Here is a 54,521-nt window from a genome sequence, read left to right as displayed (position 1 = left end):
CGTCTCGGCCTTGAAGATGCGGAAGAGCAGCCAGAGCGAGGGCAGAAGCACCAGCAGGCCGAAAGGCAGGGTGTTCAGCAGGAAGCGGATCGAGGGCCCCGGCGCAGCGGCGGCCTGGAACGTGACGTCGGGGTAGATGATGTAGGGCCACTGGCCGGCGGCCCAGCCGCCGAGCAGCACCACCACCTCGGCCACGGCGGCGACCCGGGCCGTGCGGTAGCGCCGGGTGTACACGGCCGCGCTCGAGAGCGCGGCGAGCCCGGCCCCAGCCAGCAGCAGCGGGGCCGACGCCGGACGCGTGAACCGCTGCCAGAGCTGCGGCATGGCGGAGGGCAGGAGGGGCAGAAGCGCCGCGGCCAGCAGCGCAAGCAAGGCCCCGGCCCAGAGGGCCCGCCGGCGGAAGTCCTCTCGCAGGGCGCCGCCCGTCTCCACGGTGAGGAAGACCGCGGCCAGGTAGGCGCACATGGCCACGGTCAGGAGCCCCATCAGCAGCGAGACGGGGCTGAACCAGGTGAGGGCCGGGTCCACCTGCACGGCGCCGTCGGGGTAGAGGCGGATGCCGCCCCCCGAGATCGCCGCGGCGGCCAGCCCCAGCAGAAACGGCGTGACGGCCGAGGCCCCGCCGAAGACCCGGCTCCAGAGCAGCCAGTGCGGGGAGTCGGCCGGCGCTGCGGCGCGAAAGGCGAAGGCGGCCCCCCGGAGCACGATGCCCACCAGCACCAGGTGAAACAGCCCGAAGAAGGCGATGCCCAGGGCGCGGTACGCCGTGGGGAAAACGTTGAACAGGATGACGATCACGAAGATCAGCCAGACGTGGTTGGCCTCCCACACCGGGCCCATCGCCCGGGCGATGGCCATCTGCTGCTCCCGCCGCCGGGGACCGCGGGACAGCAGGTCCCAGATGCCGCCGCCGAAGTCCGCCCCGGCCAGGACGGCGTAGGCCAAGAGGCCGAGCAGCATCACGGCGGCAGCAGCCACCACGGGGTCGACTCCCATCCAGGGTGCCACCACGTCTTACCTCCCTTCGGGCGCTTCGTGGCTGAGCCGGTTGAGGAGGAGCACCAGAACGGTCCCCAGCACGGCGTAGAGCGCAGTGAATCCGAGCATCGACGCGCCCATGCCGCCCGCGGGGGTGACGGCCTCGGCGGTGGTCATTGCCTTCCAGACCGTCCAGTGCTGGCGGCCGGCCTCGGCGACCATCCAGCCCGCCTCCAGGGCCAGGTAGCCGAGGGGCGAGGCGATCACCAGCGCCCAGAGCAGCCGGCGGTCCGTCGCAACCCGTTCGGGGCGGCGCCAGCGGACCCAGGCGTACCAGAGACCGACGGCAACCATCGCCATCCCGGCACCCACCATGACCTGGAACGAGTAGTGGACCAGCGGGACGTTGGGCCACTGCTCCCGGGGCACCCGGTCGAGCCCCATCACCTCGGCGTCGAAGGAGCCGTGGGCCAGGTAGGAGAGGAGCCCGGGCAGTTCGACTGCACAGCACACCTCGCCCGTGGCCGGGTTGGGAATTCCCCCGATCAGCAGGGGCGCCCGGTCCCGGGTGACGAAAAGCGCCTCCATTGCGGCCAGCTTCTCGGGCTGGTTCCGGGCCACCACTTTGGCCGAGGCGTCGCCGGTGATGGGCATGGCCAGCGCAGCCAGGAGGCCCATCGCCATCGCGATGGTGAGCGCCTTCCGGCGCAGAGTGTCGGTGCGCCCGCGGAGCATCCCCCAGGCGTAGATGCCCGCCGCGGCGAAGCCGGTGGCCGCGTAGCAGGCGATGGTGGAGTGCAGCGCCATGACCGGCCAGTGGGAGTTGGCGAACAGGACCCACGGGTCGGCCTGCGCCGGGTCGGCGAGGAGCGTCTCGAGGCCCACCGGGTTCTGCATCCAGGCGTTGGAAGCTGTGACCAGCACGGAGGAGGCCGCCCCGCTGACCGCCACTGCCACGCTGGTGAGCCAGTGGGCCACGGGGTGCATGCGGTTGCGGCCGTAGAGGTAGAGCCCCAGGAAGATCGCCTCGGTGAAGAAGGCGTACCCCTCCAGCGCGAAGGCGGGTCCTATGGTTGTGCCGGCGAAGTGCATGAACTCCGGCCAGAGCAGGCCGAGCTCGAACGCGATCCCGGTTCCGCTCACGGCGCCGATGGCGAAGAGCACCGCCGTCGCCCTGGCCCACGTCTTGGCCAGCCGCAGGTACTCCGCATCGCCGGTGCGCAGGTGCAGGAACTCCGCCGTGGCAAGCAGGGCCGGCATGCCCACGCCGAGCGCGGCGAAGACCATGTGGAAGGCGAGGGAGTAGCCCATCTGAAAGCGTGCGGCGTCGAGGTGCGACACGTCGAGACCTCCCGAGCTGCTCATCTTGCTGGCGGGCGAGCCACCATTTGGGCCCAATGTGGGCGGGCGCCGGGGTTGCGCAGGGTGGGTAACATCTGAGACAATATAATGGAATTAGGGGGTGCGTGCATGAAGGAGCAGAACACCCGTATTGAGGTACACAGCCCGTCGGGTCGTCCTTACTTTATCGATGTCTCCGACGCAGGCTTTGTCTTCGTCTACGACGGGAACGGGCGCAGGATGCTGCGCGTCGCCCTGAAGGGGATCAGCGCAAAGGCGATGGTGAAGCGCATCCGGGAGAACATCGAAACCGGAGCGCCGGCGTATCTCGCCGGCTGGCCCCCGAAGGATGTGGACCGGATCCTCACGCAGCACGCCATCGCATGCGAACGGTGACGACGATAAGCGCGGGGCGCTGCCGCAGGCGGCGCCCCGTACTGTCATCTCTGCGGAAACGGGGTCTGACCTGATGCGTCTCGCTCTGCGCATGGTACCTGCCCTGCTCTGGATGGCGCTCATCTACCGGTCGTCGGCCACCCCGGACCTGCGGGGCCTCCCCCTGGTGCAACGGCTGGGGCTCCTGCCCCACGACCTGTCACCCGAGGCGGCCTGGTGGCTCGAGATGCTTCTGCGCAAGTCTGCCCACATGGTCGCCTACGCTATTCTGGCCGTGCTGCTGGCCTGGGCCCTCTCCGCCCGCCTCCCGGGGCGCACGGCCCTCCGGGCGGCGCTGGCGACGGCTGTGCTCTACGCCGTCAGCGACGAAGTGCATCAGGCGTTCGTGCCGACGCGTGAGGGCCGGCTCCTGGACGTGGCCATCGACGGGGCAGGGGCGGTCCTGGGCCTGCTCCTCCTGCGGCCGCGGCTGCCGACAGGGGCCCGTGCGCCGGCGCGGCCGCAGTAGCCGCCGCACTTCTCTCCTTGCCAAAGATTCCCCCTTTCGGTACAATCACTACGGCATCTTATGGGGAGTGCCCACGTCTTGAAGGGGGAAACAGATACACATGGAGCGCAGCTTTGTTATGGTGAAGCCCGACGGCGTCCAGCGGGGACTGGTGGGCGAGGTCATCAGCCGGCTCGAGCGCCGGGGCCTGAAGCTCGTGGCCGCCAAGCTCATGACCGTCTCCCGGGAGCTGGCCGAACAGCACTACGCCGAACTGAAGGACAAGCCCTTCTTCCCCGGCCTGATCGACTTCATCACCTCCGGCCCGGTCATGGCGATGGTCTGGGAGGGGCCCAACGCCATCGCCACCATCCGCAAGACGATGGGCGCGACCAACCCGGCCAACGCCGAACCCGGCACCATCCGGGCCGACTTCGCCTGCGACGTCTCCTACAACGTCGTCCACGGCTCCGACGGTCCCGAGAACGCCGCCCGCGAGATCAAGCTCTGGTTCGGCGAGGTCGAGGCGTCCTGGACCCGGTCGGTGGACCGCTGGATCTTCCCCGAGCGCTAACCGCCAAAGACGCGCCGGCGCTGGTGACGCATCTCCGTCACCAGCGCCACGTGCTATGTCCTGCTCCCCGCCGGCGCTAGTCCGGGGATCTGGCGCTCCGCCGGCCGGGGATGATCAGCACCTGTCCGGGCGTAAGCTGATACGGCTCCTCCAGCTTGTTGGCCCTGGCGATGGCCCCGGGCGAGGTCCCGAACTTGCGGGCCAGCCGCCAGAGGCTGTCGCCCCGCCTGACCGTGTAGACGGTCTGGCTTTCCCGGGGGAGGAGGGAGCAGGGGACGTAGACGTCCACGTAGCCGTCCTTGGTGGCCGTCACCACCTCGCCCGCCGAGGTCGGCCGCGCGGCCACCAGTCCGCCCACGTAGAGGCGGCCCAGCTCCTCCAGGCGGCTCTCCCGGCCCACGGCCATCACCTGAAAGAGATACATCGTCTGCGCTCCCGAGGCGCCGGCGATCACCTCGGCCCGACCGTCGTCGTTCACGTCATCCAGGCTGAGGGAGCGGAAGTAGGCGTTGGGATACAGCAGCGTCTGGCACAGGGCCACCAGGCCCGTGGGCGTGAGGGCGTAGAGCAGGATGTTGTCACGGGTCCCCACGGCCACCGTGCCGGGTCCGGTCGGGTCGACCTGGCCCACCGCCAGCGAGAGGGCGTCCCTGGGCAGGGCCGCCTCGGCCAGCAGGGCGTAGGTGTCGCCGGTCCAGTGGTAGACCTTCAGCTCCCGCCCCGCGCAGGCGACGATCTCGGGCACGCCGTCCAGGTTCAGGTCGCCCGTGGTCACCAGGAGCAACCGCCCCAGGCCGCCGCCCCGCCACCGCCGGTAGTACTGGTTCTCAACGCCTCCTTCGCCCTGAGTTCCGTGCTCCGCCATCCGGGCCCCACCTCGCATACAGCAGTAGGGGCTCCTGGATGTTTCAGCCCCTGTGGTACCAGCTTATGTCATCAGAAAGGTGGGCGTGCGCACATGACGCAGAAAGTTCGGCTCGCCATCATCGGCGGCACGGGTGTCTACGACCCCCGCATCCTAGAAAACATCCGGGAAGAGGTCATCACCACCCCGTACGGGCAGGCCATGGTCCGGATCGGCACCTACCAGGGTGAGCCCGTGGCCTTCATGGCGCGCCACGGCGTGAACCACTCTGTGCCGCCGCATCTCATCAACTACCGGGCCAACATCTACGCCCTGAAGATGCTGGGCGTGGAGCGGGTGATCGCCACCACCGCCGTGGGCTCCTGCAACCGGAACATGAAGCCCGGCGACTTCGTGGTGGTGGACCAGTTCCTGGACTTCACCAAGGGGCGGATCTCCACGTTCTTCGAGGGCGGCGAGTCCGGCGTGGTCCACACCGACGTCACCGAGCCGTACTGCCCCGAGATCCGCAGCGTGCTGATCGCCGCGGCAGAGGAAGTCGGCATCCCCGTCCATCCGGCGGGCACGTACGTCTGCACCGAGGGGCCGCGCTTTGAGACCGCGGCGGAGATCCGCATGTTCGGCCAGCTGGGCGGCGACGTGGTGGGCATGACCAACGTGCCCGAGTGCGTGCTGGCCCGGGAGGCGGGCCTCTGCTACGCCACGGTCTCGATGGTGACCAACTTCGGCGCCGGCATCTCGCCCAACCCGCTCACCCACGAGGAGGTCCTCGAGGTGATGGCGGCCAACGGCGAGAACCTGAAGAAGCTGCTGTTCACCACGCTGAAGCAGATTGCCTCCGAGCGGGGCTGCACCTGCCACCGCAACAACACGGCCCTGAAGGTGTAGGAGGTGACGGGCGTGCAGAGTAAGGTATCGGCCTCGACCCTGCGGGATCCCGGCCTCGCGCCGAGCGGCCACCAGAAGATCGACTGGGTCCGGGCCCACATGCCCATCCTGAACCAGCTGGAGAAGGAGCTGGGCGCGACCCGGCCCTTTGCCGGTCAGCGGGTGGCGATGTCGATCCACCTGGAGGCGAAGACCGCCTACATGGCGCTGGTCTTCGCCGCGGCCGGCGCGGAGGTCTTCCTCACCGGCTCCAACCCGCTCTCCACCCAGGATGACGTGGCCGCCGCCGCGGCCGAGCGGGGCGTCACCGTGCACGCCTGGCACGGGGCGACGGCGGAGGAGTACACGGAGCACCTCGTCCGCACGCTGCAGGCCGCCCGCCCCACGCTCCTGCTGGACGATGGCGGCGACCTGACCTACCTGCTCCACACCAGCCACAAGGAGCTGGGCGAGGGCCTCATCGGCGGTTCGGAGGAGACCTCCACCGGCGTGCAGCGGCTCCGGGCGATGGAGGCCGAGGGCGTGCTGCGCTTCCCGATGGTCGCGGTCAACCACGCCCGGATGAAGCACCTGTTCGACAACCGCTACGGCACAGGCCAGTCGACGATGGAGTCGATCATGCGCAACACCAACCTCTCCATCGCCGGCAAGCGGGTCGTGGTGGCCGGCTACGGCTGGTGCGGCAAGGGCGTGGCGATGCGGGCCCGCGGGCTCGGCGCGCGGGTGATCGTCTGCGAGGTTGATCCCGTGCTGGCCAACGAGGCGCTGATGGACGGCTTCGACGTGATGCCGATGATCCGGGCGGCGGCCCTCGGCGACATCTTCGTCACGGTGACCGGCTGTGAGAAGGTGATCCGCCGGGAGCACTTCGCGGTGATGCGCGACGGGGCGATCCTCGCCAACGCGGGCCACTTCGACGTGGAGATCTACAAGCCCGACCTCGAGGCCTGGGGCGGGAAGCCGGTGCGGGTACGGCCCAACGTGGACGCCTACACCGGGGCGGACGGCCGCAGGCTCTACCTCATCGGCGAAGGGCGGCTCGCCAACCTGGCCGCGGGCGACGGCCATCCAGCTGAGGTGATGGACCTCTCCTTCGCCGTGCAGATCCTGACCCACCTCTGGCTCCTGGAGAACCGGGGCAAGCTGGAGAAGCGGGTGGTCCAGGTGCCGGCCGAGATCGACGCGCGGGTCGCGGAGACCCGGCTCCGGGCCCTGGGCGTGGAGATCGACCGGCTGACGCCCGAGCAGGAGCAGTACATCAAGTCCTGGCAGGTGTAAGCCATGGCACAGCTCTTCGTGCCGCTGCAAGGCGCCTTCGGCCGCATCGCGGGCTCCGGCGTCAACACCTACGGCGAGTCGCTGGAGCGCCCCCAGTGGCAGGGGGCGGAGATCGGCCTCTGCGACACCATGCCCGACCTGCTGGGCGCCATCGCCGAGGCGGAGTACTACGAGTGGGTGATCGGCACCCACCATCCCACGTACCGGGAGGGGGGCCCGGCATGGTGCCGGTTCCTCGACCCGGACGTTACCGTGCGGGCAGAGGCGCTGGACGTGGCATACAGCGCCGCACAGGCCGCCCACCGGCTGGGCGCCCGCTACATCCTGTTCCACTTCCCGTGGCCGGCGCTGCAGATGCCGGGGGTGGACTACGCCGCCCTCGGCTGGACCTTCAAGGACGCCGACCCGCTGCCGCTGGACGCCTGGCCCGATGAGGCCGTCCTCTACGACTGGAGCCGGCGCTGCTTCGAGCGCTTCGCCGAGATCCAGGAGCGGGAGCGCATCGGGGTGGTGCTGGAGATCGACGGCCCCAACCCCTACTTCTTCGACGGCGAGCTCTACAGCCGTCTGTTCCAGGAGTACCCGAGCCTCTCGATCTGCATCGACACCGGGCGCCTGGGGCTCCTGGCCCGGACCCACGGGCAGGACCCGGTTGCCCTGGCCCGGCGCTGGCTGCCCTGGGCGCGGCACCTGCACCTGAACACCTCGCGCTGGGACGAACACGGCCGGTTCCGCAGCCACCTGCCGACGAACGCGAGCCACACGGCCGACCGCTGGCCCTCCGTGACCCCGGCGGCCGACATCGCCCGGATGGTGGTGGAGGCTCACCCCCGTGCCATCGTGGTGCTGGAGCACGACCCCCGGGCCGTGCCGCCGGAGGAGCTGGAGGCCTGCCACGCCTGGGCGCAGGAGCTGGTGGCTGAGCCCTAGCTGGTCCGCCCCCCTCGGCCTTCGTGCCGGGGCGGGGCGGTTTTCGTGCCGCGTCCGGCCCTGGCACTCGCCAGTTGGGACTGGCAGGAATCGGGGTGGAGGTTGCCGGACGGCGGACCTGCGCGCACCTGGACACCGGATCCTCGGTGGATGCGCCAGGGTCGGGCGACCGGGCCGGCTTTGCCCGGGGAGGCGCTGAGCGCGCCCTGCGGACAGAACGCAGAGAGGGAAGGGTGACAGAGCCGTGCTGATCCGTCAGGCATGCGAACTCGACGCCGAGGGGATCGCCCGGGTGCACGTGGACGCCTGGAGGAGCACCTACCGGGGCATCGTCCCTGACGACGTGCTGGACGGCCTCTCTTACGAGAAGCGGCAGGAGCGGTGGAACGAGATACTCCGGACGGCGGAGCAGTCCCGCCACCACATCTGGGTCGCGGCGGATCTCGGCCGCATCGTGGGTTTCGCCGACGGCGGCCGGGAGCGGGAGGGCGACCCCCAGTACACGGGCGAGCTTTACGCGATCTACATCCTGCCGGAGTACCAGCGCAAGGGAACCGGGCGCGGGCTGCTGGGCCAGATCGCCGCCAGGCTGGTGGAGGAGGGCCACGAGGCTGCGCTGGTCTGGGTGCTGGCGGACAACCCGTATCGCCGCTTCTACGAGCGCATGGGGGCCGTTCCGGTCAGGACCAAGGAGATCACCATCGGCGGGACTCCGCTCACGGAGGTCGCCTACGGCTGGCCTGACCTCCGCCAGCTGGTGCGGAACATCCGGCAGTCGTGGTCGGGATAGCGCGGGCATAAGGCAAGCCACTGCACGCCGGCAGTGGCTTGCGTGATGTTGTGCGCTGTTTTCAGCAGCCGTGTCCGCCGAGCCGCTGCTGGAGCAGCCCGATCAGCTCGGCCGTCTGGGCTTTCCGGTCCCGGTCGTCGGCGAACGTCACCGGCTCGCAGACGGTGATCGTGCGCGCCGCCCGGTCGATGTAGAGCGGCACGAAGGGAATGTGCCGGCCGGTGGCCTTGTGGTAGAACCGGTCGATGCTGAGGAACCCGTCGTACAGCTCGGAGACCTCGGCGTCCGTACTGGCGTAGTCCCGGTCGGGGAAGATCAGCAGCCGCTCCCCCTGTTTCAGGGCCGCGGTGCTCTCCCGGAAGGTCTTCAGCACCTGGGCCGAGCCGCGGTAGACGGGGATCACCCGGGCGGAGCGGTAGAGCGCCGTCAGGCCGTAGGAGGCCAGCCAGGCCAGGACGGTCGCCTTCCAGCGGGGCCAGCCGTACCGGGCGCCGAACGTGATCTCCCGGAGGTGCTCGCAGCACGCCCGGCGGTCGCCGAAGACGTGGAGCCCCCACGTGCGGACCGGAACGGGCAGCCAGAGGAGGTTCAGCACGATCCCGTAGATATCGGCGTGCCGGCAGAGGTAGACCCCTGGCGCCACCAGCCGCTCCGGATGAACGACGCGGTAGCGGGGCGTGAAGCGGCGCAGGACCGCCTGGCAGAACCGTACCAGCATTCCGTAGGGCATCGTTCGCTCCCTCGATTCAGCGGTGGGTCCTGAACAGCCAGCGGGGGTGGATCTGGTAGCCCACGATGGCCAGGGCCACGTCGGCGACGAGCTTGATCCAGACCGCCGTCCACCCCGTGACGCTGTGCACGGCGAGCACCACCAGGTAGGAGGCCAGCATCTGTCCGGCCGCGAGCAGGTAGAACTTGACGGTGGCGTCGGTCATGTTCCGCTCCGTGCGCACGCGGAAAAGCCAGTGGAGCAGAAGCCGCGCCAGCGAACCTGTCCAGGCGCTCACGACGCACGCCGCCAGGATCCGCGCCGCGTCGCCGACGCCCTTCAGCCAGGCGAGGTCGACCCAGGCGAAGGCGGCCAGCGCCAGGACGGATGAGATTGCGCCCGCCAGGGCGTACGCCCCCAGGTGGCTGATCAGCACCTTGAAGATGGGCCAGGAGTCCCGCAGCGTGCGGTAGTGGGTGCCGGCGTTCCTGTCGAAGTAGAGGGTCTGGATGGGCATCTCCGCCATCGGGATGCCGCGCTTCATCGCCTGCACCAGGCAGTTGGTCTCGTACTCGAAGCGGTCCCCCGCCACCTCGGTGGCCCACCGCCAGAGGCTGGCCGGCAGGGCCCTGAGACCCGTCTGGGTGTCGCGCAGGTAGCGCCCGTAGAACAGGTGGAAGGCCCCGCTGGTCAGCCGGTTGCCGAAGCGGCTGCGCGCCGGCACGATCTCCTGGTTGAAGTCGCGGATGCCCAGCACGTAGGCGTCCGGGTGCTCGTGGGAGGCCCGGGCCATGCTGCAGACGTCCTCCACCGCGTGCTGGCCGTCCGCGTCGACCATGATCACGCGCCGGTAGACCTGCTGCCAACCCTGCTGCAGGCAGTGGCGGAGCGCCGTCTTCAGGGCCGCCCCCTTGCCCCGGTTCACCTCGTGGCGCAGCACAACGCAGTCCCGCAGCTCAGCCAGGGCGGCGAAGATCCCGGCACAGGCGGGGCTGCTGCCGTCGTCCACCACGACGATCTGGCTGAACCCGCGCGCCCGCAGGTCGTGGACGTACTTCACCAACGCCTGTGCGGGCTCCAGGGCCGGGATGATGATGATGCTGCTTGCGCTGTGGGGACTCGCTGCTTCGGCAGAGTTCAAGTGCAGTTCACGCTCCCGTTCACCTCGCGAATTCGGGTCTCGGCCGGTCAAGCCTGTGAACAATGTTACTTCGCACTGCGGTGCGGCCGTTCCTGCATCCGGACCGCCCCGGTGGCCGGCTGCACCCACACCCACACCTTGTCCCAGGGTATGGTATCCGGTACAATCACCCTGTAGTTGCTTGCCAACGGCCTTGGCCAAAGATGGTGCGCATGAAGGGGGAGACTGGCATGGACCGGATTCTGATTGAGGGCGGCACGGTGCTCACCATGACCGGACGTGCGGATGTGTTTGCCGATGGCGTCGTGCTGGTGGAGGACGGCCGTATCGCCTACGCCGGGCCCCGGGAGGGGGCACCCGCGGCGCCGGAGGCCCGCCGCATCGACGCCGCGGGCAAGATCGTCATGCCCGGCATCGTCAACACCCACTGCCACGCCGGAACGACCCTGATCCGGGGCTACGGCGATGACCTGCGGCTGATGGAGTGGCTGGAGACGAGGGTCTGGCCGGCCGAGGCGAAGATGACCGCTGAAGACGTCTACTGGGGTACGGCGCTCGCGGCCTACGAGATGCTCTCCGGCGGCATCACCACCTTCCTCGACATGTACTTCCCCGCCGACCCGGTGGCCAGGGCCATCCAGGACACGGGGATCCGGGGCATTGTGGCCCGGGGCATCATCGCCGTCGGCGGGCCGTCCGAGGCGCTGTCCCGCCTGGAGGAGAGCCGGGAGGCGTTCCACCGGTGGAACGGGAAGGCCGGCGGCCGGATCACGTTCATGGTCGGCCCGCATGCCCCGTACACCTGCCCGCCCGACACGCTGCTGGCCTGCGCCGAGCTGGCGGACGAGCTGGGCATCGGCATCCACATCCACCTCTCCGAGACCGCCGGCGAGGTGGAGGAGGCCCGCAGGCAGTGGGGCAAGACCCCCATCCGTCACGTGTACGACCTCGGCCTGATGAAGGGCCGCCGCGTCGTGGCCGCCCACTGCGTCCATGCCGACGACGACGACATCGCCATCCTGGCCGAGACGGGCACCGGCGTCTGCCACTGCCCGGTCTCCAACCTGAAGCTGGCATCCGGCCGCACGCCAGTGAGCAAGATGCGCCGCCGGGGGGTGGCCGTGGGGTTCGGCACCGACGGCGCCTCCTCCGAGAACATGCTCCACATCCTGGGCTCCGAGATGCGGATCGGCGCCATCCAGGCCAAGGAGCTGGAGGGGGATCCTGCGCTGTTCACCTCCTACGACGCGCTTTCCATGGCCACCATCGAGGCGGCCCGGGTGCTGGGGATGGAGGCGGAGATCGGGTCGCTGGAGCCGGGTAAGCGGGCCGACATCATCCTGATCGACACCGAGCGGCCGCACCTGACGCCGAACCACGACATCTTTGCCCTGGTCGCCTACTCGGCGCTGCCCAGCGATGTGGCGATGACCATGGTCGACGGTCGCATCGTCTACGAAAACGGCCAGCTGACCCAGGCTGACGGAAAGGAGATCCTGGCCCGGGTGCGCGAGGCGGCGGCCCGGGTGGTGCAGGCGTAAGCGCGACGGGCTGAACAGGAGGGAGTCGCACCATGGAATACCGCAACCTTGGCCGCAGCGGTCTCAAGGTCTCGCAGATGGCGCTGGGCACAAACGCATTCGGCACCCGCAGCGACGAGAAGACGGGGATCGCCATCGTCCACGCCGCGCTGGACGCCGGCATCAACCTTATCGATACCGCGGACATGTATGGCAGCGGCGAGTCAGAGCGGATCATCGGACTGGCCCTCAAGGGCCGCCGCTCCCAGGCCCTGATCGCCACCAAGTGCTGGTTCCCCACCGGCGACGGCCCCAACGACCGGGGCACCTCCCGCAAGCACATCATGGACGCGGTGGACGCCTCGCTGCGGCGCCTGCAGACCGACTACATCGACCTTTACCAGATGCACAACTGGGACCCGACCACCCCCATCGAGGAGACGATGCGGGCCCTGGACGACCTGGTGCGGGCCGGCAAGGTGCGCTACATCGGCTGCTCCAACTTCGCCGGCTGGCAGGTCGTCAAGGCCAACGCCGTCGCCGACCGGTACGGCTGGGCCCGGTTCATCTCCAACCAGCCCGAGTATTCCCCCGCCAACCGGAGGATCGAGCAGGAGGTGATCCCCGCCTGCGAGGCCGAGGGGGTCGGGCAGATCGTCTACTTCCCGCTGGCCGGCGGCCTGTTCACCGGCAAGTACCGGCGGGGCCAGGCGCCGCCGGAGGGTTCCCGGGCGGCGACGCAGGGTCCGCGGTTCGCCCAGCGCTGGCTGACGGACGCCAACTTCGACTTGGCCGAGGCCATCGAGGCGGTGGCGGCGGAGGCGAGCGTCACCCTGCCCCAGCTGACCCTCGCCTGGGTCATGGCCCGCCCCGGCATCACGGCGGCCATCGTCGGCGCCAGCCGGCCGGAGCAGGTGGCGCAGAACGTCTCCGCCTGCACGGTGCAGGTCCCCCGGGAGGCGCTGGACAGGGTGACCGCACTCTCGGAGCCGTTCACCCGGTAGCCGGCCCTTCCCTCTGCGGCGCTTGCTGTGCACCGGTCGGGACCTGCCCGGCCGGTGCGCTTCATTCTGCCCGCAGCCGGTGGAAAAGGGCCGCGAAGAGGATCGTGGCGAAGAGCAGCCCGCTGAGGCTGGTGACCATGGCGAGCACCTTGCCCAGCGGGGTGCCCGGGATCACGTCGCCGTACCCGCCCGAGGCGAAGGTGAGCAGGGTGAAGTAGGCCACGTCCAGGGCGGTGGCGGGCAGGCCGCGCCACTCGAACGTGCGGGGAAAGACCAGCTGGGCCGAGAGGTTGAGGAGCACCAAGTTGCCCAGGGTGTTGAAGAGCCACCGCCCCGTTGTGCGCACCTGGGCCACCGGACCCGTGCGGGCAACGGGGCGGTAGAGCAGCTGGTAGACGCCGCTGTAGCTCTCCCACAGCCCGACTGCTGCGGCCGCGGCGGCCAGGGCCGACGACCAGCGGGGCTCGTCGCCCAGCAGAACCAGGAGCAGGAGGCCCAGCAGGGCCATCACGGCCGGCCGCACCAGGGTGTGGCTCAACCGGTCCCCCCGGTCCGCCCCCAGCCAGAGCGCCGCGGCGATCAGGCCGCCCGCGCCGGCCACCAAGAGCAGGTGACGCATCGCCCATCCTCCGATCCCCCGACGGGTCAGGCTGTCCCACCTGTTCCATACGCCGGGAAGCCCCCGTTTCATGCTTGGTGTACTAGCCCCCCCGCCTCCGGAATAATCCAGTGAGGACGGGGGGGCGACAAGCATGCAGCGCATCCGGCGCGCGGTGGCGGGCAGCGCACGCCCGCAGTCCATCTATCCGGTGATTGCTGGCGGTCCACACCTGCACGGACTGCTCCTGCTCCTCGGCATGGTGCTCCTGTTCCGGCTGCTGCTGGCCGGCGACCTGGCGCGCCTTGCGGGCGGCAGCGTCCCGGCGGCGGGGGAGGCGCAGGAGGGTGCTGCGTCCGAGGGACCCGGGGGCGAGCTCGCCGCGCACCTCACCCCGGTGACCCAGGGCGCGGCGATGGACGGGTTCGCCGCCTGGTCGCCGGACGGCAAGGCGATCGCCTTTATGCGCGACGGGCAGATCCTGCTGGCACCGGGTTCGGGCAGACCCGTTCGGGTGCTGACCAGCCAGCCGTCGTCCTGGGACGCGGGACCCGCCTGGCGGCCGGACGGGCGGAGCCTGGCGTTCGTCCGGCTATCCACCCGTGACAGCCTCTCACAGGTGATGGAACTCACCCTGGATGAGGGCGGCCGGCCGGCGGGGCCGCCGCGCGTGCTGGCCCGGGAGCCGGGCGCCATCGGCTACCTGGCCTGGGACCCGACCGGCAGCGCACTGTACTACACCACCTCTGACCGCATCGTCCGGGTGACGGGTCCGGGGAAGCGGGAGGTGGTGTTTCGGGCGCCGGAGGGCTGGGAGCTGATCTCCGGCGGGCTGGCGGTCAGCCGTGACGGCCGCTGGCTGATCTTCGGCGGTGGGCCGCGTCGTGCCAGCGGGGTGGAGTACGACCTGTACCGGGTCCCCGCAGGCGGAGGGGAGCCCGAGCGGCTGACCACCGAGGGCGGCATCATGCCCGGTCTGCACCCGGGCGGGCAGCTGGTCGCCTACCGCAACCCGCGCACGGCAACGGGGATCTACCTGCTTAACCTGGCCACAGGCACCGCGGAGCGGCTGCTGGCAGACGACCCCAGGGCGATGTACTTCCACCCGCAGTTTTCGCCCGACGGGCGGCGGCTGCTGGTCTCCCGCCTGCTCCTGGCGCCCCGGAAGGAGCGGGGGCAGGGGGGCTTTACGTCAAACATATACGTGTACGACCTGGACTGAAGGCAGGAGATGGCGCAATGGGCGAAACGGACCCGCGTCCGCTGGCCGGGCGCATCACCCGCAGGCAGCTGCTCCAGGCCGGGCTGGTGGGAGCCCTCGGACTGCTGGGCTGGGCGGGTGTCGAGCGGACGATGCTCTGGGTGGAACGGGTGGCGGTTCGGGTGGCTGCACCGACCGGCCCGTTCCCCCCGCTGCAGGTCGCCCTGCTGACCGATCTGCACGTCGGCCACTGGGCAACCCACCGGCTGGCGGAGCGGGGCGTGGCCAGGACGAACCGTCTGGCGCCGGACCTGGTGCTGCTGGGCGGCGACCTGATGCACGACGACATCTCGGATGGTGAGCTGCGGGCGACCGCGCGCACCCTGGCCGGACTGCGTGCACCCCTCGGCGTATACGCGGTGCTGGGCAACCACGACTACGGCGCCGGTCCCGCCCGCGTGCAGGCGGCACTGGAGGACGCGGGAGTCTTCGGGCTGGTGAACGAGGGACGCAGGCTCCCCCTCGGCCCCGGGAACCTCTGGCTGGCTGGGCTGGACGACTGCTGGGAGGGTCGGCCCGACCGCTGCTCAGCCGCTTCGCCCTGCAGTTGAGCGGGCACAGCCACGCCGGACAGGTTCGCCTGCCGGGCGTGGGGGCGCTGCACTACCCGCCCCTGGGGCGGATCTACCCCGAGGGGCTGCAGCAGGTGGAAGGGATGGCGCTGCAGGTCTACACCAGCAGGGGCATCGGCGTGTCGGGCCCGCCCGTCCGCTTCCTCTGCCCGCCCGAGATCAGTCTGCTCCGGGTGGCCGGCGCCTGAGGGCCCGCCCTGAAGGGAAACCCCTGCCCTGGGCGAACACTAGCTTTCTGGAGGTGTCGCGACAATGGTCAACGTGTACGATCACGCCCACAGCCTGGCCCGGGCGCTGAAGGAGAGCCACGAGTACCGCAGCTTCGTCGCCGCTCGGGAGAAGATCAAGGGCAAGGCATCGGCCGAGAAGATGATCGAGGACTTCCACAAGCGGCAGCTGGAGCTGCAGGCCCAGGTGCTCCAGGGCAAGGAGCTCACCCAGGAGCAGAAGGAGGGGCTGGAACGGCTCTACAGCGTGCTGTCACAGGACGTGGACATCCGCGACTACCTGATGGCGGAGCAGCGGCTCGGCACGCTGCTGAACGACGTGTACAAGATCATCAGCGACGCCGTGGACGTGGAGCTGCCGAGGGCGAAATGACGCCGGCATGCCGGTGCCGGATCAATCCGGCAGCACCACCTGGCCCTCGGTGAAGACGGGCAGGATGGTGAGCCTGCCCAGCTGGGCGCAGAAGAGCAGGTCCTCCTGCAGGCCCAGCTTGGCGAGCCGCTGCCCGTGCTCGGAGAGGTGGACCAGGTCCCCCAGCCTGCCGTCGTACTCGCGGAACAGGTCGCGGGCCACCACGCCCATGTCGTTGGTCTCCACGGGCGCCCCCGCCGCGGCCAGGAAGTGGAGGATGGCGCCGGCGCAGGCGGTGTCCTCCAGCGAGAACTGGTCGTGGGTGCCGGCGCAGCAGATGGCCACGTCCTGCTCCAGCCGGGCCAGCTCCCTGGCCACGGCCGGCGCGTTGAGCAGGCAGGCGATGTAGACCCGGTCGGCCCCCGCCGCCCGCCGGATCGCCCGCGTGCCGTTGGTGGTGGTGAAGAGGATGGGCCTGCCCTTCACGCGCGCCTCTGTGTACTCCAGGGGCGAGTTGCCGTAGTTGAAGCCGGGGATCAGCACCGCCTTGCGCTCGCCGCCCAGCAGGAACATCCGGTCCGGGTTGTCCGCGGCCACCTGGAAGGCCTCCTCCGGGGTGAGGATGGGCACGACGGTGTCTGCACCGTTGGCCAGCGCCGTGCAGATGGTCGTGGTCGCCCGCAGCACGTCGATCACCACGGCCACCCGGCCGGCCAGGTCCTCGGCGGGCGGGATGTTGAGCACGGTCGGATAGACGTCCACACGCATGGGTTCAAACCCCCCGGAGAGTGTGATCGGTCACCTCATTATACCCCCTGGGTACCGCAGGGGCCATCCGGGCAGTAAGTGCTAGGGAGGGGTCTGCCTATGCCGCGCTGGGCTCGGTTCCTGTGCTGTACGGTCACCGGACAGCTGCTCTCCTTCGCGGGTGTGCTGCTGGCGGCGGGGGCCGTCGAGCAGGCGCCCCGTTTCTGGACTGCGCTGCAATCCTTCGCCGGCACGCCGGCCTTCTGGTCCCTCTTCACGGTGTACGGGGCCGTCGCTGCGGCGTCAGTCCTGGCGGCCCGGGCGCTGGTGAACCTGTACGGGCTGCCGGCGCCGGCGGCCGGCCTCGCAGCCGGGACCCTGCTGGCGCTTTGCTACGTGGCCGCACTGACGGGGGCCAACCTGACCTGGTGGGGCGGCTGGGCCGGCGCGTGGACGCGCCTCTGGCCGGCCGCCGCCTGGTTCGCCCTGCCCTTCGCCGGGGCCGGTTCCCTGGCGAACTGGCTCTGGGAGCGGCTGGACTAGTCGTGGGTGTGCGGCGGAGGAGATGCGGGCGGCGGACTCGAAGTGAAAATGGATGGGTATGCACACAGAAAGGGGGACAGCCCGCATGGGGCTGCGCTCCTTCGTCGCGATAGATGTGGAGACCACCGGTACATCGCCCGAGCGGGACCGCCTGATCGAGGTGGCCGCCGTCCGCTTTGACGACGGCGTCGAGACGGCCTCGTTCTCCCGCCTGATCGACCCCGGGTGCCCGCTGCCGCAGCGCATCCAGAACCTGACCGGCATCCATCCGGGGATGCTGCAGGGCAAGCCGCGCTTCGAGGAAGTGCTCCCGGAGTTCGCCGAGCTGGTGGGCGACCTGCCGCTGGTGGCGCACAACGCCCCCTTCGACGTCGCCTTCCTGCAGGCCGCGTTCGCCCGGGCCGGCCGCAGCCTGCCCAACTGGAGCTACGACACGGCCGAACTGGCCCGTGTCGCCCTGCCGCGCGCCAAGAACCACCGCCTGGCCACGCTGGCTGACCTCCTGGAACTGCCGCTCACACACCACCACCGGGCGGAGGACGACGCCCGCGCTTGCGGCCAGCTCTTCCTGGCCCTGCTGGAGCGTATCAGCCGCATGGACGTGGGGCTGCTGCGCCTGGTGCTCGCCCTCGGGGAGCCGGCGGGCTGGTCCCTGGCCCCGCTCTTCCGGGCGGAGCTGGAGGCCCGCGAGGCCAGAGGCGAGCAGCCCAAGCCCATCATGGAGTGGATCCGGCCCTTCCCGGGGCAGCTGCACCGTCCCGACGAGGAGCCCGCCCTCGACGAGCCGGTCCCCATCGACGCGGCGGAGGTCCGGCGCGTGCTGGGCGCCGGCGGGGTCATCAGCGATGCCTTTCCGGCGTACGAGCATCGCCCGCAGCAGCAGGAGATGGCCGAGGCCGTCACCCGCGCGTTCAACGAGGGCGCTCACCTCCTGCTGGAGGCCGGCACCGGCACGGGAAAGTCCCTGGCCTACCTGGTCCCGGCGTTCGCCTGGGCACGCACCAACGGCGAGAAGGTGGCCATCTCCACCCACACCATCACCCTGCAGGAACAGCTGTGGGAGAAGGACATCCCGTTCCTCCAGGCGGCCCTGGCCGGCACTCCGCTGGACGGCGTCCAGGCCGCCCTGGTCAAGGGCCGCAGCAACTACATCTGCCTGCGGAAGTGGGAGGACGCCGCCACCGGGGCGGACTTCCTGACCTCCCCGGAGGAGCGGCGCTTCCACATCCGGCTGGCCGGCTGGCTGGCCGAGACGGAGACCGGCGACCGGTCGGAGCTGAACCTCCTCGGCGACGAGGAGCGGTTCTGGCGGGAGGTGCAGTCCGAGACCGAGACCTGCCTGGGCCCGGGATGCAGGTGGTTCCGCAGCCACTGCTTCGCCTTCCGCGCCCGGCGCCGGGCGAAGGACGCGCAGGTTCTGGTGCTCAACCACGCCCTGCTGTTTGCCGACATCGCCACGGGGAACCAGATCCTCCCGCCGTTCCGCCAGCTGATCATCGACGAGGCCCACCACCTGGAGGCCGTGGCCACGCAGAACCTCGGGGTGAACCTGGAAAACTGGGACATCCTCGGGGCGCTGCTCTACCTGTTCCGCGCCGCGGGGCAGGGGCTGCTGCCGCAGCTCCGGCGCAGGCTGCCGCGGGGCCGGTCCATCCCGGCCAGGCCGCCCGTGGGCCTCCCCCACGAGGACATGATGGACAAGCTGGTGGAGCTGACCCTGAGCTGCCGTACGGCCGCCGAGGAGCTCTTCCGCCTCTGCGCCCAGCTGGTGGAGGCCAGGGGCGGCAGCGACGAGGAGGGGAACGCCCGCTCCCTTCGCCTCACCGACGCAGTGCGCACAGGTCCGCTCTGGGAGGCCCTCGAGCAGGCGCGCGCGAACGCCGTCCACCGGCTGCGCACGCTGGCCGGCGGGCTGACGGCGCTGCTGGAGTCCCTCGAGACCCTGGAGCCGCCCCTTCGGGACGCAGATTCGATACTCGTTGACATTCAGAAGCAGAATGGTATTCTAATGCAAAGTGCCCAAGCCATCGAGGAGGTCCTGCTCCGCCCCGGGGAGGGCGAGGTCGCCTGGATCGAGTCGGCCCAGCGGGGCGACCGGCTCCGGGTGGCGCTCCGCTCGGCGCCCATCAATGTGGGCGACCTGCTGCGGGCGGAGCTCTTCGGGCGGCTGCGCTCGGTGATCATGACCTCGGCCACGCTCTCGGTGGGCGGCTCCTTCGATCACCTGAAGCACCGCCTGGGCCTGGCCGGGCTTCCCTCGGACAGGCTGCGGGAAGGGGTGCTCTCGTCGCCCTTCACCTACCGGCAGCAGGCGCTGCTGCTGGTGCCCGAGGACCTGCCGAACCCCAAGGAGGGCGGCGAGTTCACCCGGGCGACGGCGGACTTCCTCCGCAGGTTCCTGCCCCGGGCGGGCGGGCGGACCCTGGTCCTCTTCACCAGCCACCGCCAGCTGCGGCAGGTCTACGCCGAGCTGAAGGAGGAGCTGGAGGGGGAGGGGCTGCTCCTCCTCGGCCAGGGGCTCGACGGCTCCCGCGGCCGGCTGGTCGCCGAGTTCCGGTCGGCCCAGAACACCGTGCTCTTCGGCTCGGCCTCCTTCTGGGAGGGCGTGGACATCCCCGGCGACGGCCTGACGACGGTGATCATGGTGCGGCTGCCCTTCAACCCGCCCGGCGACCCCGTCATGGAGGCCCGCATGGAGGACCTGGAGGCGAGAGGGCTCTCCAGCTTCGCCCACCTCAGCCTGCCCCAGGCGGTCATCCGGTTCAAGCAGGGCTTCGGCCGGCTGATCCGAACCCGGTACGACCGCGGGGTGGTCATTGTGCTGGACACGCGGCTCTCGCCGCGGGTGACCCGCTACGGCACGCAGTTCCTGCGCTCGCTGCCCGGCCCGTCGCTCTACATGGGTCCCACCGAGCGGGTACTGGACCGGGCGCTGGCCTGGCTCAATATGGCTGTCGACGGCTGACGGGCGCAGGGGAGACTAACGGAACACAGCATTCTGCTCGGAGGGAAACGGTGGATGGCGCTGGTGCTGCTCACCAACGACGACGGGATCTTCGCGCCGGGCATCAACGCCCTCAGGGCGCGCATGGAGCGGGAGGAGGGGCTGGAGGTCTGGGCGGTCGCCCCCGACCGGGAGCGCTCCGCCAGCGGCCACGCGATCACGATGTACCGGCCGCTCTTCCCGGTGCGGGTGAACATCCCCGGCGCCACAGCGCCGTGCATCTCCGTCACCGGTACGCCCGCCGACGCCGCCAAGCTGGCCATCGAGGCCCTGCTGCCCCGCAGGCCCGACCTGGTGATCTCCGGCATCAACCGGGGCGCCAACCTCGGCACCGACATCTTCTACTCGGGCACGGTGGCCGCCGCGCTGGAGGGGCCGATCCTGGGGGTTCCCGCCATCGCCGTCTCGCTGGACTCGCACACGGCTGAGGACTACTCGGTGGCCGCCGACTTCACCGCCGGGCTCGCCAGGCGGGTGCTGGCGGAGGGTCTGCCCGAGGGGACGCTGCTCAACGTCAACGTCCCGGCGCGGCCGCGGTCGGAGATCAAGGGCGTGCGGGTGACGCGGGTGGGCCGCCGGCTCTACCGCGACCAGTGGGTGCGCCGGGTGCATCCGCGGGGCCAGGAGTACTACTGGCTGGCCGGGGAACTCGCCGAGGTGAGCAACGGGCGCGAGTCCGACGTGGCGGCGGTGGAGGACGGCTATATCTCCGTGACGCCGATCCAGCTCGACCTCACCCGGTACGACCAGATTGAGCGCATCCGCAGCTGGGAAATCTCCTTCTGACCATTCTGCCTTCCGGGGCCGTATTGATGTATTCTTAGGAGAGTAGTACCCGCATGAGACGACCGATCATCGCCCGCGAGGGGTGGCCGTTCGCCGCCGCCCTGCTGATCCTGGCGCTGCTTGCACTGCTGGTCCACTGGGCCCTGGCCCTGCTGCCGGCCCTGCTCACACTTTTCGTCCTCTGGTTCTTCCGCGACCCCGAGCGGCCCATCCCCGAGGGGGAGCGGCTGGTGGTCTCCCCCGCCGACGGCCGGGTCATGTTCGTGCGGGAGGTGGAGGAGCCGCGGTTCATGGGTGGCCGGGCCATCCTCGTCTCGATCTTCCTTTCCGTGTTTGACGTGCACATCAACCGGGCGCCGGTGGCCGGCGAGGTGCGCTATCGGGAGTACGTGCCGGGGCAGTTCCTGGCCGCGTGGGATGAGACCGTGGGCGAGGTGAACGAGAGAGCCTACCTCGGGCTGGTCTCCGGGCCGCACAGGGTGCTGGTCAGCCAGGTGGCGGGGCTCCTGGCCCGGCGCATCATCACCTGGCCGCAGGTGGGCGACCGCCTCCAGCGGGGGGAGCGCTTCGGCCTGATCCGGTTCGGTTCCTGCACGCAGCTCTGGCTCCCGCCCGGCAGCGAGGTGCTGGTCGGTCCCGGCGACCGGGTGGCGGGCGGCAAGACGGTGATAGGGAGGCTACCGCAGTGAACTTCGGCATAGGTGACCAGCGAGACCGGCACCGGTGGCGGATCCGGGCGGTACGCGGGGGCCGGTGGGTCAGGGAGCGGAGCCGCAAGGGTCTCTCCAGCCTTCCGCACCTGTTCACGCTGGCCAACCTCGCCTTCGGCGTCGGCAGCCTGATTCTCACCATGCAGGGCGAGTGGCGCCTCGCCTCGCTGATGGTCGTGGGCTCGCTGGTGGCGGACGGCCTGGACGGCCGCCTGGCCCGCTGGCTGAAGGCCGACGGCGAGTTCGGCCGGGAGCTGGACTCCCTGGCCGACGTGGTCGCCTTCGGCGTGGCCCCCGCGGTGCTCCTGCACCAGATGGCGCTCTACCAGCTCGGCTACTTCGGCCTCGCGGTCACCATCGTGTTCCCGCTCTGCGGCGCGCTCCGGCTGGCCCGGTTCAACGTGATCGCCACCAGCGGCTACTTCGTCGGCGTGCCCATCACGGCCGCGGGGACGCTGCTCTCGACGATGGCCTTCTACTTCCTGCAGGAGACGACGGCGGCGCCCGCCCCGCACGTCATCCCCTCGGCGATGCTCCTGCTCTCGTACCTGATGATCTCGTCGATCCCGTACCCCGACTTCAAGAAGCGCAGCAAGGGCGCCGGGCTCCAGTTCTGGCCCGTGGTGGGCCCGGTGGTGGCGCTGGGCGCGCTCCTCTGGGCGGCCGGCTGGAACCCCTGGGCGGTGATCCTGATGCCGCTCACCGCCTACGTGGTGCTCGGCCCCTGGCTCGTGGTGGTGAAGAAGTGGGACGAGAAGGTGCAGCCCTGGCTGGCCGGGGCGAACCGCCGCTGAGCTGCACCCACCCGCCCCGTCGTCACAGGCACACCGTGGACCGGCAGGGCCCACGGCGCAGGAGGCAGCCCCTGTGCATACCCCGCAATCTGCACCCATATAGATGGGTCAAGCCATGCGAGGGAGATGATGCTATGCGAGGGGCAGACGGGACCGGGCCGGCCGTGGACGTGACGGCACTGGCCGCCGGGGTGCTGTGGGGCCTGCTGCTGCTCGTGGTGAGCGCGCTGGTGCTGGGCGTTCTCGACTTCCGCTTCCCGCCTGCGCCCCAGGCCGAGGCGGGGCGGACGCTGGTGGTGCAGGGCGTGGCCGCCGGGCTGGCGGGACTGCGGGCGGCGTGGGTGGCCGGGAGGGGGGGCTTCCTCCACGGTCTGCTGGCCGGCATCGCCCTGATCGCCGCGGCCATCGTGCTCGTCGGCATCTTCCGCGACCTGCCCGGCATCGCGGGTGCGGTGCGGGGCCTCCTCCTGGGCGCGGGCGCCGGCGCGCTGGCGGGAGTCGCCGCCGTGAACCTGCGCCGGAGCTGACGGGCGGTTTACAGAAGGTGCGTGCGGGGGAGACTGATGGGTGAGATACCCCCGGAAGGAGGATCGCCCCATGAAGTATCCCTCCGTACTGGTCGCGCTGGCGCTGCTCGCCGCCTTGCCCGCATCCGCCATCGCCTACCGGCTCCTGCCTGAGGAGCGGCTCGCCGAGGTCGTGCAGGTGCGCGCCCTGCGCTACGGCGACACCGGCGAGGCGGTCGCAGCGCTGCAGGAACTGCTGCACGCGCGCGGGTTCGACCCCGGGCCCGTGGACGGGATCTTCGGACCGCTGACCGAGGCCGCGGTGAAGGCCGCCCAGCGCCACTTCGGGCTCGAGGTGGACGGGCTGGCCGGCCGCCTGACCATCGGGGCGCTTCGCGCGCAGGTTCCGACAGGGGCTCGCGCTGGCGCTGACTCGGACGGGACCGGCGCCTGGGGTGAGGACCTCGATGCCGGCTCTACGCAGGTCGGCGAGAGCGTCTCACGGGCGCAGGCTGCCGCCGGCCGGCCCCCTCGCGTGTCGATCGACCGGGCCGATGCGGGCGACTCCCGGCCCACGACCACCGCCGTCGGAACCACACAGGAGGGTGCCCGGTCGAACGCGGGCACGGTCCTCCCGGCGGACGGCGCGGAAGGGCCCGGCCCGATACGGGCCGAATCGGGACTGCTCATCTACCAGGCCGCGAGCGGGGACCAGTCCGGCGTGGCTCCCGCCGCGCCGGCGGGCGAGGTGGCCCTGACGTTCCACCACCTGCCCGCCCCTGAGGCGCTGGACGCGCTGCTGGTCCTCCTGGAGGAGGCCGAGGTGCATGCCACCTTCTTCGTGACCGGCGAGGAAGCGCTCGCCCGTCCCGCCGACCTCCGGCGCATCCGGTCAGCGGGGCACGCCATAGGCAGCCTCGGGTACCGGGAGGTGGACATGCGCCGGATGAGCCCCGCGGACGCCAGGGAGGAGCTGAGGCGCGCCAGCCAGGCCATCCGCGACGCCGCGGGCGCGGCGCCAGAGCTGTTCCGGCCGCCCCTGGGCCGGTTCGACCGCAGGCTGGTCGCCCTGGCGGAGGAGGAGGGGATGCGCGTCCTCCTCTGGTCCAACGCCGCCCTCTTCCTGGAGCCCGATACGCGGCCGCAGCGGCTGGCGGAGCTGGCTGGACGGGCGCTCTACTCCGGGGCGGTGCTGATGCTGCCCCTGGACGAGCCGGCGGGCCTCGCGGCCGTGGCGCCGCTGCTCGACAGGGCTCGCGCGGCGGGCTACCGCGTCGCCCCGCTGGAGCGAATCGAACCGCCAAAGGGAGTGGCGCTGTCGACAATTACAGCCAGATAACGACATCCTTGTCGACCGATTTTTACCAACACTGGCAGGAATGGGGCCGTCCGTGGTCAAATATGGGGGGCAGCAGTCTCATTACCGGGAGGCAACGGCTATGACGGAAGCTGCTACCCCAGTCCCCGCACGGGTGCGTGGTACCGGGTTGCTCTCGGACCTGGCGGCTCTCCCCTGGCACGGGCGCCCACCGGCGGGATGGGCACTCGTTGCGCTGTCCCTGTGGACCGGCCGGGTCGGCCCCGCCATCGCGCGCTGCCGGAAGCTCGTCGCCGCGAACCCCGACCGGCTCGATCTGCGCGCACGCCTCGGCGTGCTGCTCGTGCAGGTGCCGGCGGCAGCTTCGAGCGCCGAGGAGGCTGTGGAACTCCTGGCGCCGGCGGTGCGGCGCGATGGGTCCAACGCCGTCCTGCGCCGCTGGCTCGCCGAGGCGCTGGCGCGGGCGGGGATGACCGACGCCGCCCACGCCCACCTGGAGGCCGGCCTGCGGCTCCGTCCCGACATGCCTGACCTGTGGGTGGCCCGGGGCCGGCTCCTGCTGTCGCAGGGGCGCACGGAGGAGGCCCTGGTGTTCATCGACGGCGCCCTGGCCGGGCGCCCGAAGAGCGGCGCGCTCTGGAACCTGCGGGGCCTCTGCCTGAGCGAACTCGGGCGGCACGAGGAGGCGGCTCGGGCCTACCGCAAGGCTGCCCGGTTCCTGCGGACCGACGGCGCCGTCTGGGCCAACCTGGGCCTGGCGCTCCAGAAGACGGGCGAGACCGCCGAGGCGCTCCGTGCCCTGCTGCATGCGGTGCGGCTCCGGCCGTCGGATCCGACGCTGCTCAACAACGTCGGCTACACGCTCATGCGGGCCGGCCGCACCCGGGAGGCGATCGAGTCCTACCGGCAGGCCAGCGCCCTGGAGCCGGACTCGCCGCTCACCCTGGGGAACCTGGCCGCCGCCCTGGTGGAGGGCGGGATGATCGCGGAGGCGACCAGCATCCTGGACACCGCGCTGCAGAAGGCGCCGGGCGACCCCACCCTGCTCAACAACAAGGGTCTCCTGCTGATGAAGGTGGGGAAGTTCCGCGAGGCGCTGGCCTGCTTTGACGAGGCGCTGCAGCGGGCGCCTGACGATGCGGCCGCGCGCGCGAACCAGGCGGCGTGCTACTTTGCGCTGGGCCGCTACGAGCAGGCCCTGAACGCCTACCGCCTGGCCGTGGCCACCGACCCGCAAAACCGGCAGCACCTCTGGTCCATCGGTGCGTGCCTCGAACGGCTCGGCCGGGCCGAGGAGGCGCTGCAGACTTACAACCAGGCGCTCGGCGCGTGAGCGCGGAACAGGCCGGCTTCCCGCCGGCCTGTTCATTATGTGATCGGCGAGGTGCGCGCCCCCCGCCTGGTGAGGCGGCCCGCTACCGGATGGCAGCGGAGCCTTCAGCCAGGGCCTGCTCGGCGTACCTGATCATCACCTTGACCATGCGACCGCCGATCCGGCCTCCGATGTGGCCACAGGCGCGTGAGCTCATCTCGGACCAGCCCTTTTGCACGATCTGATCGGCGAGGCCCGCCTGGCGGGCGACCTCCCACTTGAAGCGGTCCAGGAGCTCATGCGGTAAACCCGATCGGTGGGCGTGAACTGAGCCACGGTGCGCCACCTCCCTCGGTTTTACGCACCTAGTATTCAACTTCGGGACGCGCATTATGTCTGCTGCTGCGGTCTGGTGGGGATTGTCGCCGTCTGTCCGTGCGTGCCGATGCGGTGAAGGAGCGCAGCGATACTTTGTCGAATCAATGGCATGTTTTGCGTTGTGCAGCGTAAGACCTTGCCACAAAGGAGGTCCGAGCGGTGTCGTCACGCGCTCTGCTCACCCTCGATATCGGTACGCGCAAGGTAGCCGGGTTGGTGACCACCAGCGGACCCAAGGGGCTCAAGATCCTGGCGGCCGAGGTCATGGAGCACGCGGAGCGCTCGATGCTCGACGGGCAGATTCACGACGTCATGGCCGTGGCCGAGGTCGTCTCCCAGGTGAAGAGGAAGCTGGAGCGCCGCGTGCGCGAGCCGCTGCGCGACGTGGCGGTCGCGGCGGCCGGCCGTGCGCTGCGCACCGTGCGCGGCGAGGCGGTCCGCCAGCTCTCCGGCCTGACGCAGCTGACCGCCGAGGAGGTCTTCAGCCTCGAACTGGAAGCCGTCCAGGCGGCACAGACCGCCCTGAGTGAGGTGCTGCGCGAAGGCGAGCGCCCTCAGGACTACCACTACGTCGGCCACTCGGTCACCCGGTGCGTGCTGGACGGGTTCCCGCTCGCCAACTTGGTGGGGCAGCGGGGCACCGTGGCCGAGGTCGACGTGATCGCCACGTTCCTGCCCCGCGGCGTGGTTGACTCGCTGGTGGCGGTGGTGGAGCGGTGCGGGCTCGAGATGATCGCCCTCACGCTGGAACCCATCGCCGCGCTCACCGTGGCCGTGCCGCAGTCCATGCGCCACCTGAACCTCGCGCTGGTGGACATCGGCGCCGGCACGTCGGACATCGCCCTCACGGCCGCGGGGGCCGTCGTGGCCTACGACATGGTGCCCATCGCAGGCGACGAGATCACCGAGGCGCTTTCCGAGGCCTACCTGCTGGACTTCAAGGTCGGGGAGCGCGTGAAGCGGCAGATCAGCGCGGCCGAGTCCGTCGAGTTCACCGACATCCTGGGCCAGACGCACCGGGAGAGCCGGGAGGCGATGGTTCAGGCGCTGCAGCCGGCGGTCCGGCGGCTGGCCGGCCAGATCGCCCGGCGCATCCTGGCCCTCAACAGCGGCAAGCCGCCCCAGGCGGTGCTGCTGGTGGGCGGCGGATCCATGACGCCCAGCCTCACGGAGTGCCTGGCGGCAGAGATCGGCCTGCCCGCCCAGCGCGTGGCCGTACGGGGCCGGGACGCCATCTCGGGGGTGGAGGGGGCCAGGAACATCCTGAAGGGCCCCGACTGCATCACCCCGATCGGCATCGCCGTGGCAGCGCGGGACCACTCCACGCTGGGGTTTGCCTACGTCTACGTCAACGGCCGCGGGGTGCGGCTCTTCCGGCCCAACCGCCTGACCGTGGCGGACGCGCTGCTCGCGGCGGGCGTCTCCATCCGGGAGCTGCACGGCACGATCGGCAAGGGGCTCACGGTCACCGTGAACGGAGAGCTGCGCATCGTGCCCGGGACCTTCGGCCGGCCGGCGCGCATCCTGGTCAACGGCGAGGCCGCGGGGCTGGAGGCGCAGGTCCAGCACCAGGACCGCATCGAGGTCGAGCCCGGCACCCCGGGCGAGCCCGGCCGCGCCACGGTCGCCGACGTGGCGCCCGAGGCGTGCGTGCAGACCGAGCTGGTCCTGAACGGCGACGCGGTGACCGTGCCGCCGCTGGTGACGGTGAACGGCGAGCCGGCGGGCCCGGAGCGGGAACTGCAGGACAACGACGCCGTGGTCGTGCGGCCGCTGCGCACCGTATCCGACGCCCTGGCCTGCCTGGGATTCAGCGATGCGTTGGCACAACAGGTCATTTCGTATACACTGAATGGCAAACCCGAATCTGTTACCTGGCAGCGATACCTGGTATCGCACAACGGCCGGCCGGCGACGCCCGCGGCCCTGGAGTCGCCGCTGGCGCCGGGCGACTCCCTGACCGTAGAGCCGTGCCCACCGCCCACGGCCGGCGCGCTGGCGGCCCGCATCGCCGGCGGCCACGCAGTCCGGGTGCGCGTAAACGGCGCGGAGCACCGGCTGCCGGCCCAGGGCGTGACCGTGCGCGTGAACGGGCAGGTGGCCGGCCATGACGAGCCGCTGCGGGCGGACGACCACATCGCCGTCACCACCAGCGACGAGCCGCCGATCTTCGCGAGCCTGTTGGTGGCTGCCGGGGTCGCCACAACCCCGCCGCCCGGCATGCGGCAGCTCATCATGCGGCTCAACGGGCGAGACGCCGAGTTCGTCACGCCGGTGGCCGACGGGGACGAGGCGGAGATCAAGTGGATCTGAGGGCTAACAGCGACACCGGTCGCAATAGAGTTAGAGGGAGTGCCAACCCACAGGAGGTGATCGCGCGGTGAACCTGGAACGCCTGGGTTCCATCACGTCGGAACTCTCCTCCAGCCTACTCAAGTCGATCGTCGTACCCCAGGGGGGCCTGCGCGGTTGGTTCGCCCGCCATCGTACGGCAGCCCAGCGAGGCAGGAACGGGCGCCCCGACGGGCGGCCCGAGTGCGATCTCGACGTGGCCGTGGCCGAGTACCCTGCGGGTCCGGTCATTCTGATGGGAGGTACCCCCGTACCCGACGAGGCGGTGGTGGCCGCGCTGCACATGGCCGGCGGCCGGTCGGCCCGGGTGGCCGTCGTGCCCGCCGCAGCGACGGCGAACCCCGAGGAGGAGGCGGCTGCTGCGGCACGCCCCTTCACGCGGTTCGGCATGAAGCGGGTGGAGCCGCTCCTCCTGGACTCCCGCGAGAAGGCGGCAGACCCGGCGTGGGTGGCGCGGCTCCGGGAGTATGATGCGATTGTGCTCTGCGGCGACAGCCCGGCCCGGGGGCTGCACGTCCTCCATGCGACGGCAGCGGCGAACGCGCTGCGGGAACACGTGCAGGGCGGCCGCCTGCTGGTGGGGATGGACGCCGCCGCTTCCCTCTTCGGCAGCCGGCTCTTCCCGCACCCGGCGGAGGAGGGCGTGACCGTGGGGCTGGGCATCCTGCCCGCCCTGCTGATCGACGCCGGCTTCAGCGGCGCCTGGCGGTTCAGCCGGCTGGTGCGGGCGATGTCGGCGCCGGAGGCCTCGGCCATGCTGGGCGCCGGCCTGGACGCGGGCACGGCGCTGCTGGTGACCGACGGCGAAGCGAAGGTGCTGGGCGAGTCGACCGTGACGGTGCTCGACCCGTGGGAGCGGACCGCCCCGACGGAGGACCGGCCCGGCGGGCTGAAGGTCCACCTGCTGACGGACGGCTACCGGCTCAACTTCCGCATGCGCCGGGCGACCCCGCCCGAGCCGCAGCCGGCCGAGGGGAAGTAGGGGCGAGGGGAATTGAAAGCGAACTGCGGATCACCGAATCTCGGTGGTCCTTTTTCATGTTGCGGGGATCCTTTCTGCCCGCCTCGGTTGTCCGGGCCCGCAGCCGGGTGGTGTCCGGGGACCCGGCGTCCGTGGCGGAGCCCGATCCGCAGCCGCCCGCCGAGGCATCCGTCGCCAGAGGCGGCACGGGTGCGAAAGGGCCCGCCGGTGCGTCCGGCGGGCCTGGTATGTCCTGCACCTAGTGCTCGGCGTTGGTGTTGAGCTGCCACGGGATGCCGAACTTGTCGGTCAGCGAGGCGTAGGCGGGGCTCCAGTCCGTCTTCTGGAGCGGCATCTCGATCTTCTGCGCGCCCTCGGCCAGGGCGGCGTAGAGGCGCTCGGCCTCCGCAACCGAGTCCACCTGGAGGGTGACGGTGACCTGGTTGCCGACCGTGTACTCCTGGCCCGGATAGGTGTCGGAGAACATCAGCGCCGAGTCGCCGATCGTGAGGTGGGCGTGCATCACGCGGTCCTTGACCTCTTCGGGCATCCCGGGGAAGGGGTTGTCGCCGAACTTGATGATGCCGTGGATCGTGCCGCCGAGCGCCTCCGCGTAGAACTTGATGGCCTCCTCAGCGTTGCCATTGAGCACGAGGTACGGGTTGATCCGCACAGCCATGAGATCCTCTCCTTTGTCCCTCCGATTGGGGCCGATTTCCATGATACGGGGTCGCCGGATCGGAAACAAGCCGCATGGGGAACTTTTTGTACACTCGCGTTGCGCTAACCCGTGAGCAGTGTGAGCCGATGTCCGCCTGCGCATCAAAAACGTTGTCCGTCTGGGCGGTGGCCGGAGTGCCGACGCAGCGCCAACGGGACCGGCGCACGCGTACCAGTTCCTGTGGGCAGCACGCACGGGCCCGGGGCTCACAGCAACCCGCCGCTAGTCGTAGACTCCCGCCTCGACGTAGTACCACATATCGCCCCGCCGCGCCCAGAACCAGACCATGCTGTCGTTGGCGCGGGGGTTGAACGCCGCCGGCTCGCAGCACCTGTAGTGTACCACCTCATCGTAGGTCTGTTCCGCCGTCTGGCCGTCGTACCAGATCCGGATGGTGCCATCCTCCTCATAGAGGTAGAACGGCCGGCCCTTGATGAGGTTCAGCGTGAAGACCTCGCCATAGCCGTTGGCCTCTCTGACGCTCTGCCCGTCCACGACGACGTCGCCATCGACCTCCACGGCCCAGTGGGCATCCCAGGCGACCAGCCCCTTGAACGGCAGGTCCACCAAGGGCTGCGGCATGCGGCCCTCAAACACGGTCTTGCCCTCGCGCTCGAGCCGGTAGCTCCTCCAGTCATCGTTGGCCGTGACCCAGGCCAGGTCGTCGCCCAGGTAGACTGGACGCGTCCACATATGCTGCTGCTCGTCCCACTCCAGAACCTTGCCCGCCCGGATCACCACGCCGCCCGCGTGATCAGTGTAGGCCCTGAAGAACCAGTCTGTCCCGGATGCGCTGAGGAAAACCGGGCTCATCTGATCGCCGCGGATTCCGTCCAGGACCAGTTCGTCGCCCCTGTACAGGCCGTATCTGGCCTCCTCGGCTGCGGGCGCGCCAGGCTGCCCCTCGACCCGCAGCGCGTAACCGAAGCGGGCCAGATCCTGGTTCATGGCCGCCACGTCGGGCTGCGAGCCGGAATCGCGGACTGCCTTGCGCTTCGCAAGGATCTCGGGGCCCACGCGGTCGAAGAAGCCGAAGTGGGTAGGCTTGTCCACGCTGTCGGCGACGATCGGATACTCTTCGACCGTCAGCGCGCGCTCGTTCGTAACGCGGCCGGCGGGCGGAGCCGGCCGCTGGGTCCGGCTGCCGCAGCCGGTCAACCCGGCCACGGGCAGGGCCAGCGCGATGGCCACGACTGCACACCACCTCAAGGAGGAAGGGAGCACAACACACACCTCCTACCAGGTATGAACGAACGAGCGGCCAATTGGTTGCGCGGTGCTTCACATGGCCGCGGTGTCGGATAGGGGGAGGGGGTACCCAGCGCGCCCCGCTGACGGCACTCCCCCCTGAAGGTGCCTCGTTCTACGAGCACGAAGACTCTGACAGAGCGGGTCAAGGTGGTGAGGCTGTAGAGGCGTTCAGGATGAAGAACGGCCCCGAGACGGAGCGTCTGTTCAGGCAGATCGGGCACAATTCCGAGCTCAGGAGATCGCCTGGGTGGAACTGGAAAGCAGGGGCCCGTCTTCGGGAAGCCGCCGTGAAATGGGCGCTGCGGGAGGGCAGGCTGCGCGCCGCTGGGGACTGGTACCACGCGGCGATGATCCTGCGTCACGGCCGGACCCCGGCGGACTCCCTGCTGGCGCGCGAGCGCTGCATCCTGGCCCTCGGGGCGGGTGAAGAACGGGCCCGCTGGCTCGCGGCGGCCAGCGAGGACCGGTTCCTGCGCTTGACCCGTCCGTCCCGGACGAACTGCGCCTGGCTTTCAACGTCCCGCCACTGGAGCGGGCCCTGCGGCGCGTGGCCCTGCGGAACGTCGGCTTCGACGACCTCAGCGAACCGCATCCGGTGGAGGGCGGGCCGACTCGGGCGTGACGCACGAGGCGTGATCCGTACAGCATGTCGCAGCACCACAAGCGTTCCGCACTGCACCCTGACCGTCTGATGCGGAACCCAGAGAGGCCCGTAGGGGCTGAACTTCAGCCTCGCACAGAATCACCCTCTCTTCCTGTGCAACCCCTATTCTCTACATAACATATATTATCGGACGTTGTTTTTCTCTGTCGCCCTGCGCCTGGCCGGCCACCCCCTCCGGGCTGGACACCGGCGGGGCGCATGTGCATGCCCGTGGTCGGCAGCCAGGCAGGTCCCGGCACGGTGAACTAGGGCGAGAAGGTCGCCTCATGGGCACGGCTGCAGAGCCGGCACTCGTTTCACGGAGGTGACCTGCTGCGGATGGATGCTCCGCTGGTCCTTGACCAAGTTGACTTCCATTACGGCCAGCATCGCGCCATCGCCGCGATCGCCGCCCGGCGCAGAGGCGGCATCACCTCATGCGCCTCGCCATAGACCTGCTGGCCCCGTCCGACGGCCAGGTGCGGCTCCTGGGCGCAGACACGGTGCGTCAGCCGTCCTGCCGCCTGCGGGTGGGTCACCTGCCGCTGTCCTTCCAGCCGCCGAGCAGCTTACAGGTGCGGGACTATGTCGAGGCGCTCGCCCTCCTTTCCGGCGTGCCGCACCGCCGGGTGCGGGAGGCTGCGGAGACGGCGCTCGAGCGCGTCGGGCTCCTGGATAAGACCGCCAGCCAGCTCAGCAACCTCTCTTGCGACATGCTGCGGCGTGTCCGGGTCGCGCAGGTGATCGCCCACGACCCCGAACACCCGATCCTAGACGAGCCGGCGGCGGGACTGGACCCGGAAGAGCGCGCGGTGTCCTGGTGGGCAGCGGGGCGTGAGGCGCGCGGGCTCTGACCGCAGAACGGGCCGGCCGCACCCCTGCGAGGGGAACGGCCGGCCCTGGCAAGCCTTCACCGGCGGTCCCGCTGTACCGGCTCCGCGTGGGTCTCTCCCTGCCGGAACAGCGAACCGTCATCGCAGCCCGCGTGAAGGTGCACCACCACCTGCAGCCGCGGCCCGAAGTTGACGCGATGGGTGACAAAACCTTCCTCCTCGATCGGCTTCCCGCACCGCTTGCAGGTCAGCCGGCCCTCCCGCCGCAGCCTCTCCGCAGCCGCCCGCAGCTCGTCCTCCGACGGGTCGACCAGCACCGGTCTGTCGGCCTTGAGCGCATCGGCCAGGAGCCGCTCCATCTCATCGCTCACGCATGACACCCCCGGTTTCGGCGGACCTTATGTCCCGTCCGTTCAATCCTACGCCGGGGGTCCTGGCTTCATGCAGTGCCGCCAGCACCTTGCGCTGGACCGTGGGCAGCGGGTAGTCCTTCAGCTCCTCCGGGGCGACCCAGCGCCGGTCCGGCGTCTCCGGGATCTCACAGCCGGGTCCCAGCTCGGCCCGGTAGCAGCGGATGTACCAGACCAGGTGGGTGAAGGCGTGCGTGACGTCAACCAGGTGCTCCCCCACCACCGCCTCCACCCTGAAGGCGTCCCAAAGAACGGCTCGAAGGGCGTCCTCCGGGCTTCGCCCGGGGGGAGCGTCGCCGCCGGGCAGCTCCCAGAGCCCGGCGAGGAGCCCGTCCGGCGGTCGCCGGGTGAGCAGCAGCCGCCCGTCCTGCTCCACCACGGCCGCGACCCGCTCGACGGGGCGGGGGGCCCTGGCCTTCCCCTTCACCGGCAGTCCGCCAACCCTGCCCGCCCGGAAGCCCTCGCAGGCCTCCCGCACCGGGCAGAGCAGGCACCGGGGCGAGCGCGGGGTGCAGATCGTGGCGCCGAGGTCCATCAGCGCCTGGTTGAAGTCGGCCGACCTTCCCGCGGGCATCATCGCCCTCACCAGCTCGGTGATCACCTTCCGGGTCGCGGGGAGGGCGATGTCGTCTGCGATCGCGTACAGGCGGGCGATGACGCGAAGGACATTGCCGTCCACGGCCGGCACCGGCCGGTTGAAGGCGATGGAGAGGATGGCCCCGGCCGTGTAGGGCCCCACCCCCTTCAGCCGGGACACGGCCTCGGGATCGTCCGGCACGCTGCCGCCGTAGCGGGAGACCACCTCCCGGGCCGCCTGGTGCAGGTTGCGGGCGCGCGAGTAGTAGCCGAGCCCCTCCCACGCCTTCAGCACCTGCTCCTCGGGGGCCCCGGCCAGCGCCTCGAGGGTGGGAAACTGCGCCATCCAGCGCTCGTAGTACGGAATCACCGTCTCCACCCTGGTCTGCTGGAGCATCACCTCGGAGACCCAGATGTGGTACGGATCGCGCGTGCGGCGCCAGGGCAGGTCGCGCCCGTGGCGCCCATACCATTCCAGAAGGCGGCCGGCAATCTCTGCCGCCCGCCTGCGTTCCTGCTGTTCGTCCTGTCCGGGGTTCCGCAACGATGGCCTCGATCCCTTCTGCTGCGGCCTGAGGCCGCGCCTGGTGTGCGGGATACTTCGCCGCCAGGCGCCCGGCCTCCTGCAGGGACCTGTCTCTCAGGCCAGCTGCGCAGCAGGCTAGCCGCCCTGGCCGGTGCTGAGGGGCTCGTCTCCTCCGCAACCCTCGCGGTTGTTGGGCTGGCCGTATGCCTGGTTCTGACCGGGGTTGCCTCCCTGGCCCTGCTGTCCCCAGCCGCCCTGACCGCTCCCGCCGAAGAGCGCGCCATCGCCGCCGCTCATCTGCTGCTGGCCGCCGTTCTGGCCCTGGCCCTGCTGCCGCCAGGTGCCCTGCCCGCTGCCGCCGCCCTGGTTCTGGCCGGCGCCCCGGCCCTGCTGCCACGAGGCCCCCTGGGCGCTGCCGCCGCCCTGGTCCTGCTGTTGCCAGCCCTGGCCACTCCCTTGCTGCTGCCAGTTACCCTGACCGTCTCCCTGTTGCTGCGAACCGCCCTGTCCGCCCCCCTGCTGCCACCGGCCCTGGCCATCACCGCCGCCCTGGGGTCTCGCGCCCCACCGGCCCTGCCCGTGGCCGCCGTCCTGTCCCTGCTGCTGCCAGGGGCCCTGCCCGTTGCCGCCGCGGCCCTGGTCCTGGCCGGGGGACCGGTCGCCGCCCTGACCGCCTCGCTGGTTACCGCCCTGCCCGCGGCCGTCATGCCCGCCAGCGTGGCCCTGCTCCCGCCCCTGCTGGCCCCGTGCCTGCCCGACCAGCTGGTTGTACTGGCCCAGGTACTGAAGGCGGGACTCAAGGATCATGACGTGCCGCTCCATGTCCTCCGCCATCTGCTTGAAGACCTGGTGGGCTTTCTCGTCTTCCGACTGCGACGCGAAGAGCAGATAGTTGCCCCGGGCCGCCTGCGCCATGGCAATCGCCCGTTCCAGGTCACCGTGTACCGTCATGCCCGCATTCTCCTCCAATCCCAGCCGTGGGCGGTGGAATGACCTGCCCCGCCGCTCTCCTTCCAAATCGCCTGCGGCCGGAGGCCGCGCCTCGCCGGTAGTCTCTGCAGTGGGAATGAGCGGTATGCGAACCCGCCGATCGCGCGCGTAGAGAAAGAGCCCGTCCGGCCGGTCGTCCCCGGCGGACAGGCTCTCGCTGTCTCCCCAGTCTAGTCTCCGCCTGCGTAGGAGTGCAGGCCGACGATCAACAGGTTGACGCCCACCAGCGTGAACAGGACCACCCCGAAGCCCAGCACGGCCAGCCAGGCGGACTTGCGCCCTTCCCAGCCCCGGCTGATGCGGAAGTGCAGGTAAGCGGAGTAGACCAGCCAGGCGATCAGCGCCCACGTCTCCTTGGGGTCCCAGAACCAATAGCGGCCCCAGGCCTCCTTCGCCCAGATCATGGCGAAGATCAGGCCGCCCAGGGTGAAGATCGGGTAGCCGATGGCCACGGCGCGGTAGCTGATCTCGTCCAGCAGCTCCGGGTCACCGCCCACTCGCACGGCCAGGGCGTCGCCGATGCGGCCGCGGGCGACGAAGCGGCGGATCGCCCAGTAGAGGAGCCCGCCCACCGCCAGCGAGTAGAGCAGGGTGTTCAGGTGCTTGCCCCGCCAGCCGAAGGGTACGACCACCGCCGGCAACGGGACGCCCAGGACCGACCCCTTCTCCCCCACCTCGGCGCCCCACGGCCCGATGATGGGCGGCAGGTGGTAGGTGCTGCCCGAGGCGAAGATCCACTGGAAGCCCGACCAGCGGAAGATCAGGGCCAGCAGCGTGAAGCCGACCATGACCAGGATGATGTAGAAGAGGACTTCCATCAGGCGGACGCCCCAGAGGCGCTCCCAGCGCTGGTCGGCCGTCTCCGTGGGCGCGGCCGCTGCCGCGGCACCTGCCGCGCCGGCGACCGCCCCTCCCTCCAGCGCGCTGGCCGCCTCCGCTGCAGCCCGGCTGCGCGCCAGCTCCAGGCCGCGCACTCGCAGCAGGTAGAGCAGCGCCGCGCCGAACGCCACGGCGAAGAACCCCTCGCCGAGGGCCGCCAGCGAGACGTGCAGCGGCAGCCAGATGGACTGCAGCGCCGGGATGAGCGGCGTCACCTCGGGCGGGAAGACGTACGAGTAAGCCAGCAAGAACAGCGTCACCGGGGTGACCAGCGCCCCGACGATGTACAGGCGGTACATGCGGTGCAGCACGAGGAAGGCCACCATGCTGGAGAACGCCATGAAGCCGATGAACTCGTACATGTTGGAGGTGGGCCAGAAACCCGAGCCCTGCCACCGGGCGAGGATCGCCAGCCCGTGCAAGGTCACGCCCAGCACGTTGGCCACGGTGCCGTGCCCGGCGGTGCGCTCGAACCGGGTGCCCCCCGAGATTCGCCGCCCCAGCGTCCCCGAGACGTAGAGCAGGAAGGCGATCAGGTAGGCTGCGAAACCCCCGAACAACAGCCACTGAGCCAGATCGAGCAGAAACGCGTTACGCGGTGTCATTTCGCTCCGTCCCCTCCCCCTGGGGTGCGCCGAAGAGGCGCTGGATCTCCCGAGTCAGTCCGAACCGGTTCTTGTACGCCCGGGCGCCGATGAGAACCCCCCCGTTCTCCTCCCGCACCCAGACCTGCCAGTGGAAAATGAAGAACGTGATCAACATGCCGATGAAGACGACTGCGAGACCCGCGTACATGTAGGGTACCGTCTTGTCCTGGTGCAGCTTCAGGGCGGTGTACCAGCGGGTGTCGACCCGCTCCACCTCCAGGTAGTACGGTCCGGCGTAGACCGCCGGCACATCGCCCAGGATCACCAGGGCGACCCGGCCCAGGACCTGCTCGGTATCCGCCGTCACCACCTCGGCCATGACCACCGGGTTGCGCACCTCGTAGGACGCGTTGGTGGGCTGGTTGGTCTCCGGATCGAGCATGAAGTCGTGCAGATACGTGCGGACGGCGACTTTCAGGTTGGTCCCCTCGATCGGGTACTCCGGCGCCGGATCCCGCAGGTCGAAGGGGATCCTGGTGACCACCTGGCCGGTCTCCGCGTGGACGAGCCGCAGGTGGGCCACGCCGGGCTCCTCCCGCCACGAGGCCTGATAGATGTCCCAGCCGCCGTACGAGAGCGGCTTGTTCACCTCGATCGTCTTCCGCACGACCTCCTGCCCTTCCACGAGGATGGAGGCGTCGGTGGCGTAGCGGGACGGCATGCCGTTCTCGTACAGCTCGATGGTGAACTGGTGGTTGGTGATCGCGAAGTCCGTTCCCGGCACCTTCACGGTCTGCCCGTCGGGAATCCAGACGTCCTGTGACTCGTCCCACCCCGGCAGCGCCTTGGCGAAGGCGGCGAAGCAGACCACCAGGAGCCCGATGTGCAGGATGTAGGGGCCGTACCGGCTCAGGCGGCCCTTTTCGGCATACAGGCACTCCCGGTCCCGCCAGATGCGGTACCCGGCCCTGTTGAGCCTGGATTCGGCCTCCCCCAGGCTGACCCCGGCCTCCAGCACCACCTGCTGCTTGCGCAGGAAGTGGGGCAGCTTCCAGACCTGCGGGCGCACCAGCTGCCGGTGCAGCGGCACCAGCCGGTGCAGCGAGCAGATGATCAGGCTGATGACCAGCATCAGGATCAGGGCGGCGTACCATACCGACGAGTAGGTGTGGGTGAGGCCCAGCCGCATGAAGAGGTTCCCCCAGAACTCCCCGTAGCGGTCCGGGTAGTAGAGATAGGGCGGCCTCCAGTCCTGGTACAGGGACTCCTGTTCGATCAAGGTGCCGAGGATGGAAGCCGCGGCGATGAGCACGATGAGGACGGAAGCCACCTTGGTGGATGCGAAGAAGTCCCACGTGCGGTCCAGCAGGACCACCCACGGGCTCGGCCCCTCCGGCTGCCGCACCCGCTCCTTCTCTCCCAGCGCCAGTCCGCAACCCGGGCAGAACTGGGCCCCCACTGGGAGCGAGCGGCGGCAGGCCGGGCAGTTGGCTGCACTGACAGCGGCCAGCGAAACTCCCCCCTGCTTAAGGGGGAGACCGGAGTCCCCCCCTCTGCTGCGATCAGAATCCTGTGAACCCCGTAACCTCCAGCAGCCAGGCCGACAGGCGCTCCATGGTGCCCGTGGCCAGCATGATGCCCATCACCACCATGATGGCGCCGCCGACCCGCTCGATCGCCAGCGAGTACTGCGCCAGCTTGCGGACGGAGCCCAGCGCGTACGCCATGCCGATGAAGGGCAGCGCAAAGCCGACCGAGTAGGCCAGCAGCAGCAGGCCCCCGTAGCCCGGGCTTGTGGCGGCCAGGGCCAGCACCGCGCCCAGGATCGGGCCGATACAGGGCGTCCAGCCTGCTGCGAAGGTGAGGCCGATCAGCGCTGACCCGAGATACCCCTCGGGGCGGCTGGCCAGCTGGCGGCGCGTGTCCCGCATCAGGAAGGGGATGCGCAGCACGCCCATCAGCGTCAGCCCCATGACCGCGACGAAGATGCCGCCCGCCACCGGCAGCCAGGAGCGGCTGCTGTAGAAGAAGGAACCCAGCGCGCTGGCCGTGAGGCCCAGGGCGATGTAGATCACCGAGAACCCGGCGAAGAAGGCCAGGCTGTGCTTCAGGACCCGGACCCGGACGGCGCGGGAACCGGCGGAGATCTCGGCCACCGAAACCCCGGTCACGTAGCTGAGGAAAGACGGGTAGATCGGCAGGACGCACGGGGAGACAAACGAGAGCACCCCTGCGCCGAAGGCGAGGAACAGGTTCGGTGTGGCCATGGGCATCGACTCCTCCTAGCGGGCCAGCAGGCGCCCGACCTCAGCCTCGATCTGCGGCAGCGACATCTGATACTGGTACACCCCGCGGATGATCCCGTCACGGTCGATGAAGAAGGTCGCGGGAATCGGGAGGATGCGGTACGCCCGCTGGGCGCTCTCGTCGGCGTCGATCAGGATCGGGAAGTCGACCCCGAGCCGCTCGGCGAAGTCCCGCACCGCCACCCGCGACTCGCCCACGTTCACGGCGTAGAACCGGAGCCCCATCTCCTTGTACTTGTCGTACACCTGCTGGAAGTCAGGCATCTCCTTCCGGCACGGGGGGCACCAGGTCGCCCAGAAGTTGATGACCACGGGCTGCCCGGCCAGGTCGGAGAGGCGCACGACGGCGTCGCCGTCCAGCGTCTCCAGCGCGAAGTCGGGCGCCGGCGTGCCCACCTGCGGCACGGTCTCCGCCTCCGTGCGCGGCACCAGCAGCATCACCAGCACGACCGCGGCCAGCACGCCGAGCGAGATGCCCGATACCCAGCGCTTCCAGGCCGGCCGCCGCGCCAGCTCCGCGGCCCGGCGCGCCGCCGCTGCCTCCTGCGAATCCCAGCCGCAGCCGTGGCAGAAGCGCCCGCCCTCCTCGAGCCGTGTGCCGCACTCCGGACAGACCACAGGTCATCACCTCGCCCTGACACTACAGACGTTCGTTCGGCTCCTCCAGATACCTGGAAGCCTCGAGCATCAGATGTGCGATTCATTATAGCAAAGTATTTGCCACCCAGGTCAATCCAGCCCCCGTCTGAAAGGCCCGACAAAGACGGGCCCACACCCTCAGGTGTGGACCCGATTTCTAACGGTTCTAAGCTGGATCGCTACCAGCCGGCTGCACGCCGTTCGGGGCGGTAGTGCTGGGCGAAGCGCTGGTTCCAGGCGCGCAGTTCGGGAAAGAGCCGGTCCACGGAGAGCGAGATCTCGAGCATCGGAAGGCCGCCGCGCTCCTCCACCGGCGTGCGGGCGGTCTCCGCCAGCAGGCGCCCCACACGCCTGCTGAGGGCCCGGAGTTGCTCCTCGTCCCCAAAGTCGCCGGCCGCCGCGGCCCGGAGGACCTGCGCGTAGCGCTGGCGCAGCCGCACCAGCCGCTCGTACAGCTCGGCCGGCAGCCTGCCCTCGAAACTCTGCACCACCACCGCCATGAGCTCACCCTCCCTCGCGCGTCAGCGCCCGCCGGACTCCGTAGGGATGAACAGCACCTGACCCGGGTGGATCTCGGCCGACGACAGGCCGTTCAGCCGCCGGATCTGGTAGACGACCTCCCGGACGTCGCGGTTGCCCGCGTGGGCGACCGCGATGTCCCACAGCGTGTCGCCGTACGCCACCGTGTGGTGGACGCCCGTCGGGGGCTCGTGGGACTGCGTGTGGACGAGCCGGGGGAACAGCAGTACGGCAGCGCACACCGTGAGTGCAAACAGCACGGCCAGCGTGCGGGCACGGCGGACCGCCCTGGGCGTGCGCCGCCTGACCCTCCTGCTCCTCGACTCTACGTACGTCGCGGCCATCGTGAACCCTCCCTCGCCCGAACACATCGCCGCAGCCAGCGGAACCTCTGTTCGCCTTGAGGGTATCACGAATGAACGTTCTGGTCAACCCCCCTGACCACATTTTTTCGAACAGGCGTTTGCAGAAGGCCCGTCATATGGTACAATCTACCCAACCGGACCGCGCAGGAAGGATAAGGGCGAGTGGACGCCGGATCGCGGGTGCGCTCGCCGTCAGTTCAGGAGGTGTCGCTGCATGCCGGAGTCCCTGACGGAGCGACAGCGCCAGATCCTGCAGTTCATCAAGGACGAGATCCGCACGAAGGGCTACCCCCCCTCGGTGCGGGAGATTGGTGAGGCGATCGGCCTCAGTTCCAGCTCCACGGTCCACGGGCACATGACGCGGCTGGAGGAGAAGGGGTACATCCGCCGCGATCCCACGAAGCCCCGGGCCATCGAGGTGCTGGACGGAAGCACCACGAAGCTCCAGCGCACCATCACGGTTCCCGTGGTGGGCCGCGTGACGGCGGGCCAGCCGATCCTGGCCCAGGAGACCATCGAGGACCACTTCCCGCTGCCCTCCGACTTCGTCCGTGCGGACGAGTCCGACCTCTTCTTCCTGAAGATCCAGGGCGACTCGATGATCGAAGCGGGCATCCTCGACGGCGACCTCGTACTGGTGCAGCGGCAGCAGCACGCCAACAACGGCGACATCGTCGTGGCCCTCATCGAGGACGAGGCGACGGTCAAGCGCTTCTTCAAGGAGCAGGACCACATCCGGCTGCAGCCCGAGAACCGCTTCATGGACCCGATCATCGTGCCCGACTGTCAGGTGCTGGGCAAGGTGGTCGGCCTCGTCCGGCGGATGCACTGATTCGGGCGCAGCTGACTGCGAAAACAGACAGCCCGGTGGGAGCGGTGGCTCCCGCCGGGCTTCCTGTTTCCTGTGACCGCGTCACGCCCTAGAAGATGGAGAGGTACTGGTCGAGCTCCCACTGGTGGACCTGCGACCGGTAGATCTCCCACTCGATGGACTTCGCCTCCACGAACCGGCGGTAGACCTGCTCGCCCAGCGCCTCCCGGATCACGGGGTCGGCCTCAAGCGCCACGAGGGCGTCCCGCAGGCTCTGCGGCAGCATGCCGATGCCCTCGGCCTCCCGCTCCTCGGGGGTCATCGCGTAGATGTTCCGGTTGACCGCCGGCGGCGGCGTCAGCCCCCGCTTGATGCCGTCCAGCCCGGCCGCGAGCGTGACCGCCAGCGCGAGGTACGGGTTGCAGGCGGGGTCGGGCGAGCGCAGCTCGATGCGGGTGGAGCGGCCCCTCCGGGCCGGGATGCGGACCAGCGGCGAGCGGTTCCGCTCGGACCAGGCAATGTAGCTGGGCGCCTCGTAGCCGGGAACCAGCCGCTTGTACGAGTTGATCAGCGGGTTGCAGATGGCGGTGTAGGCCGGGGCGTGCAGGAGCAGTCCGGCGATGAACTGCTTGAGCAGCGGCGACACGCCGTCGGGCTGGCTCGGGTCGTAGAAGGCGTTCTCGCCGTCGCGGAAGAGCGACATGTGCAGGTGCATGCCCGAGCCGTTGACGCCCGCCACCGGCTTCGGCATGAACGAGGCGTGCAGCCCGTGCTGGATGGCGATGGTGCGCACGACGAACCGGAAGGTGGCGATGTTGTCGGCGGCGGCCACGGCGTCGGTGTACTTGAAGTCGATCTCGTGCTGCCCCGGGGCCACCTCGTGGTGGGAGGACTCGATCTCAAACCCCATCTTCTGCAGGGCCAGCACGCAGTCGCGCCGGCACTCCTCCCCCCGGTCCACCGGGCCCAGGTCGAAGTAGGAGGCCTGGTCGATGGGCTTCGTCGTGGGCCGGCCGTCCGGCTCCCGCAGGAAGAGGAAGAACTCCGGCTCGGGGCCGACCATCATGGTGAAGCCCAGCTTCGCCGCCTCGGCGCAGACCCGCTTCAGAGTGCCCCGCGGGTCGCCCTCGAAGGGGGTGCCGTCGGCGTGGCACACGTCGCAGATCAGCCGCGCCGTCGCTCCCTCCCCCTGCTCCTGCCAGGGGAAGACGGCGAAGGTCTGCGGATCGGGCCGGAGGAGCATGTCGGCCTCCTCCACCCGCACGAAGCCCTCGATCGACGAGCCGTCGAAGAGCACCTGGCCGTCCAGCGCCTTCTCCAGCTGTTCCGCGGGGATGTCAACGTTCTTGATCAGGCCGAGGATGTCGGTGAACTGGAGCCGGATGAAGCGCACGTCCAGCTCCCGCACCCGCTCCATCACCTCTTCCTTGGTCTTCGGGCGTCCGGACACAACCGCATCCTCCTCTCTAGATGAGCACCTTCACGATAAACGCCACGGTGAGCCCCAGCGCCACCACCAGGTTGACGGCCACGGAGCCCAGCACCCCCACCAGGCCGCCGACGCCGGCCCGGAGCGCCTCGCCGCCCGGGCGTCCGGTGAACAGCTCGAAGAGGGCCGCACCGAGGAACGGGCCCAGCACGAGGCCGAGGGGCATGAAGAAGAGCCCGGCGATGGAGCCGATCACGGCGCCCCAGGCGCCGGCCCTGCCCGCCCCGAAGCGCCGCGCGCCCCAGGCCCTGGCGTAGTGCTCCGCCACCTGCGTCGCCGCCACCACCAGCAGGGCGGCGATGAGGAAGCCGGGGGTCATCTCCCGGAACCCCTCCACTGCGCCGTAGCCCAGCATGGCCAGGAAGATGACGGGCAGCCCGGGCAGGGCTGGAATCAGCGTGCCCAGCACGCCCAAAACCATCACAGCCACCGCGGCCATGAAGGCAATCCCCTGGAGAGACATGCGATCACTCCCCCGCGTAGAACAGAAAACGCCTACGCTCTAAGGACGCCCGCGGCCGCCAGTTCGTTCGCGGCGCGCAAAGCGGTCAGCACCACGTGCTCCCGGGTGAGGCCGCCCTGGAAGTAGGCGGCGTAGGGCGGCCGCACGGGCCCGTCGGCGGAGAGCTCCACCGAGGAGCCCTGCACGAACGTGCCCGCGGCCATGATCACCGGGTCGGTGTAGCCGGGCATGGCCCAGGGCTCGGGCCGCACGTGCGCGTCGACCGGGCTCGCCTTCTGCACGGCCTGGCAGAAGGCCTTGAGGCCCTCCGCGGAGCCCAGCTCCACCGCCTGCACCAGGTCGGAGCGGGGGGCGTCGAAGGCCGGCCGCACCCGGAAACCCAGCAGGTCGAAGAAGGCGGCGGTGAACTGGGCGCCCCGCAGCGCCTCCCCCGTCACGTGCGGGGCCAGGAAGAGCCCCTGGAAGAGCAGCCGGTTGACACCGGCGTTGGCCCCCACCTCCGTCCCGATGCCGGGGGCGAACAGGTGCGCTGCGGCCCGCTCCACCAGGTCGGCCCGGCCGACGATGTAGCCGCCGCTGGGGGCGATGCCGCCGCCGGGATTCTTGATCAGGGACCCGCAGGTCAGATCCGCCCCCACGTGGGGCGGCTCCTGCGCCTCGACGAACTCGCCGTAGCAGTTGTCGACGAGGACGATGATCGCGGGGTTGGCCGCCTTCGCCCTGCGGATCAGCGCACCGATCTCCGCCACGGAGAGCGGCGCCCGGAGCGAGTATCCCCGGGAGCGCTGGATCAGGAGGCACCGGGCGTCAGGCTGCCGCACGGCGGCGGCCACGGCGTCCGGGTCGACGGAGAGGTCCGGCCTGAGCGGGACCTCCTCATAGCGCACGCCCCACTCGGCGAGGGACCCCGGTGCGCCGTCGATCACCTGCTGCAGGGTGTCGTAGGGTGCCCCCGCGGCCGCGATGAGGCGGTCGCCGGGCCGCAGGACGGCGAAGAGGCCCGTTGCGATCGCGTGGGTGCCGGAGGCAAACTGGATGCGCACCAGGCCCGCCTCGGCGCCGAAGGCGCGGGCGAAGAGCTCGTCCAGCTTCTCCCGGCCGATGTCGTTGTATCCGTAGCCGGTGGAGGCGGCGAAGTGGACCTCGGAAACGCCGGCCTCCTGGAAGGCGGCCAGCACCCGCGCCTGGTTGCGCAGCACCAGCTCGTCCACCTGCGCCCAGGCGGGCCGGACGCGCTCGAGGGCGGCGGCAGCGGCTGCGGCGATCGGTGCCGGGCAGTCCGGCACCAGCTGATCCCATATGTTCAAGCGTGTACCCTCCAGTAATCGCCAAGTAGCCGGTTCGAGCCTATTCTACCTGTTCCTGCCCAAACCTGAAAGGGTTGCGCCCACGAAAAGAGCCATCCCGACCGGGATGGCTCGCCGCGCTCCCTAGCGGCGCCGTGCCGGGCGCACCACCAGCAGCCAGTAGACCAGGCTGGACATGGGGAAGTGAACCAGCCCCAGGAGCCCCCAGAACCAGGCCCGGGCGCCGCGCCTGCGGCTGTCCAGGAAGAGGCAGACTCCCTGGGCCCCCAGCAGAAAGCCGATCAGCACCCAGGCCCACCAGGGCAGCTGTGCGACCTCATTCATGGCCGGCCCGCCTCCCCTCCGCCCGCCAGAGGGCCGCCCCGGCCCCCAGCGCCACCGCCAGCGCGGCCTGGACGATCAGGTACTGCAGCGGGAAGTTCATCATCGCCCACAGGCCGCCGGCGAGGACCAGCGCGGCCACGGCCAGGAACAGCAGCAGGTCGCGGCGCAACGCCTGCCGCTGTGCTCGCTGCACGTCGTGCACCAGCATCAGGAGCGTCCCCAGGTCGGGCGGGCTCTCCTGCTCCACGGGGGCCGAGAGGCCGTCCAGGCCCTCCCGGAGCGCACGCTCCCACGGTTCCAGGGTCTCACGCCCGTCACGCCTCATCCTGGTCCAGCCCCCTTCGCAAGGTGCGCACGGCGTTGAAGATGCGCGACTTCACCGTGCCCACCGGGATCTCCATCCACTCGGCGATCTCCTCGTACGTGTACCCGTAGTAGTGCTTGAGGACCACCGGGAGCGCCACTTCCCGGGGCAGGGCCTGCAGCTGCGCCATCAGGCTGCGGACCTCCGGCGAAGTATCCTGCTGCCCCAGCAGGAGCTCCTCCGCCGCCCGCGCCTGCAACTGCCGCTGCCGCTTCTGCCGCCGCAGCCAGTCCAGGTACAGGCGCGTGGCGATGGAGCAGAGCCACGTGCTGAACCGGGCGCGCCCTTCGAACTGGCCGATGCGCTCGATCGCGCGGATCATCGTCTCCTGCGTGAGATCCTCCGCCAGGTTGCGGTCGAAGGTGATGGTGACGAGGTACTTCTTCACCGGCAGGTACTGCGCTTGCAGCAGGCGGGCCAGGGCGGCCTGATCCCCGCGCTGCGCCTGCCGGATCAGCTGCAGATCGTCCACTGGCTTCACCTGCCGGTCTGCGGTAGTCGGGCCGGCCTCAGCGGACCTGGCTCGCGAAGAGTTGATTCCGGTTCATGTGGCAAAGCACCTGCCAGAGCAGCAGAACATCGATGGCCGCCACCACAAGCCCCACCAGCGTCACCACCAGATCACTCAGCACCAGGGCGCCGGTCGCCTGCCCCACCCCCAGCAGCAGCACGGGGAGCACCACCGTGCCGCCCATCTGGTAGGCCGCCTGGAAGGTGGCCACGCGGGCGCTGATGAAGACGTTGATGAGGATGGCCAGCAGCGACACGCCCGGGATGACCAGGAGCATCAGCGGCAGCCAGTTGAACTGCGGGAAGAAGACCCGGTGGAACAGCGGCCACGCGGCCAGATTGACCGAGAGGGCGCAGAGCAGGAAGGTCACCAGCGAGATGACCACCGCAGGCACGAGCGAGGCCAGCACCTTGCCCGTGAAGAGCGACCGCAGGTCCACCGGGGCGAAGAGCAGCGTCTCCAGGGTGCCCCGCTCCTTCTCGCCGGCGAACGAGTCGGCGGCGATGACCGAGGCGGTCATGAGCGGGATCATCAGGAAGAACGGGGCCAGCATGTAGTTTGTGCTCACGTAGATCAGCTTCTGGTTCAGCTCCGTCATGGTTGACAGCACGGCAGCCAGTTCTCCGGCCGGCAGCTTGTCCAGCCACGCCAGCATGGCCTGCACATCCGCCGGCGCCAGCGACTCCGCCCCGAAGCGGAAGGCCAGCACCAGTCCCAGGGGGAGCCCGATGCCCAGGATGAGCGGGACGATCAGCATGGGCAGCCAGACCTGCAGATTGGCGGTGATGGCCTGAATGTCCTTCCGCGCAATGGCGAGTATCGCTCTTCTATTCATCCGCCGTACCCTCCCTGATCTTGAAGTAGAGCGCCTCCAGGTCTCGCTGCACCGGCGCCGCGCTGTAGACCGAAGCCTCCTGCGCCAGGCGGCGCAGCAGGTGCGGTACGTCGTCACGGGAACGCAGGGTGAAGGCGATGCGCCCCGGTCCCACCCGGGCGGCGGGGACGCCGCGGTACTCGCCGCCGGCCAGCGCCAGGTCGGTCTCGACCTCCAGGGTCACGGTGGGGAAGTGGCGGGCCTCCAGCTCCGCCAGGGTGCCCTGCTCCACCACCCTGCCCCCCTGCAGGAACAGGTAGCGGTGGCAGACCTGCTCCAGCTGCTGCAGCAGGTGGGAGCAGATCATCACCGTGGTGCCGTCGCGCTCGTTCAACTGGCGGATGTAGCCGAGGACCATGCGGATGCCCTCGGGGTCCAGGCCGTTGGTGGGCTCGTCCAGGAAGAGCACCCGGGGCCGGTGCAGGAGCGCCCTGGCCAGGCCCAGGCGCTTCCTCATGCCCGTCGAGTAGGTGCCCACCTTGCGGTCAGCGGCGTCGGACAGGCCGAACTCCTCCAGCAGGGCGTCGGCCCGACCGGGCTCGTCCACCCCGTAGAGGTCGGCGAAGAAGCGCAGGTTCTGCCGGCCGGTCAGGTTCATGTAGAGACCGGCCGACTCGGTGAGCACGCCCGCCATGCGGCGGACCGCCTCGCCGTCGACCCGGGGATCGTACCCGCCCACGGTGATCGTCCCCCCGTCGGGGTCGATGACGCCGTTCAGCAGGCGCACGGTGGTCGTCTTGCCGGACCCGTTGGGGCCGATGAAGCCCACGATCTCGCCGCGGCCCACCGTCAGGTTCAGGTCGGTCAGCACCGGTCGTCCGGAAAACCCCTTGGCGACGTGGCTCATTTCGAGAAAGGGCGTCCTGTTCATCTGCATCACCCGCCGGTCCGACGCCCGTCACCCACCGAGAGTTCATCGGGCGCGCAGAAAAATGCGCGCCTGCGCTGCCGCATCCACCCAGAACGAAAGCCGGCCCCTCCCATATCGGGAAGGGCCGGCAGCCGTCAGGTCGCTCAGAAGACGATGGCCTGCATCAGGAAGCCGAACGCCACGCTGAGGACGACGGCGATCAGGCCGGGGATCATGAAAGAGTGGTTCAGTACGTACTTGCCGATGCGGGTCGTACCGGTCGAGTCGAAGTTGATGGCGGCGATGATCGGGCCGTAGTTCGGCAGGAAGAAGTAGCCGTTGACGGCGGGGAACATGGCCGCCAGGAAGGGCACCGGAATCCCCAGGGCGATGCCCAGCGGCATGATGGCCCGGGCGGTCGCCGCCTGGGAGTTGACCAGTACCGAGAAGAAGAACAGCACGATGGCCAGGAGCCACGGGGCCGACTGGACGACGCCGCCCAGCTGGGCGTTGATGACGGCCGAGTTGCCGCTGAACCAGGTGTCGCCGGCCCAGGCGATGCCGAAGATGGCGATCAGGGCGTTGGCGCCGGCCTGGAAGACCGAGCCCTTGACGAGAGACCCGACATCGCACTTCGTGAGCCACAGGATACAGGTGGCGGCGACCAGCATGACGATGCAGATGGCGTGCCACATCTGCAGGGTCGCCGTGCTGCCGTCGGCGTGGACGAAGGTCGGCCGCAGCGACGGGACGGCGCCAAGGACGACGACTGCGATCGCAGCCAGGAGGAAGATGACCACGGAGGTCTTCGCGCCAGGCTTGACCTCGACCCGGGCCAGCTCCTCGGCCGTCTTGGGCTTGACCGGCTGGATGAGGCCGGCCGCGACGCGCCGCTGGTACTCGGGATCGTCCTCGAGCTCCTTGCCCAGGTGGTTGCAGATGAAGGCGGCGATCATGCAGGCGAGGAACGTGGACGGGGCGGTGATCAGCATCAGCTTGGGCAGGGTCATGCCCATGGATTCGGTCATGCCGAGCATGGCCACCATGGCCGCCGAGATCGGACCGCCGGTGATGGCGAACTGGGAGGCGATGACCGAGATGGAGAGCGGCCGCTCGGGACGGATGCGGGTCTCGCGGGCGACCTCAGCGATGACCGGCAGCACCGAGTACGCCACGTGGCCGGTGCCGGCGAAGAAGGTGAACAGGTACGTGACGATGGGGCCGAGGAAGGTGATCTGTTTCGGGTTGCTGCGCAGCAGCCGCTCGGCCAGGTTGACCAGATAGTCAAGGCCGCCCGCCGCCTGCATGGCCGAAGCCGCACAGACGACGGCGAGGATCATGAGCATGACGTCGATGGGAGGCGAGGTGGGTTCGAGCTTGAAGATGAAGACCAGTGCTGCGAGGCCGACGCCGCTGGCGAGGCCGATTCCGGCGCCGCCCAGCCGGACGCCGAGGTACAGGAAGATGAGGACGACCAGTAGCTGGATCCAGACCAAGAACTATCCCTCCTCGTGGGCGTGTCTACTTGGAGCATACTGGTCGCCGTCCTGAGCCGCCATTCCCTTTGGGTGCCATCTTGTGACCACATTCACTAACCCGTTGGCTCTAGTCATTTCAGCAATATCCGGCACCCGTGTATGGCTAAAACATGATCCGTCCGCGCACGCGGACCAGCACGCACGGCGCAGCCAGGCCTCACGCGGCCGGCGCCAGACGCGCAGGCGGCGGGGTCGTTCCCCGCCGAACTCTCACTGGGCCAACGGTTCCGTACTGACCGCGGCGATGCGGTAGGTGAACTGCCCCCCGGGGGCGTCGATGACGACCCGCTCGTTCACGCGCCGGAGCAGGAGGGCCAGCCCGAGGGGCGACAGACAGGAGATGTGGCCCCTGGCCGGGTCGCCCTCGTCGGGACCCACAACCACGTAGACCGCCTCGCTGCCGTCGGCCTCGTCCACCAGCGTCACGGGCATGTCCATGAACACGACGTCCACGGTCGAGTCGCCCGGCTGTTCGCCCAGCCTGTCCAGCAGCTGGCCGGCCACCTCCACGTAGCGACGCAGTTGCTGGCGCACGCTGTACTGCCCTCCAGCGCTCCCGGGGCTCGAGAAGTACTCCTCCATCTCGGTGTTGAGAAGCTCCTCCAGTATTCGCAGGCGGCTGCTCACCCGTGTGCGAATGCGTTCAACCTCGGAAGGCGGCCGTGCCCGAACCACACGATCACAACCTTTCGCTTGGAAGTTCAACGCCTTCACCGGCGTTCGCCGACATACGGAACCACTCCGCTCTGGGAACGGAGTGGCATCATCTCTTGGGACTAGTATAACACAAATCCCAACCGTTGTAACGGCTGGGAGGGGGTTTCCAGTTCCCGCCTTCGGCACCACTTTCCGACAACGGGACGGGCCCGCATGCTCAGCCGGCTGCTGCATGCGTATCCTTCCCACGAGGTGGAGTGCATGGCCAGACTGAGGCCACAGCGCATGGAGGAGATCAGCAGCTGGCTGCGGGAGGGCCGGATCACCCCGGCGGATGCCCTGCAGATGGCGGTGGAGCTGCGCCGCCGGCGCTCCGCATCGGCGCAGGAGTCCCGGGCGGCGGCCGAGTCGGAGCAGGAGCGGGAGCGGCGGGTGCAGGCGATCGTGGCCGAACTGGACGGCCTGGTGGGCCTCGGCCAGGTGAAGCAGCTGGTGCGGGAGATCCAGGCCTACGTGGCGATCCAGCTCAGGCGGCAGCGCGCCGGCCTGGCCACAGAGCCCACCAGCCTGCACATGGTCTTCACCGGCAACCCGGGCACTGGCAAGACCACCGTGGCCCGGCTGCTGGGCCGGCTGTTCAAGGAGATGGGCGTGCTGCCCAAGGGGCACATGGTCGAGGTCGAACGGGCCGACCTGGTGGGCGAGTACATCGGCCACACGGCGCAGCGGACGCGGGACGTGGTGCGGCGTGCCACGGGGGGCGTACTGTTCATCGACGAAGCGTACTCGCTTGCCCGCGGCGGTGAGCGCGACTTCGGGAAGGAGGCCATCGATCACCTGGTGCGGGCGATGGAGGAGCACCGGGGCGAGCTGATCCTCATCCTGGCCGGTTACCCGGACGAGATGGCCTGGTTCCTGCGCCAGAACCCGGGCCTCCGGTCCCGCTTCTCGCTCATGCTGCACTTCCCCGACTACACGCCCGAGGAGCTGCTGGCCATCGCCGAGATGATGCTCCGGCGGCGCGACTACCAGCTCACCCCCGACGGCCGTACGGCCCTGCGCCAGATCCTCCGCGGCAGGGCCTGGCTGACGGGGGGCGAGCAGGGCAATGCGCGCGCGATCCGGAACCTGGTCGAGCGGGCGATTCGCTGCCAGGCCCTGCGGCTGGTGCACAGGCCCGACGCCACCCGGGAGGAGCTGATGGCCATCACCCGCACAGACCTGGAGGAGGCCGTCTCGGCCAGCGCCGCCGGCCGCCCCTGGGCCGGGCAGGACTTGTGGTAGCAAGAAGGGGACCGCCCTGCGGCGGTCCCCGCTGCTTATGCTCCCTGCTCCGTCTCCTGCCCCTCCTCGCCCCGCATCAGCTGGGCGATCGTCATGGGAAGCGGGCGCATCGGCGTGATCGTGGAGAGCGCGTGCTTGTACACCAGTTGAATCTTGCCCTCGCCCTCCACCGCGACGGTGAAGCTGTCGAAGCCGCGAATCTGTCCCTTGAGCTGGTAGCCGTTGACCAGGAAGACGGTCACCGGGACGTTCTCCTTCCGCAGGAGGTTCAGGAAGCCATCCTGCAGGTTGGCCTGTGCCTTGGTCACTCGATCCGCCCCTCCCTCTCTCTGTTAGGGCCACTTCTCTTTCACCAGTCTGACGACCTCGGCCCGGGCCCGGTTTCGCGCCTCCGGGGTCGTCACGTCCAGCCAGATCAGGCGGCGCTCCCGCCGGAACCAGGTGAACTGCCGCTTGGCGAAGCGGCGCGTGTTCCGCTTGATCAGGGCCACGGCCTCCGCCCAGGTGAGCATCCCCCGCAGGTAGAGGACCAGCTCCCGGTAGCCCAGGGCCTCCATCGGCTTCAGGTGCGGGGGGTACCTGTGGAGGAGCCGCTTCACCTCGTCAAGCCAGCCGGCGGCCAGCATTGCGTCCACCCGCTCGTCGATGCGGGCGTAAAGCTGCTGCCGGTCCATCGTCAGGCCGATCATCAGGTCGTCGTACCGCGGCTCGGACAACGCGGCGGTCTGCGTGGCGGAGATGGGCACCCCGGTCAGGTGGTAGACCTCCAGCGCCCGCACGATGCGGATGATGTCGTTGGGGTGCAGGCGGGCCGCCGAGACGGGGTCCACCTCTACCAGGCGCGCATGCAGGTAGCCGGGCCCGTTGCGCGCCTCCTCCTCCCGGAGCCGCTGCCGCAGCTCCGGGTCGGGTTCCAGTTCCGTGAAGGTGTAGTCCTCCACCACCGCCCGCACGTAGAGCCCCGTGCCGCCCACCAGCATCGGCAGCCGGCCCCGGGCGTGGATCACGCGCACCAGCCTGTCCACCCGGGCCTGGAACTCGGCCACCGAGAACTCCTCGTCCGGATCCTTGATGTCGATGAGGTGGTGGGGCACGCCCCCCATCTCCTCCGGGGTGATCTTGGCGGTGCCCACGTCCATCCCGCGGTAGACCTGCATCGAGTCGCCGGAGATGATCTCCGCCCCCACTTCCTGCGCCACCGCCACCGAGAGGGCGGTCTTGCCCACCGCAGTGGGGCCGACCAGCACCAGAAGAGGCAGCTTCATCGCTTGAACCTCTTCTCCAGTTCCTCCACCGGCACGCAGATGATCGTCGGCCGCCCGTGGGGGCAGGTGGCCGGCGACTCGCAGGCCGCGAGGTCGGAGAGGAGCGCGGCGATGTCCTCCGGCTGCAGGGCGTCCCGCGCCTTGATGGCCGCCTTGCACGCCGCCATGGCCGCCACGACCCGCCGCCGCCGGTCGGTGACGGACGTGCCGGGCGCGATCCGCTCCTCCTGGAGGCGGTCCAGGAAGTCGGAGACCAGGCGTGCGACGTGGTCGGGCCCCAGACCGGCCGGAACGCCCTGGATCAGCAGGGTGCTGCCGCCGAAGGGCTCGGCCTCGAACCCGCTCTCCGCGAAGATCGCGGCGTTCTCCTGCCACAGCGCCATCTGCGCCGGGGTGAGGTCGAGGGTGATCGGGAAGAGGAGCGGCTGCACCGCCGCCTCCGCCTCCTCCGCAGCGCGGTAGAGCCGTTCGAAGAAGATGCGCTCGTGCGCGGCGTGCTGGTCGATGAGGTACAGCCCCTCCGGCCCGTCGCAGGCGATGTAGGAGCGGTGGATCTGCCCCAGCGGACGCAGGGCCCGGATCAGCCCCGCCGGGTCCGTGGGGTGGGGAACCAGGATCGCCTGCGTCACCTGAGTAATCCCTGTGGCGGCGACCTCGCCGGCCGCCCGGTCGGCCAGGATCGACTGCAGGCCGCCGGCAGGGAGCGGCGCGGGGCCCCAGCTTTCCGGAGGCGCCGCGCTTCGTCCCCCGTAGGGTGCCGCAGTCTCGGCGGCGCTACTCCGCGCTGTCTGCGCTCCGCCGGCCTGCCACGGCGGGGGTGCGGCGCGCCCGCCCCCCTCGCCGGGGCGGCGGGCCCCCGGGGGCACCCATCCGCGCTGGATGGCAGCCTTCTCGGCGGCCCGGTCCGGCACCTGTACCTCGCCGTCGGCGGTGATCTCGGTGCCGGGGATCAGGAGCGCCCCGCCCAGCCCCTGGCGCGCGGCCTTGTAGACGGCGGCCCGCACCTCCCGGTCCCGCTCGAAGCGGACCTCGGCCTTGGTGGGGTGCACGTTCACGTCCACCTCCCGGGGCTCCACCTCGATGAAGAGGATGCAAACCGGATAGCGCCCGCCCGGCAGCAGGTGGGCGTAGGCCTCCTCCAGGGCGTAGCGGGCGCCGATGGTGCGGATGGCGCGCCGGTTGACGAAGAAGTACTGGTGGTTGCGCCCGGCCCGGGCGATGGACGGGCGGCCGATGTAGCCCCAGACCCGGGCGGCGTCGTCCCGGTAGTCGACGGGGATCAGCTCCTTGGCCACCTCGCGGCCCAGGAGCGCGGTGATGGCCCCCATCAGGTCGCCGTTGCCCGGGGTGGCGAACACCTGGACCTGGCCGCTGTGGAAGCGGAAGGCCACGTCCGGGTTGGCCAGGGCGAGCCGGGTGAGCATGTCGCCGATCTGGCCCATCTCCGTGGCGTTGGTCTTCAGGTACTTCAGCCGGGCAGGGACGTTGTAGAAGAGGTTGCGCACCGTCACCCGGGTGCCGGCTGGGCAGCCGTGCTCGCCCGCCTCGGTGATCTGCCCGCCCTCCACGACGATGCGGTAGCCTGCCAGCTGGTCGTGGGGACGGGTGACCAGCTCGAACTGGGCGACGGCGGCGATGGAGGGCAGCGCCTCGCCGCGGAAGCCCATGGTGGTGATGCAGGAGAGGTCGTCGGCGGTGCGGATCTTGGAGGTGGCGTGCCGCTGCAGGGCCAGCCTGGCGTCCTCGGGCAGCATGCCGGAGCCGTCGTCGCTGACCCGCACCAGGTCGCGCCCGCCGCCGCTCACCTCGACGACGATGCGCTTCGCCCCCGCGTCCAGGGCGTTCTCGACCAGCTCCTTCACCACGCTGGCCGGCCGCTCCACCACCTCGCCGGCGGCGATCTGGTTGGCGGTCTGTTCGTCTAGCAGGTGAATCCGTGCCATGGGGTCACCTCCGACGCGGCTGCAGAGGACCGCTTACAGTTCGGCGGCGCCCTCCACGCCGGAGGCCGCCGCCGCTGGGCTTACTTCTTCTTGGGCTCCTTGGGCTTGCCGTATAGCTTTTCCATCTCCGCCTGGATCTGCTCCTGCATCCGCTGGACCTTCTTGTGCCGCTCCAGAAGCGCCTTCTGGCGGAAGCCGCCGACGGCGGCCATCTGGTACATCGCCAGCGACTCCTTTGCGGCGTTGACGGAGAGTTCGTGGAGCGTCTGCGCCT

At 70.0% G+C, this 54,521-nt stretch carries 59 protein-coding genes (2 of these 59 running past the window's edge); 26 read left to right on the top strand and 33 right to left on the bottom strand.

Going from position 1 to position 54,521, the window contains the following annotated elements:
- Positions 1–1,008: the 5' portion of a cytochrome d ubiquinol oxidase subunit II gene (locus J2Z79_RS01125; protein WP_342589390.1), read on the bottom strand. It extends 6 nt beyond the left edge of the window; only the first 1,008 of its 1,014 coding nucleotides appear in the window; its start codon is at positions 1,006–1,008; its stop codon lies off the left edge, out of view.
- Between the two features lie 6 nt (positions 1,009–1,014).
- Entirely contained in the window at positions 1,015–2,319 is a 1,305-nt protein-coding gene (locus J2Z79_RS01120; RefSeq protein WP_342589389.1) for a cytochrome ubiquinol oxidase subunit I, read from the bottom strand.
- A 129-nt stretch (positions 2,320–2,448) separates the two neighbouring features.
- On the opposite strand from J2Z79_RS01120, the gene J2Z79_RS01115 reads away from it, so the two are divergent.
- The 3 genes from J2Z79_RS01115 to ndk all read left to right on the top strand — a co-directional run bounded on the left by J2Z79_RS01115 (position 2,449) and on the right by ndk (position 3,776).
- A complete protein-coding gene (locus J2Z79_RS01115) occupies positions 2,449–2,715 on the top strand; it encodes a hypothetical protein (RefSeq protein WP_209464992.1) in 267 nt (88 codons plus the stop codon).
- 73 nt (positions 2,716–2,788) lie between these two features.
- A complete protein-coding gene (locus J2Z79_RS01110; RefSeq protein ID WP_209464991.1) occupies positions 2,789–3,223 on the top strand; it encodes a VanZ family protein in 435 nt (144 codons plus the stop codon).
- 100 nt (positions 3,224–3,323) lie between these two features.
- Positions 3,324–3,776 carry a nucleoside-diphosphate kinase gene (gene ndk, locus J2Z79_RS01105; protein WP_209464990.1) on the top strand — a complete coding sequence of 151 codons (453 nt, stop codon included), beginning with the start codon at positions 3,324–3,326 and terminating at the stop codon, positions 3,774–3,776.
- A gap of 76 nt (positions 3,777–3,852) precedes the next feature.
- Here the strand turns inward: ndk and J2Z79_RS01100 are convergent, their stop codons facing one another.
- Entirely contained in the window at positions 3,853–4,641 is a 789-nt protein-coding gene (locus J2Z79_RS01100; protein ID WP_209464989.1) for a LysM peptidoglycan-binding domain-containing protein, read from the bottom strand.
- Positions 4,642–4,734: 93 nt separating this feature from the next.
- Between J2Z79_RS01100 and mtnP the strand changes: the two genes are divergently transcribed.
- The 4 genes from mtnP to J2Z79_RS01080 all read left to right on the top strand — a co-directional run bounded on the left by mtnP (position 4,735) and on the right by J2Z79_RS01080 (position 8,527).
- Positions 4,735–5,529 (top strand): S-methyl-5'-thioadenosine phosphorylase, encoded by a 795-nt coding sequence (mtnP, locus tag J2Z79_RS01095; protein ID WP_209464988.1) that lies wholly within the window; start codon positions 4,735–4,737, stop codon positions 5,527–5,529.
- Between the two features lie 12 nt (positions 5,530–5,541).
- A complete protein-coding gene (locus J2Z79_RS01090) occupies positions 5,542–6,807 on the top strand; it encodes an adenosylhomocysteinase (RefSeq protein WP_209464987.1) in 1,266 nt (421 codons plus the stop codon).
- A 3-nt stretch (positions 6,808–6,810) separates the two neighbouring features.
- On the top strand, positions 6,811–7,737 hold the full coding sequence (locus tag J2Z79_RS01085; protein WP_209464986.1) for a sugar phosphate isomerase/epimerase family protein: 927 nt from the start codon (positions 6,811–6,813) through the stop codon (positions 7,735–7,737).
- Between the two features lie 244 nt (positions 7,738–7,981).
- Positions 7,982–8,527, top strand: coding sequence for a GNAT family N-acetyltransferase (locus J2Z79_RS01080; RefSeq protein ID WP_209464985.1), 546 nt, complete (start codon positions 7,982–7,984; stop codon positions 8,525–8,527).
- 61 nt (positions 8,528–8,588) lie between these two features.
- Here the strand turns inward: J2Z79_RS01080 and J2Z79_RS01075 are convergent, their stop codons facing one another.
- Both J2Z79_RS01075 and J2Z79_RS01070 read right to left on the bottom strand, forming a co-directional pair.
- Positions 8,589–9,245: a lysophospholipid acyltransferase family protein gene (locus tag J2Z79_RS01075; RefSeq protein WP_209464984.1), complete on the bottom strand. Its 657-nt coding sequence runs from the start codon at positions 9,243–9,245 to the stop codon at positions 8,589–8,591.
- Positions 9,246–9,273: 28 nt separating this feature from the next.
- On the bottom strand, positions 9,274–10,377 hold the full coding sequence (locus J2Z79_RS01070) for a glycosyltransferase (RefSeq protein ID WP_209464983.1): 1,104 nt from the start codon (positions 10,375–10,377) through the stop codon (positions 9,274–9,276).
- Positions 10,378–10,607: 230 nt separating this feature from the next.
- Between J2Z79_RS01070 and J2Z79_RS01065 the strand changes: the two genes are divergently transcribed.
- Entirely contained in the window at positions 10,608–11,918 is a 1,311-nt protein-coding gene (locus J2Z79_RS01065; RefSeq protein ID WP_209464982.1) for an amidohydrolase, read from the top strand.
- Positions 11,919–11,950: 32 nt separating this feature from the next.
- Positions 11,951–12,901 (top strand): aldo/keto reductase, encoded by a 951-nt coding sequence (locus tag J2Z79_RS01060; protein ID WP_209464981.1) that lies wholly within the window; start codon positions 11,951–11,953, stop codon positions 12,899–12,901.
- 61 nt (positions 12,902–12,962) lie between these two features.
- Here J2Z79_RS01060 and J2Z79_RS01055 read toward each other — a convergent pair whose 3' ends face one another.
- Positions 12,963–13,520, bottom strand: coding sequence for a potassium channel family protein (locus J2Z79_RS01055; RefSeq protein ID WP_209464980.1), 558 nt, complete (start codon positions 13,518–13,520; stop codon positions 12,963–12,965).
- Positions 13,521–13,653: 133 nt separating this feature from the next.
- On the opposite strand from J2Z79_RS01055, the gene J2Z79_RS01050 reads away from it, so the two are divergent.
- The 4 genes from J2Z79_RS01050 (at position 13,654) to J2Z79_RS01035 (ending at position 15,932) form a co-directional block, all read left to right on the top strand.
- Positions 13,654–14,721, top strand: coding sequence for a TolB family protein (locus tag J2Z79_RS01050; protein ID WP_209464979.1), 1,068 nt, complete (start codon positions 13,654–13,656; stop codon positions 14,719–14,721).
- A gap of 17 nt (positions 14,722–14,738) precedes the next feature.
- The gene (locus J2Z79_RS01045) at positions 14,739–15,311 is read left to right on the top strand and encodes a metallophosphoesterase (protein ID WP_209464978.1); all 573 of its coding nucleotides are present in this window, start codon (positions 14,739–14,741) and stop codon (positions 15,309–15,311) included.
- A complete protein-coding gene (locus J2Z79_RS01040) occupies positions 15,308–15,520 on the top strand; it encodes a metallophosphoesterase family protein (protein ID WP_209464977.1) in 213 nt (70 codons plus the stop codon). The genes J2Z79_RS01045 and J2Z79_RS01040 overlap by 4 nt, the downstream gene beginning before the upstream one ends.
- Before the next feature lie 64 nt (positions 15,521–15,584).
- Positions 15,585–15,932 (top strand): YlbF/YmcA family competence regulator, encoded by a 348-nt coding sequence (locus J2Z79_RS01035; protein ID WP_209464976.1) that lies wholly within the window; start codon positions 15,585–15,587, stop codon positions 15,930–15,932.
- Between the two features lie 21 nt (positions 15,933–15,953).
- Here the strand turns inward: J2Z79_RS01035 and J2Z79_RS01030 are convergent, their stop codons facing one another.
- Complete coding sequence (locus J2Z79_RS01030; protein WP_209464975.1) at positions 15,954–16,679, bottom strand: 2-phosphosulfolactate phosphatase; 726 nt, start codon at positions 16,677–16,679, stop codon at positions 15,954–15,956.
- A gap of 99 nt (positions 16,680–16,778) precedes the next feature.
- Here J2Z79_RS01030 and J2Z79_RS01025 point away from each other — a divergent pair, with 99 nt between their 5' ends.
- The 8 genes from J2Z79_RS01025 (at position 16,779) to J2Z79_RS00990 (ending at position 25,652) form a co-directional block, all read left to right on the top strand.
- Positions 16,779–17,201, top strand: a complete 423-nt coding sequence (locus J2Z79_RS01025) for a hypothetical protein (RefSeq protein WP_209464974.1) — start codon at positions 16,779–16,781, stop codon at positions 17,199–17,201.
- 85 nt (positions 17,202–17,286) lie between these two features.
- Positions 17,287–20,166 carry a helicase C-terminal domain-containing protein gene (locus tag J2Z79_RS01020; protein ID WP_209464973.1) on the top strand — a complete coding sequence of 960 codons (2,880 nt, stop codon included), beginning with the start codon at positions 17,287–17,289 and terminating at the stop codon, positions 20,164–20,166.
- A gap of 54 nt (positions 20,167–20,220) precedes the next feature.
- Positions 20,221–20,991, top strand: coding sequence for a 5'/3'-nucleotidase SurE (surE, locus tag J2Z79_RS01015; protein WP_209464972.1), 771 nt, complete (start codon positions 20,221–20,223; stop codon positions 20,989–20,991).
- A gap of 53 nt (positions 20,992–21,044) precedes the next feature.
- Positions 21,045–21,680, top strand: coding sequence for a phosphatidylserine decarboxylase family protein (locus J2Z79_RS01010; RefSeq protein WP_209464971.1), 636 nt, complete (start codon positions 21,045–21,047; stop codon positions 21,678–21,680).
- Positions 21,677–22,495 carry a CDP-diacylglycerol--serine O-phosphatidyltransferase gene (gene pssA, locus J2Z79_RS01005; protein WP_342589388.1) on the top strand — a complete coding sequence of 273 codons (819 nt, stop codon included), beginning with the start codon at positions 21,677–21,679 and terminating at the stop codon, positions 22,493–22,495. Before J2Z79_RS01010 ends, pssA begins: the two co-directional genes overlap by 4 nt.
- Positions 22,496–22,629: 134 nt before the next feature.
- On the top strand, positions 22,630–23,022 hold the full coding sequence (locus J2Z79_RS01000; RefSeq protein ID WP_209464970.1) for a TIGR04086 family membrane protein: 393 nt from the start codon (positions 22,630–22,632) through the stop codon (positions 23,020–23,022).
- A gap of 70 nt (positions 23,023–23,092) precedes the next feature.
- Positions 23,093–24,340 (top strand): polysaccharide deacetylase family protein, encoded by a 1,248-nt coding sequence (locus J2Z79_RS00995; RefSeq protein ID WP_209464969.1) that lies wholly within the window; start codon positions 23,093–23,095, stop codon positions 24,338–24,340.
- A gap of 100 nt (positions 24,341–24,440) precedes the next feature.
- A complete protein-coding gene (locus tag J2Z79_RS00990; protein ID WP_209464968.1) occupies positions 24,441–25,652 on the top strand; it encodes a tetratricopeptide repeat protein in 1,212 nt (403 codons plus the stop codon).
- Positions 25,653–25,734: 82 nt separating this feature from the next.
- On the opposite strand, the gene J2Z79_RS00985 is transcribed toward J2Z79_RS00990, so the two are convergent.
- Entirely contained in the window at positions 25,735–26,022 is a 288-nt protein-coding gene (locus J2Z79_RS00985; protein ID WP_209465056.1) for an alpha/beta-type small acid-soluble spore protein, read from the bottom strand.
- Positions 26,023–26,168: 146 nt separating this feature from the next.
- Here J2Z79_RS00985 and J2Z79_RS00980 point away from each other — a divergent pair, with 146 nt between their 5' ends.
- Both J2Z79_RS00980 and J2Z79_RS00975 read left to right on the top strand, forming a co-directional pair.
- Positions 26,169–28,322 (top strand): cell division FtsA domain-containing protein, encoded by a 2,154-nt coding sequence (locus J2Z79_RS00980; protein ID WP_209464967.1) that lies wholly within the window; start codon positions 26,169–26,171, stop codon positions 28,320–28,322.
- Between the two features lie 67 nt (positions 28,323–28,389).
- Positions 28,390–29,343, top strand: a complete 954-nt coding sequence (locus J2Z79_RS00975; RefSeq protein ID WP_209464966.1) for a cyanophycinase — start codon at positions 28,390–28,392, stop codon at positions 29,341–29,343.
- Positions 29,344–29,581: 238 nt separating this feature from the next.
- Here the strand turns inward: J2Z79_RS00975 and J2Z79_RS00970 are convergent, their stop codons facing one another.
- Together J2Z79_RS00970 and J2Z79_RS00965 are read right to left on the bottom strand one after the other, a co-directional pair.
- Positions 29,582–30,001 carry a VOC family protein gene (locus J2Z79_RS00970; protein WP_245301798.1) on the bottom strand — a complete coding sequence of 140 codons (420 nt, stop codon included), beginning with the start codon at positions 29,999–30,001 and terminating at the stop codon, positions 29,582–29,584.
- 264 nt (positions 30,002–30,265) lie between these two features.
- On the bottom strand, positions 30,266–31,234 hold the full coding sequence (locus J2Z79_RS00965; protein WP_209464965.1) for a hypothetical protein: 969 nt from the start codon (positions 31,232–31,234) through the stop codon (positions 30,266–30,268).
- Between the two features lie 1,140 nt (positions 31,235–32,374).
- On the opposite strand from J2Z79_RS00965, the gene J2Z79_RS00960 reads away from it, so the two are divergent.
- Positions 32,375–32,791, top strand: coding sequence for an ATP-binding cassette domain-containing protein (locus J2Z79_RS00960; protein WP_209464964.1), 417 nt, complete (start codon positions 32,375–32,377; stop codon positions 32,789–32,791).
- A 56-nt stretch (positions 32,792–32,847) separates the two neighbouring features.
- On the opposite strand, the gene J2Z79_RS00955 is transcribed toward J2Z79_RS00960, so the two are convergent.
- The 9 genes from J2Z79_RS00955 to J2Z79_RS00915 form a co-directional block, all read right to left on the bottom strand.
- Positions 32,848–33,141 (bottom strand): hypothetical protein, encoded by a 294-nt coding sequence (locus J2Z79_RS00955; RefSeq protein WP_209464963.1) that lies wholly within the window; start codon positions 33,139–33,141, stop codon positions 32,848–32,850.
- Positions 33,131–34,300 (bottom strand): A/G-specific adenine glycosylase, encoded by a 1,170-nt coding sequence (gene mutY, locus J2Z79_RS00950; RefSeq protein ID WP_245301796.1) that lies wholly within the window; start codon positions 34,298–34,300, stop codon positions 33,131–33,133. The genes J2Z79_RS00955 and mutY overlap by 11 nt, the downstream gene beginning before the upstream one ends.
- Before the next feature lie 117 nt (positions 34,301–34,417).
- Positions 34,418–35,233, bottom strand: coding sequence for a DUF1657 domain-containing protein (locus J2Z79_RS18215; protein ID WP_245301794.1), 816 nt, complete (start codon positions 35,231–35,233; stop codon positions 34,418–34,420).
- Between the two features lie 209 nt (positions 35,234–35,442).
- A complete protein-coding gene (gene ccsA, locus J2Z79_RS00940) occupies positions 35,443–36,756 on the bottom strand; it encodes a cytochrome c biogenesis protein CcsA (protein WP_209464962.1) in 1,314 nt (437 codons plus the stop codon).
- Positions 36,743–38,143 (bottom strand): cytochrome c biogenesis protein ResB, encoded by a 1,401-nt coding sequence (gene resB / locus J2Z79_RS00935; RefSeq protein WP_209464961.1) that lies wholly within the window; start codon positions 38,141–38,143, stop codon positions 36,743–36,745. The genes ccsA and resB overlap by 14 nt, the downstream gene beginning before the upstream one ends.
- Positions 38,144–38,300: 157 nt before the next feature.
- Positions 38,301–39,005 carry a cytochrome c biogenesis CcdA family protein gene (locus tag J2Z79_RS00930; protein ID WP_209464960.1) on the bottom strand — a complete coding sequence of 235 codons (705 nt, stop codon included), beginning with the start codon at positions 39,003–39,005 and terminating at the stop codon, positions 38,301–38,303.
- A gap of 15 nt (positions 39,006–39,020) precedes the next feature.
- On the bottom strand, positions 39,021–39,662 hold the full coding sequence (locus J2Z79_RS00925; RefSeq protein ID WP_209464959.1) for a redoxin domain-containing protein: 642 nt from the start codon (positions 39,660–39,662) through the stop codon (positions 39,021–39,023).
- Between the two features lie 200 nt (positions 39,663–39,862).
- The gene (locus tag J2Z79_RS00920) at positions 39,863–40,183 is read right to left on the bottom strand and encodes a hypothetical protein (protein ID WP_209464958.1); all 321 of its coding nucleotides are present in this window, start codon (positions 40,181–40,183) and stop codon (positions 39,863–39,865) included.
- Positions 40,184–40,204: 21 nt separating this feature from the next.
- Positions 40,205–40,546, bottom strand: a complete 342-nt coding sequence (locus J2Z79_RS00915; protein WP_209464957.1) for a LysM peptidoglycan-binding domain-containing protein — start codon at positions 40,544–40,546, stop codon at positions 40,205–40,207.
- Positions 40,547–40,781: 235 nt separating this feature from the next.
- Between J2Z79_RS00915 and lexA the strand changes: the two genes are divergently transcribed.
- Complete coding sequence (gene lexA, locus J2Z79_RS00910; RefSeq protein ID WP_209464956.1) at positions 40,782–41,399, top strand: transcriptional repressor LexA; 618 nt, start codon at positions 40,782–40,784, stop codon at positions 41,397–41,399.
- An 88-nt stretch (positions 41,400–41,487) separates the two neighbouring features.
- Here the strand turns inward: lexA and glnA are convergent, their stop codons facing one another.
- The 10 genes from glnA to J2Z79_RS18735 form a co-directional block, all read right to left on the bottom strand.
- The gene (gene glnA, locus J2Z79_RS00905) at positions 41,488–42,795 is read right to left on the bottom strand and encodes a type I glutamate--ammonia ligase (RefSeq protein WP_209465053.1); all 1,308 of its coding nucleotides are present in this window, start codon (positions 42,793–42,795) and stop codon (positions 41,488–41,490) included.
- A gap of 49 nt (positions 42,796–42,844) precedes the next feature.
- Positions 42,845–43,306, bottom strand: coding sequence for a DUF456 domain-containing protein (locus J2Z79_RS00900; RefSeq protein WP_209464955.1), 462 nt, complete (start codon positions 43,304–43,306; stop codon positions 42,845–42,847).
- A gap of 56 nt (positions 43,307–43,362) precedes the next feature.
- A complete protein-coding gene (locus tag J2Z79_RS00895) occupies positions 43,363–44,637 on the bottom strand; it encodes a methionine gamma-lyase family protein (protein WP_209464954.1) in 1,275 nt (424 codons plus the stop codon).
- A gap of 123 nt (positions 44,638–44,760) precedes the next feature.
- A complete protein-coding gene (locus J2Z79_RS00890; protein WP_209464953.1) occupies positions 44,761–44,961 on the bottom strand; it encodes a sigmaY antisigma factor component in 201 nt (66 codons plus the stop codon).
- Entirely contained in the window at positions 44,954–45,286 is a 333-nt protein-coding gene (locus J2Z79_RS00885) for a DUF5345 family protein (RefSeq protein ID WP_209464952.1), read from the bottom strand. Before J2Z79_RS00885 ends, J2Z79_RS00890 begins: the two co-directional genes overlap by 8 nt.
- Complete coding sequence (gene sigY, locus J2Z79_RS00880) at positions 45,276–45,797, bottom strand: RNA polymerase sigma factor SigY (RefSeq protein ID WP_209464951.1); 522 nt, start codon at positions 45,795–45,797, stop codon at positions 45,276–45,278. Before sigY ends, J2Z79_RS00885 begins: the two co-directional genes overlap by 11 nt.
- A 37-nt stretch (positions 45,798–45,834) precedes the next feature.
- A complete protein-coding gene (locus J2Z79_RS00875; protein WP_209464950.1) occupies positions 45,835–46,671 on the bottom strand; it encodes an ABC transporter permease subunit in 837 nt (278 codons plus the stop codon).
- Complete coding sequence (locus J2Z79_RS00870; protein WP_245301793.1) at positions 46,664–47,557, bottom strand: ABC transporter ATP-binding protein; 894 nt, start codon at positions 47,555–47,557, stop codon at positions 46,664–46,666. Before J2Z79_RS00870 ends, J2Z79_RS00875 begins: the two co-directional genes overlap by 8 nt.
- 167 nt (positions 47,558–47,724) lie before the next feature.
- Positions 47,725–49,056 carry an anaerobic C4-dicarboxylate transporter family protein gene (locus tag J2Z79_RS00865; protein ID WP_209464948.1) on the bottom strand — a complete coding sequence of 444 codons (1,332 nt, stop codon included), beginning with the start codon at positions 49,054–49,056 and terminating at the stop codon, positions 47,725–47,727.
- A 252-nt stretch (positions 49,057–49,308) separates the two neighbouring features.
- The gene (locus J2Z79_RS18735; RefSeq protein ID WP_209464947.1) at positions 49,309–49,632 is read right to left on the bottom strand and encodes a GreA/GreB family elongation factor; all 324 of its coding nucleotides are present in this window, start codon (positions 49,630–49,632) and stop codon (positions 49,309–49,311) included.
- 384 nt (positions 49,633–50,016) lie between these two features.
- Between J2Z79_RS18735 and J2Z79_RS00855 the strand changes: the two genes are divergently transcribed.
- Positions 50,017–51,039: an AAA family ATPase gene (locus tag J2Z79_RS00855; protein ID WP_209464946.1), complete on the top strand. Its 1,023-nt coding sequence runs from the start codon at positions 50,017–50,019 to the stop codon at positions 51,037–51,039.
- Between the two features lie 35 nt (positions 51,040–51,074).
- Here the strand turns inward: J2Z79_RS00855 and hfq are convergent, their stop codons facing one another.
- From hfq to J2Z79_RS00835, 4 genes are all read right to left on the bottom strand, one after another.
- Positions 51,075–51,347: an RNA chaperone Hfq gene (gene hfq, locus J2Z79_RS00850; RefSeq protein ID WP_209464945.1), complete on the bottom strand. Its 273-nt coding sequence runs from the start codon at positions 51,345–51,347 to the stop codon at positions 51,075–51,077.
- A gap of 24 nt (positions 51,348–51,371) precedes the next feature.
- Complete coding sequence (gene miaA / locus J2Z79_RS00845) at positions 51,372–52,304, bottom strand: tRNA (adenosine(37)-N6)-dimethylallyltransferase MiaA (protein WP_245301791.1); 933 nt, start codon at positions 52,302–52,304, stop codon at positions 51,372–51,374.
- On the bottom strand, positions 52,301–54,247 hold the full coding sequence (mutL, locus tag J2Z79_RS00840; RefSeq protein WP_209464944.1) for a DNA mismatch repair endonuclease MutL: 1,947 nt from the start codon (positions 54,245–54,247) through the stop codon (positions 52,301–52,303). The genes miaA and mutL overlap by 4 nt, the downstream gene beginning before the upstream one ends.
- Positions 54,248–54,327: 80 nt before the next feature.
- Positions 54,328–54,521, bottom strand: the 3' end of a protein-coding gene (locus tag J2Z79_RS00835; RefSeq protein ID WP_209464943.1) for a hypothetical protein. It continues 277 nt past the right edge of the window; the window shows 194 of its 471 coding nt (coding positions 278–471); its start codon lies off the right edge, out of view; it ends in the stop codon at positions 54,328–54,330.

The sequence above is a fragment of the Symbiobacterium terraclitae genome, assembly GCF_017874315.1.
Classification (GTDB): Bacteria; Bacillota; Sulfobacillia; order Symbiobacteriales; family Symbiobacteriaceae; genus Symbiobacterium; species Symbiobacterium terraclitae.
The sequence above is the reverse complement of the archived record's forward strand: the minus strand, read 5'-3'. Positions and strand labels throughout refer to the sequence as shown.

Coding starts and splice junctions, on each gene's coding strand:
- lexA (WP_209464956.1), top strand. CDS start 40,782: ATGCCGGAGTCCCTGACGGAGCGACAGCGCCAGATCCTGCAGTTCATC.
- ccsA (WP_209464962.1), bottom strand. CDS start 36,756: ATGACACCGCGTAACGCGTTTCTGCTCGATCTGGCTCAGTGGCTGTTG.
- J2Z79_RS01110 (WP_209464991.1), top strand. CDS start 2,789: ATGCGTCTCGCTCTGCGCATGGTACCTGCCCTGCTCTGGATGGCGCTC.
- surE (WP_209464972.1), top strand. CDS start 20,221: ATGGCGCTGGTGCTGCTCACCAACGACGACGGGATCTTCGCGCCGGGC.
- J2Z79_RS01075 (WP_209464984.1), bottom strand. CDS start 9,245: ATGCTGGTACGGTTCTGCCAGGCGGTCCTGCGCCGCTTCACGCCCCGC.
- J2Z79_RS01055 (WP_209464980.1), bottom strand. CDS start 13,520: ATGCGTCACCTGCTCTTGGTGGCCGGCGCGGGCGGCCTGATCGCCGCG.
- J2Z79_RS01050 (WP_209464979.1), top strand. CDS start 13,654: ATGCAGCGCATCCGGCGCGCGGTGGCGGGCAGCGCACGCCCGCAGTCC.
- J2Z79_RS01085 (WP_209464986.1), top strand. CDS start 6,811: ATGGCACAGCTCTTCGTGCCGCTGCAAGGCGCCTTCGGCCGCATCGCG.
- J2Z79_RS00970 (WP_245301798.1), bottom strand. CDS start 30,001: ATGGCTGTGCGGATCAACCCGTACCTCGTGCTCAATGGCAACGCTGAG.
- J2Z79_RS00930 (WP_209464960.1), bottom strand. CDS start 39,005: ATGGCCACACCGAACCTGTTCCTCGCCTTCGGCGCAGGGGTGCTCTCG.
- mutL (WP_209464944.1), bottom strand. CDS start 54,247: ATGGCACGGATTCACCTGCTAGACGAACAGACCGCCAACCAGATCGCC.
- J2Z79_RS01115 (WP_209464992.1), top strand. CDS start 2,449: ATGAAGGAGCAGAACACCCGTATTGAGGTACACAGCCCGTCGGGTCGT.
- miaA (WP_245301791.1), bottom strand. CDS start 52,304: ATGAAGCTGCCTCTTCTGGTGCTGGTCGGCCCCACTGCGGTGGGCAAG.
- J2Z79_RS01030 (WP_209464975.1), bottom strand. CDS start 16,679: ATGCGTGTGGACGTCTATCCGACCGTGCTCAACATCCCGCCCGCCGAG.
- mtnP (WP_209464988.1), top strand. CDS start 4,735: ATGACGCAGAAAGTTCGGCTCGCCATCATCGGCGGCACGGGTGTCTAC.
- J2Z79_RS00915 (WP_209464957.1), bottom strand. CDS start 40,546: ATGGCCGCGACGTACGTAGAGTCGAGGAGCAGGAGGGTCAGGCGGCGC.
- J2Z79_RS00985 (WP_209465056.1), bottom strand. CDS start 26,022: ATGCGCGTCCCGAAGTTGAATACTAGGTGCGTAAAACCGAGGGAGGTG.
- J2Z79_RS00900 (WP_209464955.1), bottom strand. CDS start 43,306: ATGGCCGCGGTGGCTGTGATGGTTTTGGGCGTGCTGGGCACGCTGATT.
- J2Z79_RS01025 (WP_209464974.1), top strand. CDS start 16,779: ATGCCGCGCTGGGCTCGGTTCCTGTGCTGTACGGTCACCGGACAGCTG.
- J2Z79_RS00920 (WP_209464958.1), bottom strand. CDS start 40,183: ATGGCGGTGGTGGTGCAGAGTTTCGAGGGCAGGCTGCCGGCCGAGCTG.
- J2Z79_RS01000 (WP_209464970.1), top strand. CDS start 22,630: ATGCGAGGGGCAGACGGGACCGGGCCGGCCGTGGACGTGACGGCACTG.
- J2Z79_RS00885 (WP_209464952.1), bottom strand. CDS start 45,286: ATGAGGCGTGACGGGCGTGAGACCCTGGAACCGTGGGAGCGTGCGCTC.
- J2Z79_RS01100 (WP_209464989.1), bottom strand. CDS start 4,641: ATGGCGGAGCACGGAACTCAGGGCGAAGGAGGCGTTGAGAACCAGTAC.
- J2Z79_RS00875 (WP_209464950.1), bottom strand. CDS start 46,671: ATGAATAGAAGAGCGATACTCGCCATTGCGCGGAAGGACATTCAGGCC.
- J2Z79_RS01065 (WP_209464982.1), top strand. CDS start 10,608: ATGGACCGGATTCTGATTGAGGGCGGCACGGTGCTCACCATGACCGGA.
- J2Z79_RS00855 (WP_209464946.1), top strand. CDS start 50,017: ATGGCCAGACTGAGGCCACAGCGCATGGAGGAGATCAGCAGCTGGCTG.
- J2Z79_RS00995 (WP_209464969.1), top strand. CDS start 23,093: ATGAAGTATCCCTCCGTACTGGTCGCGCTGGCGCTGCTCGCCGCCTTG.
- J2Z79_RS01045 (WP_209464978.1), top strand. CDS start 14,739: ATGGGCGAAACGGACCCGCGTCCGCTGGCCGGGCGCATCACCCGCAGG.
- J2Z79_RS01010 (WP_209464971.1), top strand. CDS start 21,045: ATGAGACGACCGATCATCGCCCGCGAGGGGTGGCCGTTCGCCGCCGCC.
- J2Z79_RS01020 (WP_209464973.1), top strand. CDS start 17,287: ATGGGGCTGCGCTCCTTCGTCGCGATAGATGTGGAGACCACCGGTACA.
- ndk (WP_209464990.1), top strand. CDS start 3,324: ATGGAGCGCAGCTTTGTTATGGTGAAGCCCGACGGCGTCCAGCGGGGA.
- J2Z79_RS01060 (WP_209464981.1), top strand. CDS start 11,951: ATGGAATACCGCAACCTTGGCCGCAGCGGTCTCAAGGTCTCGCAGATG.
- J2Z79_RS01035 (WP_209464976.1), top strand. CDS start 15,585: ATGGTCAACGTGTACGATCACGCCCACAGCCTGGCCCGGGCGCTGAAG.
- J2Z79_RS00990 (WP_209464968.1), top strand. CDS start 24,441: ATGACGGAAGCTGCTACCCCAGTCCCCGCACGGGTGCGTGGTACCGGG.
- glnA (WP_209465053.1), bottom strand. CDS start 42,795: ATGGAGCGGGTGCGGGAGCTGGACGTGCGCTTCATCCGGCTCCAGTTC.
- J2Z79_RS00960 (WP_209464964.1), top strand. CDS start 32,375: ATGCGCCTCGCCATAGACCTGCTGGCCCCGTCCGACGGCCAGGTGCGG.
- J2Z79_RS00870 (WP_245301793.1), bottom strand. CDS start 47,557: ATGAGCCACGTCGCCAAGGGGTTTTCCGGACGACCGGTGCTGACCGAC.
- J2Z79_RS18215 (WP_245301794.1), bottom strand. CDS start 35,233: ATGACGGTACACGGTGACCTGGAACGGGCGATTGCCATGGCGCAGGCG.
- J2Z79_RS00890 (WP_209464953.1), bottom strand. CDS start 44,961: ATGAATGAGGTCGCACAGCTGCCCTGGTGGGCCTGGGTGCTGATCGGC.